Genomic DNA, 57,671 nt, shown 5'->3' with positions numbered 1-57,671 from the left:
CAAGGAGGTATTCTTCTTTTTCGCTATGATTCCTTTTTTTCCTAGAAAATTTGTGCCTATTACTCCAAGAACAATCATAAGTGTACCGACAATATGATAGTAGGAAATTTGCTCGTGTAAGAATACAACGCCTGCGATAATGGTAATAAGTGTAGATAAGTTGCTAAAAACACTTATTTTTGCTGCTTCAATATAAGATAATGAATAGTTTAATAACAACGCTGTTAGTAAGGAAGATAATAATCCTAAATATAAAATGGAGATAAGGAATGTTCCATTCGTAAATGGCTTAAAGTATACAGTTATTGTACCTTTGTTCATATGGTCAATGATTGCGATGAAATTAAAACTAATAAAACCGATTGCTGTCATTGTGTATGTTAAATCCATTAGCTTGAATTTCTTTGTCATTTTTCGAGCTAATACATTGTAGCAAGCAGATGATAATGCCGATAATAAAATGAGAATAACACCGATGAAGCTCGTTTCATGAGCCCCTATACCATTCATAACAAATATATAAATGACACCTATGACAGAAATACATACTGATGTTTTTTGCCATGTATTCGTATATTCTTTTAAAAAATAGGAAGCTAGTATCATCGTAAATATAGGGATCGCTGCTTGTATAATTCCAGCTTCAGATGAACTTGTATATACTAAGCCAAATGCTTGGAAAGCAAAGAACAATGCTGGATAAAATATTGCGAGTGGTAAAAGGGCAAGTATGTTTTTAAATGATATATTTAACTTTACAAAACCGAAAATAACCGGAATGCTTGCTGCTATGAAGGCAACTGTAAAACGGTGAGCCAGAGTATCAAGAGGACTCGTAATCGTTAGTGCTAGTTTCACAAACATAAATGAAAATCCAATAATTAAAGAATAGAGTAACGCTGATAAATATGCTTTTGTTGTATTTGTCATAATTCCACCTCATAGTAGTTGATTTCTTACTGGCCAGTATACGTACATAGTAATCTTTATGATCTAGTGCTACAATGTGAACAAATGCAAACTGTACCGGTACAAAAAATAGGAGGTGTAATGATGTATAAATATTTACATGTTTTGAACGACTTAGAAAGTATGATTCAAAATGGTGAGATAAAAGAAGGAAAGAAATTACCGTCTATACGGTCGCTTGTTACACAATATGAATGTAATAAGGCGACTGTAATACGAGCGCTGCATGAATTGGAAAAGCGTCATATTATTTATTCTGTACCTCAAAGTGGATACTACGTTGTTAAGAAATCTGGAAGTTACGTAGAAAGTAACGAGATTATTGATTTCGCTTCTTCGGCCCCAGATCCAGATGTTTTTCCATACTTAGATTTTCAGCATTGCATTAATAAAGCGATTGATACATATAAGAATGATTTGTTTATATACGGAACACCGAAAGGGTTACCATCTTTAATTTCGGTTGTGCAAAAACAATTAGCAAACTATCAAGTTTTCACAAAGGAAGATAATATATTTATAACGTCAGGTGTGCAGCAGGCGCTTGCAATACTAACTTCTATACCATTTCCGAATGAAAACGAAACGATATTAATTGAACAGCCAACATATCATTTATATATTGAATATCTAGAAATAAATAAAATTCCTGTAATCGGCATCAAACGTACGAATGAAGGCATCGACTTGAATGAATTAGAACGTATATTTCGAACAGGAAAAATAAAATTCTTTTATACGATACCGAGATATCATCATCCACTTGGAACGTCTTATTCTAAAGATGAGAAAGAAAAAATCGTGCTATTGGCCAAGAAGTATAATGTATTTATAGTGGAAGATGATTATTTAGCAGATTTAGAAACAGATTCAAAAGCAGATCCGTTATATAGCTTACATAATTGTAATCATGTCATATATTTGAAAAGTTACTCGAAGATTATTTTTCCAGGTTTACGAGTCGGTGTGGCGGTTATTCCACCAACTATTGCAAATGATTTCCATAAATATAAAAAGATTTTAGACATCGATAGTCCAATGATATCTCAAGCTGCTTTAGAAATTTATATAAAGAGTGGCATGTTCGAACGCCATAAAAATAAAATTAAATCCTCCTATAATAATAGATCAAAAAAACTAGCAGAAACATTAGAAAAAGTGCATAATGAAAACCCACTTTTATTTAAATATAAGAAGTATAATACAATAGGAATCCATACTTGTTTAGAAATAGATAAAACCAGTATTTCGGAAATGTTTTTACAAAAATTGAGTGATATTCAAATAAATATTGATACTATTGATAAAAATTATGTAAGGGATTTTCCTAAAGAAAGACTGTTAAAGTTAAATGTATCGAATGTAAAAGAAAATCAGATAGAAGAAGGTATACGCAAAGTAATTGAGGAAATCAAACAATCAGAACGTCTAAATTTTCAATTTAAAAAAGAATAATATGAATAAGGAGGTTTGTTGTGAGACACAAATTAATAACCTTGTTTATATGTATTACTATAGTAATTGGAGCGATGGTAGTTACTAAATATTATATAGAAGATGATCAATGCATAGCAGTTGGTATGTATTCAAGAGGTATAATCGTAGATCAAAATAACGAACCTATATCAAATGTGAAAATTTATGAGGATTCAATTGAAAGTAAGGAACGTAGTATTTCAAATGAACAAGGTGAATTTGAAATTGCAAATGGTGTTTGTGGTGACATTACGTTACAATTAGTTACTCCAAATAGCGAAATCTATACGAGGAAGTATGAAAGAAAGCATATACCCCAAGTTATAAAGTTGAATTATAAAAATGAAGGTGAATAAAATGAAACCATTACAAGGAAAAGTAGCAGTTGTAGCAGGTGCAACACGAGGCGCCGGAAGAGGTATTGCGATGATGCTTGGTGAAGCCGGTGCAACTGTATATGTAACAGGAAGAAGTACAAAAGGGAATTTATCCTGTATGGGGAGAACTGAAACGATTGAAGAAACGGCAGAGCTTGTTACAAAGCAAGGCGGAAAAGGAATCGCAGTTCGTGTTGACCATACAGTAGAAGAAGATATTAAAGCTTTATTTACAAAGATTCAAGAAGAACAAAATGGACAGCTTGATATTTTAGTAAACGATGTTTGGGGCGGCGATCCTTTAACGGAATGGGAGAAATCTTTCTGGGAACACAACCTACATAACGGACTACTTATGCAACAAAGAGCTGTTCATTCTCATATAATGACAAGCCATTACGGTGTACCATTAATGGTGAAAAATAAAATGGGACTTGTTATTGAAATTACAGATGGCGTCGATTATCAATATCGAGGTAATTTGTACTATAGTTTAGCAAAAGTCTCAACAATTCATTTAGCAGAAGCTATGGCGAAAGATTTAGAACAACACAATATTACAGCTGTCGCAGTTAGTCCAGGATTCCTTCGTTCAGAAGCGATGTTAGATATATTTGGTGTAACAGAGGAGAATTGGCGAGAAGGAGCTAAACAAGACCCTCATTTTATCGCATCAGAAACTCCTTTCTTTGTTGGCAGAGCAATTGCATCTTTAGCAAGTGATCCAACTGTTCATGAAAAAACTGGACGAGCGTTAAGTTCATGGGAATTAGGAAGAGAGTATGGATTTACAGATATGGATGGAAGAAGACCAGACTGGGGAAAATATTTTGAAGAAAATGTTTTAAATCAAAATTAATATTTTTTAAGAGCACTCATTTGTAGGAGTGCTCTTTTTTATTTAAGAATAAGTATTATAGTTTTTTCACAAAAAACAATGGTAAATAATTCCTGTTAGATGGTATCCTTTATGTATAGTGTATATATTTTATAGGGGGGGGAAATGTATGGCAGTTCTTGTAGTAGAAAATTTATATCAAATGTCTTTATTTCTAATGCTCTTATGCTCATTTTTCTTTTATAGATATTTAAAGAATATAAAACGTGAGAGAAAGCTGACTGTTTTTGAATTTACGATGTATATTATTACTCTATTTACGATTTATACTTGGGCATTCACTTTTGTTATTAAATTTTTGTCTAAATCATAATTTGCATTGAAACTCTCTATTATAAAATAGTTACTTTTACCTTCTAGGAATATAAACATAGTCTGTGTCTAAATCAACTACAATATCACTTAAAATATCTTTTGAATAAATTTTTGAAATACGTTGATAATTATTTCTAACACAAAATAAGGAAACAATTTCGTTATAAGATAGATCATTGTGTTTTATGTTTTTATACTTTTTCTTTAAATCAGCAATAGAACAGCTACTTCCAATAACATACTCATTAATTTCATATCCATCAAATTCAATTATCATGTGATCACTGTTGAGTGCTAGCCAACGTTATAGCTTTAATTTTGGATGAATCTATTATACATTGTTTGAATTTTGGTGAGAATATATTTTTGTAAAGTGGGAGGGTAGTAATGGAACAATATAAGTTAGTTTTAGAAGGACATAAACAATTAAATTGGCAAACTTGTGAAATTAAGTCTATACAGGATGATGAAATTATCGTTAAAACAATCGCAGGTGCAATAAGTATTGGAGCAGAGTTACCACAGTATAAAGAATCGGATGTTACAGATACTAATCCTTTTTATCCAAGAAAAACTGGATATGAAAGTTATGGTGAAGTTATTCAAGTTGGAAATAAAGTAACACATTTAAAAGTAGGTGATAAAGTAGTTTCTTTTTATGGGCATCAAACGATAGGAATAGTTAAGGGACATAAAGTAATTCGAGTACCTAGTTATATAAAACCTAAAGTTGCCTTATTATCCATTCTTTCATGTGATGCTGCTAAAGGAGTATTAAAACTAAACCCACGACAGGATAGAAAGGTACTTATTACTGGAATGGGAGTTATGGGTTTACTCACATGTTATTTCTTAAAATACTATGCAGGTGTGGATCATGTGGATGTTGTTGAACCTAATAGAAATAGAAGAGAATTGGCAAATAAATTTGGTGCAAAAAACATATATGATTCAGAAGAGCAAATAATAGAAACATATAATTACGGTTTTGAATGTTCAGCTACAAATAGCGGATTCCGTACATTGCAAAAAGCACTTAACAGTAATGGTGTAATATGTATACTTTCTGATGGTAATAAAGTAGAACTAACATTAACCGCCGACTTTTATCGGAAAGAATTGCAAATCATTGGGTCAAGTGACGGATATGATTATCAAAAGCATGCAGATTGGTTTTTTAGAAAAATAGAACAAACACCATTTATAGAAGAAATTTTTGAACATGACATAGATTATACTGCACTCGTACAATGTTTTGAGGAATTGAGTCAAGGGATGATTAATCCTTTAAAAGTATACGTTTCATATGAATAATGAAAAAACTAACCAAATATTTGTCACATACTTTATATATGTTTTGTCTCAATTATGATATTTAAAATAAGAAGGAACACATATGCAAATTTTTGTAGCAGGTGCAACTGGTGTAATAGGATGTTCTTTATTGCTAATGTTAATAAGAGAAGGTCATATTGTGTTTGCAATGATTAGTAATGAGTCGCAAGTAGAAGCAATAAAAAAAGTTGGTGCTATACCAGAAATAGCCGGGAGAGAAGCTTCAAATAATAAAGCACATAAAGAGTGTGGATGGATACCTTTTCATCCTTCATGGTCTGATGAGTGTGTGAAATATCATAAAAATCCTTTAATGGGAATACTAGTAACATTCACAATTAAAGGATTGGACTGTAATGAATATACTTTTTGAAAGCTTTATTTTAATCCTCACTGGAATTATTTTTTTGAAATTGACAGGTAGTAAATCTGTTAGCCAAATGACGAGAGCTGAAATTATTATTGTTGTTTCTATAGGTCGTATTATTGTAGAACCTATATTAAGTAGGAAAGTAGTCCCATCTATTTTTACTGCGTTTATTTTTGCGAGTGTTTTACTTATCATTCATTTTTTTGAATTGAAATCACGAAAAATAGAAAAGTTTCTAAATGGAACTAGCATCATTGTTATAGAAAACGGGGAGATTTTAAAAAAGAATTTATTACGTGCAAAAATGTCAGAACAACAATTATTTATGCATCTGAGAGAAAAAGGCATACATGAAATCAAGAATTTACAACAAGCAACTGTAGAAACGAATGGACGGATTGGGTATCAACTAACTACCAAGGCACAACCAGTTACTTTGGAAATGCTAGAAAAGCTTCTAGAGCAATGTAATCTGAAAAAATAGTTTTAGACTGAAAAGCGCTTCTTGTACATAAAGGCACTTTTCGCAAACGTGTAAAAGTCCCTTCAGTAATCCTGAAGGGACTTTCGTGTTATCTAATTTATCGAGGGTGATGACGATCAATATTACGATTAACAACAACGTTAAAGTTCATAAAAATAAACAGAATGAATAATTGACAAAAAATGAGAATAGTAGTAATCTAACGTAAAACATACGCTACCGTATTTTATTGGAGAGATAATATGCAATTAACGAGAGAAGACTGGATAAAAGTAGGATTACAACAATTAGCTAATGAAGGTATACATAAAGTTCGCATTGAAGCACTTGCTCGATTGCTAAAAATAAGCAAAGGAAGCTTCTATCACTATTTTCGTGACCATCAAGAGCTTTTAGATTCTATGCTCGACTTTTGGGAAGTACATGCAACAAAGCTGATTGTTCAAAGTATGGAGCAACAGGATGCCTCTTTAGAACAGCTATTACAGATTAGTTTTAATCGAGATAAAAAAATTGAGAATGGTATTTATGCTTGGGCTAAATATGATCCTGTTGTGGCAGCACGTTTAGTAGATATAGAAGAACAAAGAATTTCTTGTGTTGCAAAATTGTATCAAAAAATGGGCGTAGACGAAACTGAATCAGTTGATCGAGCGAGACTTGCCTATTTAACGTATGTAGGGTGGATGACAAGGTTTGAAGCAAATCTTAATTTTGATATTGATAAAATGGTTGAGCTTTTAACTTCTTTCAGCGGGTGTCCAAACATCCACTGAAAAAAGTAAAGCCTCCGGACGCAATTATGCTGAGGCATAATGGATTATTCGATAATAAATGTCCCTAATATGGTTATAAAACCTGAAGGGACAATACTTTCACTATAACATACGGTAGTGTATGTTATCTTTGAAGTTACGAAATTGGGGGCGAATAAATGAAATTACTATTAATAGTAGTAGCTGTGGGGCTTCTGTGGTTTATCAGTTTTTTGCATATTTATTGGGCTTTTGGAGGTCGATGGGGTTCTGCTGCTGTTATCCCAGTAAAAGAGGGAGAACATAAGCCTGCTTTTACTCCGAGAATATGGGGAACATTATTCGTAGCCATTCTTATTCTATTAGCTAGTGTCATTATTGTTGTTCAAGTAGGTTATTTGCAGGGGTTCGAAGCAAATAGTTTATCTAAAATCGGAAGTATTGTCTGTGCTTTAGTTTTCATTATTAGGGCAATTGGTGATTTTAAGTTTGTTGGATTTTTCAAAAAAATTAAACATTCGCAGTTTGCTAGACATGACACTTGGTTCTATAGTCCATTATGTTTATTCTTTGGTTTTGTCTATATCATGTTGTTGTTTTAATAAGTATAATGAATTCCCTATAAAATAAATTTTATGCAGGAAGAAAACACCTCTTATTGAACAAGTAGTAACAAAAAGTTTGAGCATAGCAATAGAGCAATACGGGTTCTGGTGACAGCGAAGTCCGCTATGATTAGTCATTTGTGTTTAAAAAGAGGATAGATAGGGCGAATTTATTCAAGCTCTTCTATCCTTTTAATTTTTATAAATATAATGTATGACATTAGATAAGAATTCACTATTAATAATAGGTTCAGCTTATATCTTGACTTTTAATAAAATTTTAAAGTGTTGGTTTTTTATTGTGTGAATAAGAGGTTAGTTGTTGTTTTGGAGTTTAAATCATTGATTTAAACTTAGCAATTGTATCATGTAATCTTTCTAATCCAATCAACATATCTTTATCATTTAACATTGAATAACTAATTCGTAAATGATTATATTGAGTTTCATGGCTTAACAGACAAGCTGTTCCAGGTAAAAAAGAAACATCTACTTCATTCGCTTTTTGTAATAATGTAAAAGGATCGATTGACTGCGGGAGTGTAACCCATAAGTTAAATCCACCATTAGGTATTTCAAATTCTAATTCTTTTAATGGAGATAATATATCAATTGTTAAATCGCGTCTAATTTGTAAAGCAGTACGTAATTTTTCTAAATGATTTTTCATTCGTTCGGCTCGTAAAAAAGGAAGTAGTGCTTTTTGTGTCAATAAGGGACTACCAATATCCATCGAAGCCTTCACGGCGTATAACCATTCAAAGATAGGACCTTCAGCTATAAGTGCCGCGATGCGAAGACCTGGTGCTAACGTTTTACTAAATCCTTTTAAATATATAACATGACCATTTGTATCAAAGCTTTTTATTGGAGGGGGAATTTTAAAATCCTCAAAATAAATTTCTCCGAAAGAATCATCCTCAATAATGAAGAAGTTATATAGCTCTGCTAGTTCTACAAGTTCCATTCTTCTTTCTTTACTCATTACTGTGCCCGTTGGATTCTGAAAAGTAGGATTCACATATAACAAAACAGGATTCTTTCTTTGACAAATATCATCGATTAAATCTGAGCGAATGCCATTGTTATCAAGACTAACAGGGATAATTTGAACTCCTTTATTAACAAATACATCAAGCGCCGCTCCATAACACGGACTTTCTACTAACACTATGTCTCCAGGCTTTAATAATGTTTGGGCGATTAAATCGATTCCTTGCTGGGCACCACTTGTAATTAATAATTGAGATGGATCTGTAACTAATTGTTGGTGTTCTTTTAAGTAGTTTGTTATTTCCACTCTAAGTTCTTTATCGCCTTGAACAGGTCCGTAAGTTGCTAGTATCATTTGATCTTTATTAAGTAATTTGTGCATTTCATCTGAAAGAAACGGATTTGGTAATAAACGTGGATAAAGGACCGCCTGTGAAAAATCGAAATATTTACGGTGTTGGTTCATCACATATTGAGAACGCATAACATTAATGGATTTCGTTTGTTGCCATTGATATGGAATTGGTTTGAAATCTTTATTCATACGTTTATGTATATAGGCACCTTTTCCTTGTTCAATTCGTATATAACCTTTCGTTTCTAACTGTTTATAAGCTTTACGAACAGTTAATAAACTAATTTGCAAATCATCGGCCATAGAACGTAAAGAAGGGAGGTAATCGCCATGTGAAAGCATCCCGCTTTGAATTCTCTCAACAATTTGCATATATATTTGTTGGTAATATGGTATGTTGGATTCTTTACGTAGTACTATCTTCATAGAATCACCTGTTTTTCTTTTTAATTTAATTAAAGCGAAAAACAGTCTGACAATCAACTATATTTTTATTCAACTGTTATATGCGTGGATACACTGTTATACACCATATCCTCTATACTCATTTCAAGAGTAAAAAGGAGGAAGGAAAATGGTCATTTTAAATTATATTTTAGTATGTATTATTTTTGGAACGACATTTTTAACGATAAAAATTGGAATAGAAGCGGGGGCACCACCATTATTTTCAGCTGGAATTCGTTTCTTTTTGGCGGGCCTTATTCTCATTATTATTTTTAAATTAAAGCGAAAGGATATTATGCCTTACTTATTATCGAAACGTATTATATATGCTGGTTTTTGTTTAACATTTATGACATTCGCGACCCTTTACTGGGCTGAACAATATATTTCTTCTGGATTAGCTGCAGTTCTATCTGCAACAGCCCCAATGATGATTTTGCTATTACAATCAAAGAAAAATAAAACAAAATTGCAAAAAGAACAACTTGTTGCTTTAGTTATAGCACTTACAGGAGTTTTGTTTATATCTTTACCTGGCATGCATCAAGAACTTACTTTCATATGGAGTATTGCATGCCTTGTTATATTAGTAGGAGAGTTGTTTTATGGAATAGGTTCTATTCGTTCTAAAGAGATACTTTCAGATTTACCTAACGTATCACCATTTCTTATTAACGGCATTCAAATGTTTTATGGAGGAGTTTTGCTATTAATTGTATCTGTTGTAATGGAACAGCCGAATTTAGCTGTATTAACATCTTGGAATGTACAATGGCCAATTTTATATCTTATATTTGTAGGATCTATCGGTGGACACGGTTTATATTACTGGCTTTTATCAAAAACAAATCCAGTATTTCCATCGACTTGGTTGTATGTATCTCCGTTAATTGCTGTTATTGTAGATTATTTTGTATTAGGAGAACCATTAAATCCTGCAATGGGAATTGGTGCTTGTTTAATCTTGATTGGTGTATTTTTAGCGAATCGTTCTACACTTGGAGTTTATTTTAAGCAAGGGAGGTTGTTAAAAAAAGAGATGTAGTTAAAGTTTAATGATGTGGAAAACAGCGAAAAACGCATTCAAACTTTAGAAGGAAAAATAGTTAATTTAGAGAAAGTGATTAACACATTAGAATATAGATTAGAGATAGTAAAATCAAAAACACAGTTGGAGAAATAACCAACTGTGTTTTAATATAGGGTGTATTTAATTTTACACTTAACTAAATCGATCGCATATTGTTTGGTGGATAAGTGTTATTTTTTTATTACGGTATTACCCATCGCAATAGAAATTCGATTCCAACTATTTATTTGATTAATGATTAACACAAGATCAACATATTGTTTTTCGTCAAAGTATTCACGTACACGGTTGTATAGAGTTTCAGGAACTCTTTTAGTAGGAATGAGAGTAATATGCTCCGATAGTTCCAAAGCAACTTTTTCTTCAGGAGTATAAAAATCACAATCATCCCAAGCGCTTAAGCAGTAAATTCTTTGCTCGGTTTCACCCAATTTTAGGGCGTCAGAAGTATGCATATCAATACAATAAGCACAACCATTAATTTGAGATACTCTAATTTTTATAAGCTCTCTAACAGCTCGATTAATTGAAGATTTCTTCGTGTATTTCTCCATATCCATCATAATTTTCATACCATCAGGCGAAATATCATAATAAGACATTCTTTGACTCATAAGACAAAACCTCCGTTATTATAAAAACACACTAGGTCGCTATTGTGACTTCTAGTGTGTTTTTGTAATTAATTCACTTTTTTTATAAAACCTTTATAATGACGCTTAACAAGTTGACTTTCTAACGTCTTCATCGTTTCTAATGCAACACCTACGATGATTAGTAAACTTGTACCACCGATTTGAGCAGATGGTGGTAATGTAGCGATTTTTGTAAATACAAGTGGTAATATTGAAATTGCTCCTAAGAAAATCGCACCGATAAATGTTAAACGGTATAAAATTTTTGTTACATACTGTTCTGTAGATTTACCTGGGCGAATACCCGGGACATATCCGTTTTGCTTTTTCAAATTCTCAGCCATTTGTTCAGGATTTACTTGAATAAACGCGTAGAAATATGTGAAGGCAACGATAAGACCCACATATAGTGTCATTCCAAATGGATGTGAAAAATCAAGATTGGCAATTATCCATTTAGATACGCTTGAATCAGGGAAGAGCTGCGCAATTGTACGCGGCGTCATTAAAAAGGCTGAAGCAAAGATAACAGGAATTACACCTGCACTATTTACTTTAAGAGGTAAATGAGTATTTTTTGCCCCTTGATATTGATTGTTTCCTGAAACAGCTTTTGCATATTGAATCGGTATTTTTCGAACAGCTTGTTGAATGTAAATAACACCAACAACTATCGCTAAAATTACGAGTCCAATTAAAACCATTTTTATTATGTGCATAAATAACTGATCGCCTGCGTTTTGGAATTGTTGCAAATAAATTTGATTAGCGACATTCGGAATCGCCGCAACAAGTCCTGCGAAGATAATCATTGAGATTCCATTACCAACGCCATTAGCGGTAATTTGTTCACCTAACCAAAGTAAAAATGCAGTACCAGCAGTTAAAACTGTCGCAATAAATAAGTATGTAGTCCAGCTTTGATCTGTAATTAATTGTCCACCTGCTATATTATTAAAACCATAAGACATCCCAATGGATTGTATAAATGCGAGAATGATTGTAAAGTATCGAGTAAATTGAGCTGATTTCTTACGGCCCATTTCTCCTTGCTTTGCCCATTCTGTAAATTTAGGTACAACGTCCATTTGTAGTAATTGTACAATGATAGAAGCTGTAATATATGGTGTGATACCTACAGCAAAGATTGAGAAGTGTTGCAGTGCTCCTCCGCCAAATACGTTTAGCATACCTAAAACGTTGGCTTGATCTTGTACTTTTAATACCTCTGCGTTAGTATGAGGAACTGGAATAAACGTGCCAATTCGAAAAACAATTAGCATCGCTAGTGTAAAAAGAATTTTGTTTCTTATCTCAGCTACTCTCATGAAATTTGAAATCGTACGAAACATTATGTCGCCTCCTATATTTTTATCAGTTCAAAACTGATTATTATATCCCGATGAAGTAACCACAAACCTCCTTCCGCATTAAATTCATTTGACAAATGGAATTTTATACATTTTGTAGTTTTCACGGATATAAAAATATAAGGTGTTATACAAGCGATTTATTGACTTTTCGTAATCATTCAATACCCATAATATAACTAATAAATTAACAAATGTACATACATAAGCATTAAAAATGAATGAATAGGATGATTTTTTACATATATTTAATGCTAGATTGATAATTAGGAACGTTTTATGTGGTTATATTGAAGGGATTCCGTGGAAAGTATTATGATGTAGCTGTAGCGCATAATAACCCCAAGGAAATCTTCAAGGATGTTGAGAGAACTCATACGTTTCAGCATGAATTAGAGAACCTACTAAAGAAAGAAAAGATTGGATTGGAATAATAGTGAAGGAAAATCTTTTTTCCATAGAGAATATTTCTAGCGTAGGAATCTAAGTATGTAGGTTCTAATGAAAGGAGAATTCACATGAATACATTTGTAAATGACAAGTTTTATGAAACTAGAAATCAATTATTTGAGGAAATTACTTTGTTAAGTGATGCTCAATTTAATAGGAAACCAGATAAGGATAAATGGAGTATAGCACAAGTTTGTCATCACTTAGTTTTATTAGATGAGAGAGTTATAACAGTTATTTCATCGGGATTAAAAAAGGTGGATAGTATCTTAAATGAGCGTAAAGAAATTCACACTATTTTATTAGATAGATCGATAAAATTTATAGCCCCAGAAATGATTGAACCAAGTATAGAACCATTTGAAGTGCAGCAAATGGTTGATTTGTTAAACGACTCTAGAAAAGAATTGATGCGTTTCCTGAGTACAATAGAAGATGAATCTATATTAGCGAAAAAATCAGTGACGCATCCAGCTCTTGGAGAATTACTTCTTGATCAGTGGATAGAACTGATCTATTTGCATGAACAGCGTCATATAGAACAAATTAAAGAGATAAAATTACTTTGTGGAGTTGAAAAGTAAACATCATTATCTATTTTTTGAGCGATTTGGGATAGCATCAAGGTTTCGAGTGATAAAATAGAAATCCTGATTAAAATTATGATGAATTTAGTTGAAAGCAACCAATAAGCTGAAGAAATTACGAAACTAGTAGATCTTCCCCCTGAAGAGGAAACGAACATTCAAAAAAATCTGAATCCGATTTGCTGTATAAGTGTAACCCCGTCTTAAATGAAGAGCGGGGTTATTATTTTTGGAAGTGATCTCAGCATTTTCATTTAGAAAAAAATAAATTGGCAATGAAATCCGAAAATGTAATCAGCATTACACACTATATCTTTAAGTTATAATGATTTTCGGAAATGAGCTATATGTCCAAATTTTTGAAAGTAATCTTACACCTACCATTGGGTAAGCACCTTTCACGCGTTTGAGGAATAAGTATTTTGTCAGAAAACGATAAAATACAATTCTATTAAGGGATATATGCATTTTATTCTCTTTATTTTTGCAGTTGAAGTTTTCTGAATAACAAGTTATATTTTTAAAGTTCAAGCAACTTTATGACAGTACAAAAAGGGGAGAAATATTGATATTATGCAAAAAACGAAATGGAAGAACTATGTATGCTATTTTATTATTCTTATGCTTCTTGTAACAGCAGTAACAGTCAAACCAGCTATTTCTAAGGCTGAGGAATCTAATGTTAATATTACATTGTTAGGTACTGCAGATATTCATGGTAGATTTATGCCTTGGGATTATGCGCTTGATGGAGCAAATATGAGTGGAAGTTTGACGCAGCTTTATACGGTTATAAAGAAGGTACGTCAAGAAAATCCAAATACCATATTAGTAGATGCCGGGGATACAATTCAAGGAAACTCAGTAGAATTATTCAACGATAAGCCACAATCGCCAATGATGGTAGCGATGAATACAATGGGATATGATGCCTGGGCATTTGGAAATCATGAATTCAACTTTGGATTAGATACATTGAAAAAAGTTAGTCAGCAATACAAGGGAAAGACGTTAGCAGGAAATATTTATAAGGAAAATGGAGAGCGTTTTCTTCCTGCATATACGATTGTTGAAAAAGGTGGAATTAAAGTCGGGATTATTGGTATGAATACACCAATGATTAGTGATTTTGAAAAAGGGACAGATCATTTGGATGGTTTAGTAGTGAAAAATCCAGTAGAAGAGACAAAAAAGGCTATTAAAGAATTAGAAGATAAAGTAGATGTAATGGTAGGGGTTATGCATATGGGACTAGAAAATGAGAATGGAATCCCAGGTACTGGTGTTCAAGATATTGCGAATGCTTGTCCGGAACTAAGCGCTATTTTTGCGGCTCATATGCATAAACTTGTAAAAAAAGAAGTTGTAAATGGCGTGATTATTACAGAACCAGATAAATACGGAACGCATATTTCACGTATTGACCTTACTTTTACAAAGCAAGATGGGAAGCTTGTTTTAAAAGATAAAACAGCTACCGCTATACCTGTAAAAAATGCTGATGGAACTACAGTATTATCTGATTCTACACTTGAAGAAACACTAACACCTTTTCATGAGTATGCGAGAGGAGATGCAAATGTTGTAGTCGCTCAATTAAAGGGTAGAAACCTTGTTCCTGAAAATGAAATAAAGGGTATTCCAAGTGTGCAGATTCAAGAGACACCTTTATCAGATTTCTTTCATGAAGTCATGCTCCATTACAGCAAGGCGGATGTAGTAGCCCATCAAATTGATAATGATTATGCCCGTTTGGATATAGGTCCTATAAAGAAGAAAGATATTGCTTATAATTATCAATATGCTTTGGGAGAAATTACAGTATATAAGATAACTGGAAAAGATTTAAAAGACTATATGGAATGGGCAGCAGGATATTTTAACTCATCTCGTGCCGGAGATGTAACAGTTAGCTTTGATAAAAACCGTCGTGCGTCTAAATACAGTACGAACGATTTCTTTGGAGGCGTAAAATACGAAATTGACTTAACAAAACCATATGGTAGTAGAATTACAAATTTACGCTCTATTCGTACAAATAAACCAATCAAAATGAGCGATGTTATGACGCTAGGAATGAATGCGTATAGAATGGAGGCTCTTCAGGCAAAAGGGGGAGCTTTAGAGGGACGTAAATTTGAACAAACTTGGTCATCTAAACAAGAGAATGCATTCGGAGAAACAGGTGGAACCATTCGTAATCTTGCTATTACATATTTAAAAGAGGTAAAGAACGGTGTATACACGCCAAAAGTTATGCATAATTGGAAAATTACTGGTGTAGATACACATTCTTCAGAGCATAAGGCTGTAGTTGATCTTGTAAATAAAGGGATTTTAGAAATCCCAAAAACAGAAGATGGAAAATATACAAATATAGCATCTATAAATACTAAAGATTCAATTACAAAAGAAGAGATTGTAGCACTCTCACAAAAAGCTAATATTAATCCAAATCAGTTTAATCATGTAAAAAGAAAAGGTGAATTTTACAAAAAACTTAGTAGGATAATTAAATAAATATAAAAAAGATGGCTCTCGTGCAACAAACTATTCAACTTGGACATACCATTATCCTAAAAAAGTTTGTGATCGGTATGGAAATATAGAAAATCATCGGTAAAAACCCCCCTGGATTACTTTAAAAATTCAGGGGGTTTTCATTTGAATAATTATTGTTTCATTTCTCGCTATGTATATTTATAATATGCTTTAAAAGAACATACCTTAAGTTAATAACATGCAATAGATACGTCCTTTTCTATATTTAAATGGGGAGAAAAATTTATCTTTAAAAGATATTTTTGACAAGATAAAAAAGCCTGAAACTCATATAAGACTTCAGCAGTCTCAATACGTTCCAATCCATGCAGCTATAGACATAAATAACAAAATTATATTGAAAAATCTAACTTCTATATGCGTTGCCTCACTAAAGTATTTATCTACTATTCTTAAAATAGTAAAGAGTGGTTTTTTATGTTGTTAATAAGATATAAGTGTACTTTGATTAGAATGAATATAGATAATTAATAACTAACCAATTGGATGAGCACCTAAAAGGGCTCATTTTTTATTTTATCGACCACATTTATGTAATTTTGCATAATATTACATAAATTTTGTATTTTCTCTTTTTTTCGACATAAATAGACAGTATACTTTGTACAAGCTTTCTATTTCAAAAATTATACGAGGTGAAAAAATGAAAAACACAAAGACATTAACTAAAGTAGCATTAACAACAGGATTAGCTTTAACAGCTGTGGCACCATACGGAATAGGCCATGCAGAGGAAACAGATCAACTACAAGTTCAAATTCAAGAGGACTCATTCCGTTCAGGTGAACTTACACAACCGTCACAAAAAACACCAGAGAATGTAGTAAAAGATGCTCTTAAGGAGAAAGCTGAACAAGCTCTTTCTCCAAAGCAAGTCAATGGAGAAACAGGAGTAGATTATAAAGTTCTTCAAAAACGTGGTTCGTATGATGGAACAACACTTGTGCGTATGCAGCAAACATACGAAGGAAAAGAAGTATATGGCCATCAATTAACTGCACACGTAGATAATAAGGGTGTTATTAAAAGTGTTTCAGGCGATAGCGCGCAAAATTTAAAACAAGAAGAATTGAAAAAGCCTATTAATCTATCAAAAGATGAAGCGAAACAATATATTTATACGAAATATGGGAACGATATCAAGTTTATTTCTGAGCCAGAAGTTAAGGAAGTTATTTTTGTTGATGAAAATAATGGACAAGCTTCAAATGCATATCAAGTTACATTTGAAGCGGCAACACCAAACTATGTTTCTGGAACTTATTTAGTAAATGCACAAAATGGTGATATGTTAAAAAATATGGTACAAGAATCTAACTTAAAAGCAAGTGAAAAACTAGTTGGAGCTTTAAAGGAAAGTAAAAAAAGCAGTCTTACATCATTAACTGGAACAGGAAAAGATGATTTAGGTATATCTCGTTCATTTGGTATTTCTAAACAAAGTAATGGCAAATATGCACTTGCCGATTATACAAGAGGGCAAGGAATTGAAACATATGATGTGAATTACAGAGATATTACTAAAGAAGAAAGCTATTATCCTGGTACACTAGCAACCAGCACTTCAACAACATTTAACGATCCAAAAGCAGTAAGTGCTCATTACTTAGCAACAAAGGTATTTGATTTTTATAAAGATAAATATAAGCGTAATAGTTTTGATAATAAGGGACAAAAGGTAGTTTCAGTTGTACATGCTTGGGATTCTGAAGATACGAACGATCCGAAAAATTGGCAAAATGCATTAAGTGCTAATAATGGAAGTATGCTTGTATATGGTGATCCTATTGTCAAGGCATATGACGTAGCTGGACATGAATTTACACATGCTGTTACTTCTAGCGAATCTAATCTTGAATATTACGGTGAATCTGGTGCGATTAATGAGGCGCTATCTGATATTATGGGAACATCTATTGAGAAATACGTAAATAATGGAACCTTTAACTGGACAATGGGCGAACAAACTGGATCTGTTTTCCGTGATATGGAAAACCCAGCTTCTGTTCCATCTTCACTTGGAGTACCGTATCCAGATGATTACAGTGAATTTAACGATTTTAATGGATGGGATCAAGGTGGCGTTCATTTTAATTCAAGTATTATTAATAAAGTTGCGTATCTCATTGCAAAAGGCGGAACTCATAACGGAGTAACTGTTAAAGGAATTGGTGAAGATAAAATGTTTGATATTTTCTATTATGCAAATACAGATGAGTTAAACATGACTTCTAATTTCAAAGAATTGAAATCAGCATGTATTCGAGTGGCAACTAATAAATATGGGGCGAATACAGCTGAAGTTCAAGCAGTGCAAAAGGCATTTGATGCAGCAAAAATTAAGTAAGTTAGAAATATAGTTTTTATTCATATATTAATACATTATAAAAAACAGCTAATATCATATTAAGATATTAGCTGTTTTTTTACGTGGCAATGTATTAGTGAAAATAAAATTACTAAGCAATAATCAGGCATCTATCTTCAATAAGTTACGACAAATATATAAGATTTCAAGGGTATAAAAACAGAAAATTAATAATATATTGACCTCTTAATAGTAAGTGCTATAGAATGAAAGCGATAACAAACGATTGCTTTAAAATGATTTCCCTGATCTTTTAGTATTTACAAATATATGAGGGCAAAAACAAATCTATTTTTTTAAGCATTAATGCAAACGTTTTCGTATTAAAAGATCATTGAAATACATACGTGAAAATAGTCAATATGGGGGTGAAGTAAAAGGGATTTCTACATTAATTTAAGCAGTGTAATTTAGTATGAGCATAATAAATAGCTCGTACTATATAAAGAAAGGGTGTATGTGGTGCAAATGACAAAAAGATTAATTAACAAATCATTTTTATTACTTGCCATAATCGTTATGTTATCATCTGTTTTCTCTTTTCAGAGTGTGAAGGCAGTTTCAAATTCGAAAACAACTGAAGTTATCATTCATTACAAAGAGAAATCTGGAAATACAAAAGACTGGAATCTTTGGGCATGGGGAGAAAATGCAAACGGTAAATCTTATGAATTTACTGGTGAAGATGAATTTGGAAAATACGCTAAGATAAAAATAGATGGTGACTATAATCGTGTAGGATTTATAGTTCGTACCAATGAATGGGAAAAAGATGGAGGTGATCACTGGGTTGAAAATATAAGGGATGGTCGTGCTGAAGTATGGATCCTTTCGGGTGATGAAAAAGTATATAACTCTAAGCCTTCTTCGGATCTCTCAATTCAAAAAGCTACTATTGATAGTTTTAATGAAATTACTGTAACGACTAATGTTCCGTTTAATAGTAAGGAACAGAAAATTGAAATTGAGGGAATTAAAATTAAGGCAATTAATCCTTATGATAAAAATAGTGGAGATAATACTAATAAGGTTAAAATAATTACGGAACAGAAAATTGATTTAAAACAAACATACAAAGTTAAAATAGCAAACTTAGCTGATGCGAATACTGAAATCGGTAAAGTCATTCGTAGCGAGGAATTTGATAATTTATTTTATTATGGTGGTAATGATTTAGGGAATATATATACTCCGCAACATACAAAGTTCCGTTTATGGGCTCCTACTGCGAGTGAAGCGAAGTTAGTTACATATAAAAAATGGAGCGATAAAATAGGTACTGAAGTAAACATGCAACAAGGTGAAAAGGGAACTTGGAAAGCAGAACTTAAAGGGAACAAAAAAGGTCTCTTTTATACGTATAAGGTGAAAATTGGGGATAAGTGGACTGAAGCGGTTGATCCGTATGTGCGTGCTGCTTCTGTAAATGGAGATAAAGGTGCAGTTGTTGATTTAGAAGAAACAAATCCTAAAAAATGGAAAGTGAACAAAAAGCCAAAATTTAAAAATCCGGAAGATGCTATTATTTATGAATTGCATGTACGCGATCTTTCCATTCAACCTGAAAGTGGTATTAAGCAAAAAGGAAAATATTTAGGTGTAACAGAAAAAGGAACAAAAGGGCCTGAAGGTGTAAAAACAGGACTTGATCATATGAAAGATCTTGGTGTTACTCACGTTCAGTTTTTGCCGATATTTGATTATGCTTCAGTAAATGAAGAGAATTTAAATGAACCACAATATAATTGGGGATATGACCCGAAAAATTTCAATGTCCCAGAGGGCTCCTATTCTACAAATCCTTTTGAGCCAACTGTTCGAATAACTGAATTAAAGCAAATGATTCAAACATTGCATGATAATAATCTTCGTGTTGTGATGGACGTAGTATATAACCATATGTATAATGCCGCTGAATCAAATTTTCATAAGTTAGTTCCAGGTTACTATTATCGTTACAATGAAGACGGAACATTAGCAAATGGAACTGGAGTAGGGAATGATACCGCTTCAGAACGAAAGATGATGAGAAAATTCATGGTAGATTCCGTCACATACTGGGCAAAAGAATACAATTTAGATGGGTTCCGTTTTGATTTAATGGGTATTCATGATTATGAAACGATGAATGAGATACGTAAAGCTGTTAATCAAATTGATCCTTCTATTATTCTGCATGGAGAAGGATGGGATTTAAATACACCTCTTGCGGCTGAATTGAAAGCAAATCAAAAAAATGCGGAGAAAATGAAAGGGATTGCTCATTTTAACGATAATATACGTGATGGATTGAAAGGTAGTGTATTTGAGGAGAAAGAAAATGGTTTTGTAAATGGAAAACAAAACATGGAAGACCGTATTAAAAAAGGCATTACAGCCGGTATTGACTATGATACAAATTCGTCTACTTATCAAGATCCGGAGCAGGTGCTAACTTATGTGGAAGCACATGACAATCATACTTTATGGGATAAACTTGAGTTGACTAATTCAGGTGACAGTGAAGAAATGCGAAAACAAATGCATAAATTATCTTCTTCTATTTTATTAACATCACAAGGTATTCCATTCTTACATGCAGGACAAGAGTTTATGCGCACAAAATATGGTGATCATAATAGTTACAAATCTCCTGATTCAATTAACCAGATGGACTGGTTACGCCGTGCAGCATTTAATAATGAAGTAGAGTACATGAAGGGCTTAATAGATTTACGCAAAAAATACCCAGCTTTTCGAATGACATCTGCAGAGCAAATTAAAAAGCATATTGCTTTTATCGATGTTCCAAAAAATGTTGTAGCTTATACAATAGATGGAAAGGGAAGTGGGAATAAAAGCGAATACTTTATGGTGGCTCACAATGCAAATAGGGAAGCCGTTGATATAACACTTCCATCGAAAGGTCCATGGAAAGTGCTAGTAAACGGGAATCAGGCGGGAAGTAAAACACTTTACGTTGTCCATGACAATAAAATTAAAATTCCTGCATTAAGTTCACTAGTTTTAAAAACAGAGAAACCGATTAAATAAATGCAAAAAGCGAAGTGACGGTTGTTTTCACTTCGCTTTAAAAGTTAACTTAGTATAATTTCACATACTGTAATTATATTACAATTTAATGAAAAAAATAAACAAAAAAAGAAGAACTCACCAAGGTTCTTCTCTTTTTTACGTGTAATTAGGGTTTCCATAACTGTAGATATGGATGGTGTAAATTAATGGATGAATAATTCACTCTTAAAATTATAACAGAACAATTAAAGATTTTTATATGTAATATTGCATATAAAGGGTAAACAACAATAATTTCTTTTCATAAAAATAAGCCCCTGGTGAAAATGATGAGTAACCCTTTTCCGTATGAAATGAACTTGGTATAAAATGAAAGATTACAAGTATAAGAGTCTATACTTAGTAATCCCTCACTTTAAGGTATGTCTTTGGGGATGTGAGGGGAGTTCAATCGATTCTGAATAAAATTGATAGTATCAGTTGCAATTTTTTTGCGTTTAAGAACAATCCCGGCATGTCCACATGTATAAATATATCTTGTAGGTCTTTCCCAGGATTCCCACAAATAGTCCGTATCCTCAGAGTGCACATATAGATCGTGCTTACCTGAAATTAATAAAATATTTTCTTTTTTTACTTTTGGTAACGCTTGACTCGGTTCAGTGATTTTCCAATAAGCTATTAAATCATCATACGTAACACCATGATGTTCCAAGTCTTCTCTAATAAATTTACCTGGATTTGTCTTCCAAATTGAATAAGAGAGTCGATTCGCGTAGAAAATGGATGCTAACACATCAATTTCTGGTTCAACAAGAGATGTTAAGTTAGTAATAACTCCACCTAAACTGATTCCTATTAAAATCAAGGGACCATTTTTATTTGCTTTAATCCATTTGATCAAAGTTCGTAAATCAGCTACCGCTTGTCTAGTTGCTTCTACAGTTCGTTCAACATTGGCACTTACCATGTACTCTCCACTGTATAGGGATTGGTTCGGTTTTCTGTCAAAATGATATGGTAAAGTGAAATAATAAATATTCCACTTCAAGTTGGTCATATGGTCGTGGAATATTTTTTTTACACGTTCGTTAGAATCCATTCTCCAACCGTGAACAAAGATGACATGAGGTGCATCTTCATTTTCATGTAAAAATAATTCCCCAGTGACAGAATCGTTGCGTGAATCACCAGATTGAACCGAGCTTTTATATTTGAATTGTCCAACCATGTATTCCTTTTCTTGTTTTAAATGCTTAATGTTAAAATGAATATGAGATGGTTTTACTTTATAAAAAAATTCTATGTCCTTTATATATAGTGAAGTGTTAGAAAGAGAAGTATACTGAAACTTTACACTTCTTTTTTTGTGCAAATCATACAAGGCGTATCGATCAATGAGTTTTGAAAAAATCAAATTAACCTCCTCCAAAATACATATCGTCTAAAAGGTGGACAAAATTTATGCTGTAAATTAATTGTGAAATATTCTCTTTTCCTAATAGTAGATGCTTGAATTATAAAACAGGTGGGGAATTTGTATATTATATTATAAAGCTATCAATAAAATAAAACTATAAATATCTTTTACAAAAACCTAAAAAGCAAGTTAATATTCTCACGCATAAAAGAGAACATTAACTTACTTATTTTCGTATCAAAAGGTACACCTTTTGAAGTGACGTAATTTATATGAAAGACAATGTGTCAATTTGTATATTTAATAAAGTGATAGTTACCATGATTTTCGAAGCCTATAGTTAATTAACCTCACAATATACGTCTTTTTGGTATATAAATAGCTATATTCATTAGAGAAAGAGTTTTAATCCTTCATGAGAATCTTTAAAACCTAATTTCTTATAAAAGTGTAAAGCTTCTTGTCGTTCTTTATCTGTTGTTAACTGTACTAAATGACATCCCCGTAATTTAGCACGTTGAATAGCCCATTTAATAAGTTTACTTCCTATACCTTTACCACGTTTTGATGAGGCTGTCCGTACACCCTCAATTGTAGCTCTCCAACCCCCTTGACGTACAATGTAAGGCGTAAATGTAATTTGTTGAATACCGACAATCTCCGTCCCATCACACGCTACAATCAACTCGTTATTTGGATCACAATCAATAGCATGAAATGCTCTTATATAACTATCAGGGAGTGGTGTTTCATAGCGCTCTCTTTTATTTCCTAAAACATCATCAGCAAGCATTTTTACAATTTCATCTAAATCATCTGCCGTTGCAATCCTAAATGTTATAGTTTCTGTCACTATCAAAAAACCTCCTTAATGTATGCACTTGTTACTTTTATTTTACTTGTTTAAATACAAAAGGTTAAATTATAAAATATTATGAGTCTCTATAACTTTTTCTTATAGATAGCATAAAAGCCTAACTTATAAAATTATAAGTTAGGCTTTTTAACACAATATTATTATTAGAGAATCCGACCAACTTCAATAAACCTCCATATTCTTTAATGAATTTTCATATTTAACAAGCACACATATAACCATCCAAATAGGGTGGTTTTTATTTGTTGTATAGAAATTACGTAATAAGCATGGATTTGTATGCTCTCATTCAATGCTATCTAAAGCCATAACCTCCTTGCCAATATTCAAAAACGATTACGTTTTTGAATATGTGTTCCGGTCTTTCTTGACCAGGTCAATGAATAACTACACATAAACTCCTTATATCTCTAGATAAACTACCGATTAGCTCCATATAGACTCTAGATAACCTATATAGAATACAAGTTATCAAGGAGGTAAGAAAAAATGAACTTTATGAAACGAGCAATTCTCAGTATGAAAAAAAGAGTAGGAACATCATTAATTTTGATGGCAGTTTTCCTAATTGTTACAAATTTAGTGTTGGCAGGATTCACAATCCAAAATGCATCAAAAAAAGCTGCTGATGCAGCAAGAAAAAAACTGGGTGCTGATGTTACTTTAGGTCTTGATTTTGATAAATTAGGAAAACAAGCAAGGGAAACTGGAGAAGCGCCTAATCCGCCGCATCTCAATACAAAAGAAACAGATCAATTAGCCAAGTCAAAGCATGTAAAAGACTACAATTATATAACCCATAATTTCGGAATTGCAGATGGATTTAAATTAGTAGGAGTTTCAGAAGGAGAAGGAAAAGGAAAAGGTAGCGTGGCAATGGTGGGAGGATCAGGTTCAGGTACAGAAATAGATATGAATTCTTCTCTTATGATAGAAGGAGTTCGCAAGTCTTTATTACAAGAAAGCTTTAAAAATGGAAAAAATAAAATCGTTGATGGAAAACCAATTACAGAACAGATGCAAGATCAAAATGTAGCTTTAATGGAAAAACGATTAGCGGAACAAAATAATTTGAAAGTAGGAGATAAAGTTAAAGTTCAATCAGGGGATAAAAAGGAAACTCTTGAAATTGAAATTATCGGTATTTACGAAACGAATGAGCAACCAATGGGTCAAAATCCCCCTCCTATGATGAATCCAGCTAATAAACTATATATGCCTTACTCTACTTTAAAAAAATTAGAAACAGATGAAGGTATGAGTAGTAGTATTCAAGCTGTGTACTCATTGAACGATCCACAATACATTGATGCATTTAAAAAAGAAGCAAAAAAATCTGATATTGATTTTAATTATTTTAAGTTAGATGCACAAGATTCATTGTACAAACAAATGATTGGTCCTATCGAAAATATCGCTTCTACGTCTCAAATGATTATCTATATGGTATCTATTGCAGGTGCGATTATCTTAGGATTAATCATTATGTTATCGATTAAAGCACGTCGTAAGGAAATGGGGATTTTATTGTCCATTGGAGAGAAAAAATGGAAACTGATGGCGCAGTTCGTAGTAGAAGTAGTATGTATTGCTATTTTAGCGTTTGGATTATCCATAACAACAGGAGCTAAAGTTTCTCAGTTCGTAGGGGATAACTTACTTTCGAGTGAAGTTGCTACAGCAAGTGAAGAAACAGACACCTCACAAAATAGTACTGTAATGGTGGCTGGACCTGGTGGTAGTCTACAAGACCAAAAAAAGGAGCCAATTGATAAAATTGATGTAAGTGTAACGGGAGAGGATGTAGGAAAAATGGGGGGAATTGGACTAGCTATTGCTATATTAGCAACGCTTCTTCCAGCATTATCTATTCTACGCCTGAATCCAAAACAAATTCTTTTAAAAGATGAATAAGGAGGCTCGATATGGAGACGATTTTACAATTTAAAAACTTAGATTATTATTATGAAAGTAACGGAAAAAAAGTAGCGATACTAGAAAATGTTAACTTTTCTTTTCAAAAAGGACATTTCTACACGATTCTAGGACCATCCGGATCTGGTAAAACCACTACGCTTAGCTTAGGTTGTGGGCTAGATATACCTAAAAATGGTTATGTACTATTTAATGGAAAGGATATTCGAAAAATTGGTTTGGATCGGTACCGTAATCAAAATGTATCGGTAATTTTCCAATCGTATAATTTGATTACCTATATGACTGCTCTTCAAAATGTCTTAACAGCAATGGAAATTACAGGTGTTAAAGTGCAAAATAAAACGGCAAGGGCGTTAGAATTATTAGAGAAAGTAGGACTTACAGAAGTAGAAGCGAAACGAAATGTTCTGCAACTAAGTGGCGGGCAACAGCAGCGTGTTGCAATCGCTCGAGCGTTATCTTGTAATGTTGATTTACTGATTGCGGATGAGCCGACAGGAAACCTCGACGAAGAAACGGCAATGGATATAATAGAACTGTTTCAAGAACTTGCACATAAAGAAAATAAATGTATTATTGTTGTGACGCACTCACAGGAAGTTGCTAAAAAATCAGATCGTGCAGTCTATTTAAGTAAGAAGAAGTTGGTAGTAAACGAAATTTAATATCACCCTAGTTTTTTAATTCACATAATTTTCGAAATCAGTTTCTTCAAATGTTTATATTTGATATACAATATAACCAAGCCATAATCAAAATGGTCTCCCTGTATTGAATGTTAAGATAGTTTGTTATTTCCTTTTTAACAATTTTTGAAAAAGAACTTGTAGTATATTCTACAGGTTCTTTTTGTTATGATCGGTTTACTATATCATTGAAGAATTGCATGTAAAAAATGGGACAGTATCTAGATGTATGATCTAAATACTGTCCCGTTTAATTATTTATTTGTAAAAAGGAACTAGCTTACATCTCATGTGATAGATTTTATAAATAAGAGCGTTTAATTGTCCATGGCTCTAAGCACTAACCATTTGGAATAAAGATGCAATGTATCAGTTATACTATGTAATATTTATTCATTACAAAATATGGTGGTATGTATGACTAAGCAAACAATTACTTTATTTCAAGTTTCTATGATACTCATTGGTAGTATTGGGATAATTAATCATGTCATTATGATTCCTATGTTATTAGATACCTCAGGTAGAGATTCGTGGATCTCTATCATATTAGTAAGCATTATATACTTGATTTGGATTTCATTAATATTCATCATATATAGAAACATAAAAAATGAACACTTGTTTTCGTGGTTAAAAAATAATTTCGGGAAACTCAGTGTATATCCAATCATATTCATAGTTGTGATTTATTTAATAACAATTGGTGTCGTTGCACTAAAAGAAACATTAACCTTTTTCTCTTTTTATTTACCAGAAACACCTCACTTTGTATTAGGAATACTTTTTTCAATGATTTGTCTCTATAATGCTACAAGAGGAATTCAATCTATTGCACTTACAACAGGTGTTTTGTTACCTATTGTATTCCTACTTGGTTTTTTTGTAATGTTTGCAAATGTTCCACATAAAGATTATTCTTTACTTCAGCCAATGATGGAAAATGGAATAAAGCCAGTATTTAAAGGGATGGTTTATCCTGCAGCAGGATTTCTAGAGTTAATTTTTATTCTTTTTTTACAACATCACATTTGTTCAAAAGTCAAATTATATCAACTGATTGCTTTGGGAATGGTTATTATTGGTATCACAATAGGCCCAGTTATGGCAGCTATTATAGAATTTGGACCTTTCGTAGCGGCAAACCAACGATATCCAGCATTTGAAGAATGGAGACTTGTGTCAATAGGAAGGTATATTGAAAATTTAGACTTTCTCTCCGTGTATCAGTGGCTTGTAGGGATATTTATTCGTCTATCACTTGTTGTTTTTCTTATACCAGATTTGTTATCAATTACAAATCAGAAAACGAGAAATGGGATTATGTTTGCAATACTTTCATGTATTTTATTAATAAGTATACTACCCATCAGTGACTCTAATTTCTATTGGTTTGTATCTCAAATTATTTTACCAGTTTCAGCTTTAGGGCTATTTTTGTTTTCTATCTTACTAATAGTGTTTGTATGGATTGCTAAATTTAAGAAAAGCTCTTAAAAGAGTATGAGGATGTATTTTATATAAGGTTGCTGAGTTTGAAGGAGACAACGTAGATGAACAAACGAGTAGAAATAAATGAGAAGATAACACTAGAGTGGTTTGAAGGATGCAGCGATGTAAAAGTAATAAAGCGTGAATTGGATGAGAAAGAAAAAAAGAATTCAGTATTGTTTATTTATTGTCAAAACTTAATTGACAATACAAAATTAAAACAAGCCACATCATCCCATGTTTGCAAAGAGCTTTCAAGTAATTCGATAGAAGAGTTTAACCTCTCAACATTAATTCCCCAGTTATCAGTACAGAAATTAGATATGGTAAATTCGAATGAAACTATCTCTCAGATTATATTTGAAGGTAACCTCCTTATTATTTTTGAAGAATCTAAACATGGATATATAGTTGATATTGCCCAAATACCTACCAGATCAGTTGAACAAACAAATACAGAGATGACCATTCGTGGTGGACGTGATGGATTTGTTGAAGAGTTAAACACAAACATAGGATTAATTAGAAAAAGACTAAAAACGAGTTCTCTTAGTTATGAAGAATTTATTATTGGAGAAAGAACACAAACTAAAGTAGCACTCATGTATTTAAAAGATGTCGCATCCCAAGATATCATTAATCAAGTTCGATTAAAATTAAGACAAATTAAAATAGACGGGGTTGTTTCAAGTGCACAAATTGAAGAGTTAATTACAAACAATCAATTTAGTGTATTTCCTTTAGTTGAATATACAGGGCGCCCTGATTATGCTGTGAATTGTTTGCTATATGGACGTTTTATTTTACTAGTTGAAGGGTCACCAACAGCGACAATTGCACCAGTTACATTTCCTTTTTTTGTGAATACATCGGAAGATCAAGATTTTTTCTATATATTCGGTAGCTTTGTACGACTTGTAAGTCTTTTGGGGATAGCAATTTCTATATTTCTTCCAGGAATTTGGATAGCACTAATTACATATCATCCAGATCAGATTCCCTATACGTTGCTAGCTACATTAAGCTTATCAAGAGAAGGGATTCCTTTTCCAGCTCCTTTAGAAGGGCTAATTATGATGACCTTATTTGAAATTTTGAGGCAAGCAGGATTACGTGTTCCTGCCGTATTTGGTCAAACATTATCTGTTGTAGGGGGATTAATTATTGGACAAGCTGCTATTAGTGCAGGAATTGTTTCAGCATCTATGGTCATTATAATAGCAATCTCGGTTGTTTCGACATTTGCTTTAACTAATCAGTCAGTAACAGGAATAATAAGTATATTGCGGTATGTAGTATTCTTAGTATCTTCTTTATTAGGCATAGTAGGATTTATCTTTTGTGTCCTTGTGATGGTGATACATGTAGTAAATTTACGCTCTTTTGGAGTTCCATTCTTTACACCATATTCACCCCCTGTGTTTAAAAGTATGCTAGCAGCCACATTTAGACTTCCTTTCACGTATATGAAAAAAAGACCTAAAGAATTGCATACGCAAGATAATACAAGGAAAAGAGAGAGTACCGATGAAGAAAAATAAAAGAATAGTTATATTTCTTTTTATGATGTGTACGTTTCTAACAGGGTGTTGGGATCAAAGAGAGTTGCATCACGTTTTGTATATAAATAGTCTAGGTATCGATTTTAAAGATAATAACTATATCATCCGTCCGCAATTTATTAATTTTTCTAACATAGCTAAACAAGAAGGGAGCACTACCCGTAATTATAGCCAGGCCTATATCGGAAAGGGAAGAGGCCCCATTTTAGATGAGGCAGCATTTGATTTTTATAAGGGTGCTCAACAAGAAATCTCATGGGAGCATCTCAAAACAATTGTTGTAACAGAGAGATTTCTAAAACATGGTGACTTAAATCAATTTAATGATTTTTTCTCTCGTTTTTTTCAATTTCGAGATACTATGTGGATATTTGGAACTAAGGAACCTTTAGAGAATATATTAGCGAACAATAATATTTTAAATATTTCTCAATTATATACAATCATTAATTTACCAAAAGAGATAACCAAGCAATATACAATAATAGATCCTTTACCTTTATATAAATTCCAAAGAAATTATTATGAACCTGGGATGACAACGCGCATTCCTTTCTTAGCTACGACTAAAACATATTGGAAAAAAGGACATACATCATTTCCAATGTTAAAATTTAGTGGTTATGGTTTTATAAATGATAAATCCTATATAAATCATTTAAACGACCATGATATTGCTGGGGTTCGATGGACGGATGAAAATACTAAACGAGCTCCATTACTATTAAAATTTAACAAGAAAATCATTGGACATATAGTATTAAAAAATCCAAAGATAGATACAAAGCATTTTTTAAAAAATGGAAAGTTACGCATGCTTATGAACATCCATTTCGATGCTGATATTTTTCAATTAATAAATTCTATGCCTGTAAATGATATTAAAAAAATTGCAGAGGACCAAGTTGAAAAAGAAATAAAAAAAACGTACCGAAAAGGAATCGAAAGAGGGATTGACACGTATCAGTTATCACATTCCTTATATCGGCAGAATTATAAATTGTGGAAACAATATAAAAAAGAGGGGGGGATATCCCTTCAAAATAAAGAATTAGATTTAAATGTCTCGATTAATATAGCTACAAATGGAAAATCTAAAAATATGCGTAATATGATTGAACATTAGAATGGTTGAAGATGAAAGGAAACGTAAAATATTAACTCTAAATAGGAGATTCGAACTTGAAAGACCACTACGATGTGGCGTCGTCTTCTTTAGGAATGGGATGAGAGTTCGATTAGGAGCAGAAGGAGGCTTTTACCTCCTTCGTTGTCTGAAAATACGCTTACACTTCTTAGCGTTTAGATAAGTATTAGTCTTTAAAACTAAATGTGCCGTAAAGTAGGAGCAGCTTAAATTCATTACTATGATTTATTCGTTACTTTTAAAGCATCTAACACTATTTTAGTTGCATCTGCAATAAGTTTATCATCGTATTTCGCATCTTCTTTCGCATGATTAGAAAGTATCGCAAGCATAATTGGCTTTTTATTTGGTGGCCAAATGATTGCAATATCATTCCTTGTTCCATAAGAGCCAGAGCCAGTCTTATCGGCTACTTCCCATTCTCCTGGAACTCTAGCACGAATTAAGTTGTCCCCCGTAGTATTTCTTTTCATCAAATCTATTAAAAAGTTCCGTTTCTCAATGGAAAGTATATCGCCTAGCGCGTAAGCTTGAAGACTAGTAGCTAATGCCTTTGGGGTGCTAGTATCACGAGTGTCTCCTGGCTGCACTTCGTTTAATTCTGGTTCAAAACGTTCAGGATTTGTGACAGTATCTCCTATTTCTCTCAGTGATTTTTTGAATTCACTTGGCCCACCTAATTGTTTAAGAATAAGATTTTGTGCAGTATTATCGCTATATCGAATGGAAGCATCCGCAAGCTCTTTCAGAGTCATACCTGTATCTACATATTTTTCAGTAATTGGATTGTAATTCACAAGATCTTTGCTAGTATACTTAATTTTTTGATCTAAATCTTCTATTGATTTCTTTTGTAACAGTGCTCCAACAGCAAGGGCTTTGTGGGTAGATGCGTATGCAAACCGTTCATCTGAACGATAAGTAACGGTTTGATTCGTACCTGTGTCCAATGCATAAATACCAAGCTTAGCATCATATTCTTTTTCCAGCTTTACAAAAGAATGATTACTTGTATTTTCTTGTTTGGTTTGTTTCGGTGGTGCGGATTGAATATTACTATTGGAACAGCCTATAAGCGTTACACATGAAAGTAATACTACAGGTAACATCTTTTTATAATGCGAAATGTGAAAAAACTTCTTTGAAACTATCATACATTTTCAACCTCTTTCAAGAATTTATGGATTTTGTATAGGTATTTTACATACCGATACAATTAATAAATGTACCAGATAGCACTCATCTTGTGTTTCTTGCATTACAAAATGAGAGAACTACCAAAAGCACATTTTTTATACGTAATAGACAATCTAAGTAACACATTTGTTCCATTTATGATTAAGGTTTTGAATATATCCATTAATTTTATTTATAAGAATCACAAAATCCACCTTTTTTGCACGCCACTTAATTTAATGTGGATTTAGATTGAGTTTACCTCGTAATGGGAATTTCAATTGGATTGCGCATATATAACAACCTCATTTCGGACAGAATAAGTAATAACAACTACTGATTTCATTTTAAGTGAGGTGTTATACGATACATACGACAAAGCAAAAAAGACTTGTGGTGCAAAGTATAACTACATTTAGTCTACTAATAACGACTATCTTTACACCCATGCTTATTTACATTGTTTATGGATTACAGATTTCGAAAGGCTTTGAGGGATACTGGCCATCAATCTTGTTTTATACAACTTATATGACGGGTGTGTTTATCTGGATACCTATTGTGAATAAGGCTGGGATTCACCGCTCCTTATATTGGACTGTTTCTATTCTGATAGTAGCATTACTTAGTGTTACTTTCCTTGGATGGAGTTCAAGATGGCTAGAAATAAGTGCGTTATTTTCTGGTTTTGCAGTTAGTACAATTTCTACCATGACGAGTACTTTATTGTTTCTACATGTGGAAGGCGGGGGAAAGGTTTATAATAAAAATCAACAAGCGATTATTATTGGTATCGTTTTTCTTTTATTAATAATCGTATTGTTAGCGATTAGTTTTTTATCGCCGCCGCTGATAACATGCATATATGGGATTTGTTTAATCAGTATCCTTTTTGCTATAAAAAAAATGCCGAGAACAGAGTTAGCCAAAGGGCTTTTACCTATCTCCATCGTATCGGTTGTAGGAAAGTTTCTTTTTGTCTCAATGCTTATTCTTTTGATTCGAACAAGTCGTAACATAAATAATGAACAATATATTTTTTATTTTTTTCTACTTTCTATAGCGCTTATTTGTTTCATGTTTTTGAGTTTATTGAAAGGAAAGTTCTTTCATAAACTTTCATCTTCTTTACCAATTCGCTTAAAGGCAGAATCATTTTTACTTGGATTAGGAAATGGATATTTATTTTTGATGGGTATTTTTTATAGTTTTATTTTCTATAACATGTTAACCTGTATTTTCATTTTAGTTGGACCATACCTATTAGGGATTTTGATGTCCATATTTTTAGATATCAAAGCTGCTAAGAAAGTTAATCCAATCCATTTGTTTTTAGTAAGTACTTTAATCATGATATTCGGGTTTTATTCTCCACTATTTATAGTCCTTAGCGTTACATTTGGGAGCTATGCCATTAATAGTATTTCTTCTCAAAATAATATGAAAGTATATATGGCGAACGCTACACATAGAGAGCTTTCTTTACTCATTTACACAACATGGAGAAATATTGGGAATATATTTTTACAATTTTTTATATTGATTGTGGTTGTGGGAGTAGGGGTGTTTTATGATGTCGAATGGTCGCAACTTTTCCAAACAATTGTCGGGAAGAGTAAAATGCAAATTGAAGGGTTATCCGTACAACGATTGATGTTTATATTAGCAATTTGCTGTTGGCTTGGCATGGTGGGCTTAGGTATGTGGATTGGTAAAAAAGCTAATCCCAATATTGCTTAAAAAGTAACTCGAAAAATATGAATACTAAAACTACAACAAACAAACTCGTCCTACTAAGAGGGGAGTTTGTTTGTTTTTTGTTTAGATAATGGAATGTCCATGCAAAATTGTACACTATGTTCCAAATTGTTTATAGAATATTTTATATTTAGCGTTTCAAGAATTTGTTTAACAATATATAGCCCTAAACCACTTCCTCCAGTATTTCGATTCCTTGATTTTTCAATTCGATAAAATGGTTTGAAAATTTGTTGTACATCCTCTTCTTTAATATTGACACCTGTATTCATAATTTGCATTTTGATTTGACCTTGTTTAGAATCATCACTTAACTTTATATAGACTTTTTCATTATGTGGTGAATACATAACTGCATTATGGATAATATTTTTACATGCTTTTTCAAAAAGAACACGATCTGTATAAACAGAAAGGTCAGAATCAATTTCTTTTATTATTTGGATGCTTTTTTGAGAAGCAAAAAATTCGAGATCTTTTGTGATTGTACCTATTAACTTTGAAAGATTAACTTCTTCTATCTTTAGTTTAAAGGTGTGTTGTTCTAATTTCGACATGCTTAAAATTTCACGAACTAATTGTTCCATACTTTCAATAATTTGATGATTTTTCTTTAAATATTGATCACGATTTTGATAAGGGCCAATATTGTATATCATCCCTTCTAAGTATCCTTTCATTACAGTAAGAGGGGACTTTAATTCATGTGCTACAATCGCAAAAAACTCTCTGCGTTTTGTTTCTATTTCTCGTTCTTTTTCAATATCATTTTTTAATTGTTCATTTGCTTTTTTTAAATCAAACATAGCTTGTTGTAAGTTAATAGACATGTCATTCAAACTATTAGATAATTCTCCTAACTCATCTGTAGAGCGAACCTCAATTTTTTCGGAGAAATCTAAATTTGCCATCTTTTGTGCACCCTCATTAATATAAATAAGTGGCTTTGTAATAAACCTGGAATAGAAATAAGCACTCCCTATACCAATTACGAGCACAATGATACTAATATAGGGGAGAAAGCGCACTAATACCTGCGAAGCTTCATCAATCGGTTGAAATGTTGCGAACACTACAAGCGTTAAACTACCATCTTGGAATTGAATTGGTTCGGTAACATTATATGAATTGCTAATGGTGCCTGCATTCTCAAATCGTGTTGCCTTAGTAACTACTGTTGTTTGTGTGCCACTTTGAATAAAAGAAAATGAAGGCGAGTAAATAATTACTCCTTCTTTATTTTGAAGCGAAAGCATCGCGTTATTTTTTTTTGCGTATTCATCAAAAATTGGTATCGCATCTTGAAATGTAAGACTTTTGGACTTATCAATTATTTCTTTTATCCCTGTTTGAAGTTGATCTGTTTTGTATTGCTCATAAAACGTAGGGAGAAAGAAGTATAAAGTTAAATAAATCAATACTGCAAAGGATAACAAAATGAGAGAGGTAGTCATAAAGAGTTTATAAGTAATTTGCTTCATCTTCATGATTTTCACAATATTATTCATCAATTTTATAACCAATACCCTTTATTGTTTTAATATAAGGGATAGCTAACTTTTTACGTAGGTTTTTAATATGTGTATCAATTATTCGTGTTTCTCCAAAATAATCGTACCCCCAAACTTTTTCTACGATATTTTCTCTTGTGAGTACTTTTCTCTCATTTTGAAATAGTAGTTGTAGAATTTCAAACTCTTTTGTCGTTAATAAAATTTCAACGTCATTTACATATATCCTATATGCATCAACATCTATACGCACTTCTTTAAATACCAAATGATTATTTACATTTTTATCATAACTCCTTCTAAGTACAGCTTCGACTCGTCTAATCAAAACATGAAACGAAAAGGGTTTTGTTATATAATCATCGATTCCAAGATCGAACCCTTTCATTTGATCTTCTTCCTCTTCTAACGCAGTTAGCATAATAATTGGTACGTTTGACTGACTTCGAATCATCTTGGATACTTCAAATCCATTAAGATTGGGCATCATTACATCTAGAAGAATTAAATCAAAGGATTGCTTATTAAATTGTGTCATACCCTCTAATCCATCTGATGCGACTACCACTGTATACTGTTGTGTCATTAAAAATTGTTTAATTAATTCCTGAATTTCTTGATCGTCTTCTACCACGAGAATATGATAGTTTTTCATAATATCACCTCTGGTAGTCATTATAGCCTTACTATCTGGAGTTTATGTGGAGATAAATTAGGAGATTTCACAAGACGATTATTGTGTTAGCTCCACGTTCAATAAAATGAACGATTAATATTTAAGTAAAACTAATGTATAATAATGTAAACTGCATGTGATTTCTTAAAACTGTATGAAAATATACTTTTGCTTCTTTACCAGAAGGGGAAAAGGAAATGAATTTCAATATAAAAGAAGCTACCGAAATACTAGAGCGCGTGCCACAAACTTTGGAGTTTTTTATCTAGTTCTCTGTTTAATCGTTAATCGCCTAAATAACAATTCTCTGGGGAAACCAAAAGTTTAAAGGTATGAACTAGGGATTATTTATATAATGCGAGAAAGGTTGTGAAATTATTTGAGGGGTTATAAAGCAATGCTATTTGATTTAGATGATACGTTACTTGATAGGGATAAGGCAGTAGATAAACTGTTTTCCATTATTTTAGAGGAGTTTTATGGGGATGTTGAACAACATGCAGTAAAAAACGAAATGTTACAGAAATTCAAGGAATATGATAAAAAAAGCTATGGCCACAGCGATAAAGTGAAGGTATTGGAATCATTATTTGATGAATTCCCACCGAAATATAGATTACCACGCAATTACATTCAAGACTTTTGGAATAATAATTTCCCAAAATGTTTTTCTATAAACCAAAAAACTATTAATATCATAAATACTATAAAGTCACATATTAAAGTTGGAATTATAACAAATGGCTCAACCCAGAGGCAAAAAGCAAAAATAATTAACACGAATTTGAATCGTTATTTTGATACAATCATTATTTCTGAAGAAGCGGGATTTAGTAAACCTGACAAACGCATATTTGAATTAGCATTAAATAAGCTAAATGTACAATCAGAAGATGTATTATTTGTTGGAGATGACTTAGAAAAGGATATTGCTGGTTGTCAAAATGCAAATATAAAGGGCATATGGTTCAATCCTAATATGATTAAGAATAATACCGACACAAAACCATATGCCGAGATTACTTCTTTTGATAATTTATTAAGTTATTGTGGAGAGATGAATTTTCAAAAATAGTAAAAAGATAGATTACCCTTAATTTCATTGACCGTATGAGAAGTTTTAAAACAATAATTATTTACGATGATATTGAGCCAGGGGCAAATCATTTATGTGTGTTAATGAAGATCTACACAGCATGTTTAATATATACTTTATAAATTATAGAGGAGTGAGACTATGGAAATAAAGAAAGTAGTAATTGACGGAATAAATATTGCGGTCGTCAGAAACGATACAGTATTAATATCCGACATTCAATCTGCATTAGATTTCATGGCAACAGTTCAATATGAAGCGGATTCGAAGTGGATTGTTATCAATAAATCATTAATAAGTGAAAGTTTCTTTGACTTAAAAACACGTCTTGCGGGTGATATTCTTCAAAAGTTTATTAATTACAGCGTGAAAATTGCTATCGTCGGGGATTTTTCTATGTACGCTAGTAAAAGCTTAAAAGATTTCATTTATGAATGTAACAAAGGTAAGGATATTTTTTTCTTAGCAACTGAGCAACAAGCAATTGAAAAGTTAAGCTCATTGAAATAAAGATATAAAATGTATTTCGAAAGAGGCATCCATGAAGGTGCCTCTTATTTGTATTTTATATAAATATGTTTTTCAAATTTAAATTTTGTACCGGTACAGTAACTGCAAATGTAGATTGTTACTATATCCCTTCAAATTTACAATCAGCATATATTATTTTAATTTATAACTTATTAAGGGGTGCTGAATATGACAAAGTTACAAGATCAACTTTTCACAAGATTAAACCTTGAAAAACGTACTGAAATAGAATTTGAAGAATTAAGTACAATACTCTTTGCATTTGCCCACACAATCCCGTTTGAGAATTTAGATGTAATAGCAAGTAATGCGAATACAATTTCTATGAAAAACTTACAAGAAAAAATTTTAACTAGATCCCGCGGCGGACTTTGTTATGAATTAAATACTCTTTTTTACTATTTTTTAAAAGATAGTGGTTATGATGTACAACTCGCACTAGGTACCGTATATAAAAATGATATAAACGCTTGGGCACTTGAAGAGGGGCATATAACAATTATTTTAAATTATGAAAACGTAAGGTACTTAATTGATGTAGGTATTGCTTCATTAGTACCTCTTGTGCCAGTACCGTTTACTGGCGAACTTGTTTCTTCTAAAAACGGTTCGTATCGAGTAAGACAAAAAGATACGAGTAAAGGAAACTATGTTCTAGAAAGAATAGATGTTGATGGAGAATGGAAAGTTTGTCATGCTTTTTATAATCGTATGATTGATGAGGCAGTAGTAAATGATGTTCAAAAAAGAGTAATAGAAGATGAGAAATCTATTTTCAATAAAGGACCCATTGCAGTAAAGTTGACGAACTCTGGTCATGTCTCTTTAACGGATACTAGTTTAACTGAAATCATTTATGGAGAAAAAACTAAGCGTGAAATTACAGAAAATCAATATAAAGAGCTTTTATATACTTTATTTGCTATTAAGTTATGACTAAACAAATAGCCGGTTCTTATTCAGAATCGGCTATTTTTATGATTTTTGGTTTAAAAGGTTTTCTTCTAATATGTTTGGAAACTGCGGTATAGTTAATGTTTTTAACGTTTCTGCAGCCTCTTCATACGTATGAAAAACGGGTTCTTTTCCATCGTCTCCTTGCAAAACTAGTCCTTCATCTCGGATTACATACGGCATAAAATCATTCCTTTAAGTAGAATATTGTGTTCTTTTGAAACAGAATGATACGATTTAAAGTTTGATTTTCTTAATAGATATAATACACTAGAACAGTATAAAAAGTATGTACAATGAATTTTTAATGTAAAGGAAGATTATTATGTCAGTTATCGATAAATTGAAACTTAATAAGTATACAAATATGGTCGTTATTAACGAACCAAGTGATTATGACATTTTTACAGGTAAAGAAACTGCATTTTCAAAAGAACACGATGCCATTTTTATTTTTGTAGAAACACTTGATGAAATGGTGAAACAAACGAATTTTATTATTAGTAATGAAGAATTACTAATTGAAAAAGGTTACGTATTTTTCGCATATCCGAAAAAAGGTAATTCTCGTTACAGTACGTTTATTCACCGTGATGAGATGTTTCCGGCATTAAACGTTGGAGATGATGGATATGTGGGGGAAAGCGAAATTAAATTTGCGCGAATGGTAAGTATGGATGATGTCTTTACGGTTGTAGGTTTAAAACGTGAAAAGAAAAAAGCGAAGAAAACACCTGCAGCGAGTCAATGTGTTGCTGATTATGCAGATCGTATTCAAGATGTCGAAGCATTATTGGCTAATCATCCAGCTGAACTTAAGTTTTATCAAAGTTTAACTCCTGGTTATCAAAAAGATTGGGCACGTAATTTATTTTCAGTGAAACAAGAAAAAACACGCGATAAACGTCTTGAGAAAATGATTGAAATACTTTCACAAGGCTATAAAACAATTGAATTATTCCGTAAGAAGAAAAAATAATAATTAGGAACGTCACAATGATGCAACAATTAATTGCAAAGAGTACATTGAAAAGAGGATTCCTTTCAGTATACTAAAATATGTTCTTATATTTAAATAATTAGTAAAAGAGAAAAGGTGTTTGAAATGAAATCGTATATTGTAGTTGGATCTGGAATTTTAGGGGCATCTACTGCCTATCATCTTGCTAAGGCTGGTGCGAAGGTTACTATTGTAGATCGTCAAGATTTAGGTCAAGCAACTGATGCAGCAGCAGGTATTGTCTGTCCGTGGCTGTCGCAACGTCGTAATAAAGCATGGTATAAAATCGTTAAAGGCGGTGCACGTTACTATTCTTCGTTAATTCAGCAATTAGAAGAAGACGGTGAAACGGATACAGGTTACAACCGTGTAGGTGCAATTAGTTTACATACTGATGAGAAAAAACTAGATCAAATGGAAGAGAGAGCGTATAAACGCCGTGAAGATGCACCGGAGATTGGTGAAATCACTCGCTTATCAGCTGAAGAAACGAAAAAATTATTCCCAGCATTATCGGAAGAATATAGTTCTGTTCATATTAGTGGCGCTGCACGAGTAAATGGAAGATTATTACGCAACGCATTAATAAGCGCTGCGAAAAAACATGGTGCAACTTTCATAAAAGGTGATGCAGTATTAGTCCGTGAAGGGAATCATATTACGGGAGTTAAAGTAAACGACGAAACAATTGTAGCGGAAAAGGTAATGGTAACTGCAGGCGCATGGGCGAACGAAATCTTGAACCCATTAGGAATTAATTTCTTAGTTACGTTCCAAAAAGGACAAATTGTTCATTTACAAATGGAAAATACAGCAACAGAAAATATGCCAGTTGTTATGCCGCCGAACGATCAATATATTTTAACATTTGACAATGGCCATGTCGTAATTGGTGCAACGCATGAGAATGATACTGGTTTCGATCACCGTGTAACAGCTGGTGGTTTACATGAAGTATTCCATAAAGCGTTAACAGTAGCGCCTGGTTTAGAAGATGGTACAATGGTTGAAACAAGAGTTGGCTTTAGACCGTTTACACCAGGGTTCTTACCTGTTATTGGACCACTACCTAATTTTGAAGGCATACTCATTGCGAACGGATTAGGTGCTTCAGGATTAACAGCAGGTCCATACTTAGGATCAGAACTTGCTAAACTTGCGTTAGGGCAACCGATTGAATTAGATTTAAATGATTATGATGTTGCTGGGGCAATGGAATAGTAATAAACAAAAAGATTAGGAGTGATTTCCTAATCTTTTTGTCATGTTATTTGGGAGTAACTAAGTATTTGGGGAGGTAGGAGTTCTTTTAAACAGGTACCACCACATCGCTATCAAGCTAAGAAAATAGATAACCCACAAAACGAAAAATTTTTGCCTTTTATAGCAACGAAGTGCATTTTTATCGTTTGAGGTATTAGAGAAAAAAGGTTGATTCGTTCAATATAGAGGAGAATATCATTTCTTTTTATACATATCAGAAATATTAACAATAGCCTCAAAAACTGGAGGCTATTCAATTTCACAATCTATTATGAGCAATTACAATAGGTAAGCTCTTTAAAGTCTGTCCCATCGCTGCATTCGTAAAATGATGAATAACATCAAAACCCTCAACTTGATGGATGTTAGCGAACCGTTCCACAAATGAAATTAAAGCGATAGACGGGATCCCAATTAAAGTTTTTTAAACCTAATTGGACTTACCATTAAGAGAGCGAGGATTAATGTAATCCATGCATTGCTATATGAAAACAATCCCATACCGGCCAATGGTAATCCAGCAGCTGGAATAGGTAATCCCTTAAAATATCCAATGGTTGGTTTTACACTAAATTTAGCTAATCTTAAAGCACCCATCGTTGGGAAAAGGATAAATGCCAAAGAAGTTAAAATAGATGGTGTTGCTATCGAATGAAATAGAAGTGCAGGCGCAACTCCGAAACTAACAATATCAGCTAAGGAATCCAATTGTACACCAAACTCACTGTTCACTTTTAATTTTCTCGCAATTCTTCCATCAAGGAGATCTAAAACAGCTGAAAAGAAAATAAAAATGGAGGCTACTTCCAAATAGTCACTCATATTCATGGTAATTGAAAAAACACCGCACAATAAATTTCCAATCGTAAATAAATTGGGTACAGCTTTTACTATCTGATTGAACAAGGTTGTCCCCCCTAAGTTGATCAAACTTCACATTTATGTAGCATTTTCTATATATTCTTCCGTTATTCTTGAAAATATATGACCACTGTATGCTAAGTAAATTTCGACAAGAGAAAAGCCGATTTCCTGTACGTTATGTTGGTTTATAAACATGTTTGATCAAAGGTAAGTCTATTCTCTCTAAAAGTTGCATTATATCTTCATATAGTCATAAAATTAATCTGTGGTCGAAAATGCGTAAAGAGCTGCTAGAATGAATTACTGAGAATACGAAGAATAAAGGAGAGAAACGGAGTAAAAACTAAAAAAATTAGATAAGGAAAATGGAGAGATGAATTAAATGTTAAAGATCATTAAACATTTAAAACCATTTGTTACTTCCATCATTGCAGTTGTATGTCTTTTAACTGTGCAGGCAGTATGTGATCTATCACTGCCAGACTATATGTCTAACATTGTCAATGTAGGGATTCAACAAAAAGGTGTAGAAAATGCAGTACCTGAGGTTATTCGTAAAAGTGAAATGGATAAACTTATGCTCTTTATGAATGAAAATGAGAAGAAAAAAGTTGCTGACAACTATGTCCTTTTAGATAAGAACAACCTCTCTCAAAGTGAACTAAAAAATGACTTAAAAGATTATCCGCAGCTTGATAAAGAGCCACTTTATAAGTTACATACAGAAGATAAAAAAATAATTAACGGACTTAACGATATCTTTGGGAAACCAATGTTAATTACACAAGGAATTGAAAAAGGTGGCTCATCTGCTTTCTCTTCTGCTGCGACAGGTGACAACAACACACCGGCGAAACTTCCGCCAAATACAGATCCTTTTGCAATCATTGCGAAACTTCCTCAAGATCAAATCAATGCAATGAAAGAAAAGGCAGATGAAAAGTTTAAGAATATGCCAGGCAGCATGGTAACACAATCAGCTGTTTCATACATTGAGAATGAGTATAAGAAAATCGGTATCAATACTGATAAACTTCAATCTAATTTTATTCTTACTTCCGGCGGGAAAATGCTACTTTTATCCTTAGTAAGTATGGCAGCTACCGTTATCGTGAGTTTACTTGCTGCAAAAGTAGCTGCAGGACTCGGCAGAAACCTTAGAAAGAAAGTATTCCGGAAAGTTACCAACTTCTCGAATGCGGAGTTTGATAAGTTTTCCACTGCATCTCTAATCACAAGAAGTACAAATGATATCCAGCAAGTTCAAACACTAATGGTTATGATGCTTCGCATTGTATTCTATGCACCAATTTTAGGTATCGGCGGCATTATTAAAGTACTTACTACAGACCTTTCAATGGGATGGATTATCGCAGTTGCGGTAATTGCGATTTTAAGCCTAGTCATTGGTTTATTTAGCATCGCGATTCCTAAGTTTAAGCGTATCCAAAAGTTAGTAGATAAAATTAACTTGATCACTCGTGAATCTTTAACAGGTATGCTCGTTATTCGTGCTTTTAATACTCAAAAACATGAAGAAAAGAAATTTGAAAAAGGAAATCAAGATTTAACAAAAACAAATTTATTTGTAAGCCGTTTAATGTCATTTATGATGCCAATGATGATGTTTATCATGAATGCCGTTACTGTACTTATTATTTGGGTTGGATCACACCAAGTGGATATGGGACATATGCAAGTTGGTGATTTGATGGCATTTATGCAATATACAATGCAAATCATCATGGCCTTCTTAATGATTTCAATGGTATCTATTATGGTTCCACGTGCTTCAGTTTCCGCACAACGTATCGCAGAAGTTTTAGATACTGACATTACCATTAGTGATGTAAAAGAGCCGAAAACATTTGCTTCAGACAAGAAAGGTTACGTTGAATTTAAAAATGTTGGCTTTAGATACCCAGGTGCAGAAGAAGATGTGCTTTCCAATATCACCTTTACTGCAAAACCTGGTGAAACGACAGCTTTCATCGGAAGTACAGGTAGTGGTAAATCAACATTAATCAACTTAATTCCACGCTTTTACGATGTCACAAGCGGCCAAATATTAATAGATGGCACGGATATTAGAGAAGTATCTCAGAAGGAATTAAGAGAGAAAATTGGTTATGTACCGCAAAAAGGAGTTCTCTTCTCAGGTACAATCGAGAGTAATTTGAAATATGGTAAAAAAGAAGCAACTGAAGAAGAACTCGAAAAAGCGGCGGAAATCGCGCAAGCTATGGAGTTTATTAACGCGAAACCAGAAAGCTTCCGCACAGAAATATCACAAGGTGGTACGAACGTTTCCGGTGGTCAAAAACAAAGACTTTCTATTGCGCGTGCTCTTACGAAAAAATCAGAAATCTTCATATTCGATGATAGTTTCTCAGCTCTTGACTTTAAGACAGACGCAGCATTGCGCAGAGCTTTAAACAATGAGATTACAGGAAGTACTATTTTACTTATTGCCCAAAGAATCAGTACAATCATGAATGCCGATAAGATTATTGTACTTGACGAAGGAAAAATAATTGGGACTGGTACTCATGAAGAGCTTATGGAAAACTGTGAAGTTTATAAGCAAATTGCTTTATCACAACTTTCAAGAGAGGAGTTGTCATCATGAGTGATAGAAAAATAGAAAATAGAAAACAAAGCGGCCCTGGTCCTGGCGGTGGCGGTCCTATGGGCGGCGGCATGAGAAAGATTGAGAAAGCAAAAAACTTCAAAGGAACGATGAATAAACTCCTTCAATACTTGAAGCCCTATAAATTATCAATCTTAGTCGTTATCCTTTTCGCAATCGGTAGTGCAGCCTTTACAATCGTTGGTCCAAAAATTTTAGGAAACGCGACAACAAAACTTTTCGAAGGACTCGTAAGCAAAGTATCAGGAGCACCCGGTGCGGCCATTGACTTTACCTATATCGGAAACATTGTCATTTTACTCCTTGGATTATATATACTGAGCACTGTGTTTGGTATTATCCAGGGGTACATTATTTCTGGAGTAGCTCAAAAAGTATCTTATAACTTCAGAAAAGAAATCGCTGAAAAAATTAACCGTATGCCGCTGAAATACTTTGATAAAACAACGCACGGCGAAGTATTATCGAGAATTACAAATGACGTAGATACGGTGAGCCAAACTTTAAACCAAAGTATGTCGCAAATCATCACATCCGTTATTACAATCATCGGTGTACTTATCATGATGTTATCAATCAGCTGGCAAATGACATTAGTGGCGCTTTTAATATTGCCAGTATCGATGATTCTGATCATGGCAGTCGTAAAACGATCACAAAAATACTTCAAATCCCAGCAAGAATATTTAGGACACGTAAACGGTCAGGTCGAAGAAATTTATAGTGGTCACAATATCGTAAAAGCCTTCAACAAAGAAGAAGAAGAAGTAAAAAAATTCGAAAAGGTAAATGATACCCTTTACCATTCCGCATGGAAATCTCAATTTTTATCTGGAATGATGATGCCGATTATGACATTTATCGGTAATATCGGTTACGTCGCTGTATCTATTTTAGGTGGATGGCTTGCGGTAAAGAGAACCATCGCAGTTGGAGACATTTTAGCCTTTGTGCAATATGTTAGAAGCTTTACGCAACCCATCGCTCAAGTAGCGCAAATCGCGAACGTACTTCAATCCACTGCAGCTGCTGCAGAAAGAGTCTTCGAATTTTTAGAAGAAGAAGAGGAAGTGCCAGAAGCAGAAAATCCAGTGAAGCTGCAAAAAGTTCAAGGAGAAGTTAACTTTCAAGATGTTCAATTTGGATACAATCCAGATAAGATCATCATCAATAATTTCTCAGCTAACATTAAGCCTGGACAAAAAGTAGCAATCGTCGGACCAACCGGAGCTGGTAAAACAACGATTGTAAAACTGTTAATGCGTTTCTATGATATAAACAGCGGTGCAATATGTATCGACGGTCACGATATAAAAGACTTCACGAGAGAAGACCTGCGCAGCATGTTTGGTATGGTACTTCAAGACACTTGGCTATTTAACGGCTCCATCATGGAAAATATACGTTACGGTAGACTCGATGCTACAGACGAAGAAGTAATTGAAGCAGCGAAAGCAGCTCACGTTCACAGCTTTGTAAAAACATTACCAAATAAATATCAAATGGAACTAAACGAAGAAGCAAGCAACGTATCCCAAGGACAAAAGCAACTACTAACAATTGCCCGCGCCCTTCTAGCGGATCCGAAAATATTAATACTCGATGAAGCAACAAGCTCCATTGACACTCGTACAGAAGTACTCATCCAAAAAGCGATGGAAAACCTCATGGAAGGTAGAACAAGCTTCATTATCGCTCATAGATTATCAACAATACGTGATGCAGATTTAATCCTTGTCATGAAAGAAGGAGATATTGTGGAACAAGGTAATCATGAAGAGTTATTGAAAGCTAATGGTTTCTATGCTTCGCTTTACAATAGTCAGTTTGAAGGTGCGGATGCTTCTTGAGTTAGGTGAAAGTCCATTTAAATAACTAAACCCACGAAGAAAATGCATTTTCTTCGTGGGTTTTTATTATTTTTAAAGTTCTGCTACAAAGTTTTTAAAAGTAAGCTAGACATTTGCAAAACAGAGTGAGGAGCATGATAAATGGGATGTTTTAAATTGTTTCTCCTCCTTCTCCTGTTTTATGACTTTCTCCATAGATAAGGAGCATTTCTTCCCGATTAATTGTTGCACAACGGATAACCGGTTTAATTAATGGGCATTATCAAAAAGGATAGTACTATTAAACAGAATAAGCCAAAGAAATGGATAAGGAGTGAGCAAGCGATGGACAACATGATAAATGAGGGTAGCTTTGGTTTACAAAGGGGACCTGCTCAAAAAACGGTTGGCCAGTATTTGTTCGATTGCCTGAAACTCGAGGGCATTACCGAAATTTTTGGTGTCGCAGGGGACTATAATTTTACACTTCTTGATACTTTGGAGTGTTATAACGGCATCCGTTTTATAGAAGGACGAAACGAACTAAATTCGGGCTACGCTGCAGATGGCTATGCAAGAATCAAAGGAATATCGGCTCTTATTACGACATTTGGGGTCGGGGAGCTCAGCGCATGCAATGCGATAGCGGGAGCCAACAGCGAGCATGTACCAATAATACACATTGTGGGTGCGCCTCCTGAGAAGGATCAAAAAGAGCATAAGCTGATGCATCACACCTTAATGGATGGAAATTTTGACGTCTTTCGCAAGGTGTATGAGCAGATTACGGCATATACGGCGGTGCTTACGCCGGAAAATGCCAAGATTGAAATTCAGACTGCAATTCGCATTGCTAAGGAAAAGAAAAAGCCGGTATACCTGGTTGTGGCTAATGATTTAGTGACCAAGCCGATTAAAGTCTGGACAGAGCCAGTACCACCACGTCCAGCATCCAACCCGAATACCCTTCAGGCTGCAGTGAATCATGTCCGTCCGCTTTTGGAACGTGCCCACCGACCGGTTATCCTGGTGGATGTGAAAGCGATGCGCTTCGGCCTTCAGACAGCAACTCGGCAGCTAGCCGATGCAATGAATGCGCCTGTTGTAACGATGATGTACGGGAAGGGGGGATTCGACGAGACCCACCCAAATTATATCGGAATGTATCTAGGCTCTTTCGGGAGGACTGAAGTCCAAAGTACGGTAGAGAATGCAGATTGTATCATCGCGATTGGCATGGTATGGGCGGATACAAACACCGCAAGTTTTACCGCAAAGCTGAACCCGCTGATAACTGTCAACATTCAACCGGATATAGTTAAAATCGCTGAGGCGGAATATCCGAATGTTCTTGCAGCCGACATGCTACTTGCTGTGCAGAAGTTGAGTTATACAGGCAAAGGTTTGACAAAAAAATTGTCATTCCCTTATGAGCAATTCACAACTATTGCGGACGGACCTCTAATGGCGGACGGCTATTATCCGCGTTTTCAGCGCATGCTGAAAGATGGGGATATTGTAATCGCCGAGACCGGAACGTTTTATTATGGAATGGGAGAGGTCAGACTGCCGGGCAATGTAACATATATTGGACAAGGTGGATGGCAGTCCATCGGTTACGCAATCCCTTCGGCGTTTGGTGCTATTATGGCCGCGCCGGAACGCCGAGTATTGGTGTTTACAGGTGACGGTGCCCTGCAGCTAACGGCACAGGAAATCAGTTCTATGCTCTATTACGGTTGCAAGCCCATAATCTTTGTCTTGAACAACGATGGTTATATAATTGAGAAATATTTAAATGTCAAAACAGAGGATCAAAAGTACAACCAAATCCCTCGATGGTCTTACACCAAGCTGGCCGAAGCTTTTGGAGGTAACGCGTTTACCGTTACGGTCCGGACCTATGGAGAGCTTGATCAGGCTATAATCCATGCTGAAAAGGAAAGCGCCAAAAGACTCTGTATAATTGAAATGATCGCAGGTAATCCAATGGACGCACCTGAATATATGCGACGGATGCGCAGTTATATGGAGAAGCAGGAAATGCAGCGCAGCCAGAAATAATATCCAATTCTCTAGTCCCTAATTGGATACTAATTGAACAGTTCTAATCATATTCTTTTAATAAAACGCAATTAAAGGGGTGTAAAGTAAGTTGACAAAAGTTAAGGTTAGTTTACGACCCATTGCAAGTAAGTTCAATTTACCTACTGTTTTGAAAACAACTATACTACCAGGTGACTCAATTGAAAGGTTATTTATTGCAACCCAGGTAGGAGAAATCTTTTACATAGGAGACGGAGTTATAAGGACTTTTTTAGATATTCGCCCGCGAATTATCAAATTAGGCACGTTTGAAGAAGGTGTCTCTAGTAGCGGTTATGATGAACGCGGATTGCTAGGACTAGCGTTTCATCCACAATTTTATCAAAACGGTTTATTTTACCTTCATTATTCAGTAGCTGGCACTCAAGGTCTGGGTGCCCTTTCTGAACCTTTTAAACCTAATCCGTGTGATCCGAAAACTTTAAACTTAAAGTGGGTAAATAGAGATACTCAATATGATCATATTGATACGGTTGAGGAATGGATTTTACAATCACATAGTCAACCTCAAAAACGACGGACATTACTTAACATAAGAAGGCCCTTTTTTAATCATAACGGAGTCAATAGTTTAAACTTTTCACCTGAGAGTGGAAAACTTGTTTTTACAAATGGAGATGGTGGATCGGGTTATGATCCATTTAATTTAAGCCAGGATAATTTAGAAATAGCGGGTAAAATAATTGAAATTGATGTAAGTAAAAATACATTCATAAATAACCCTCCAGTAGTTACACGCTTTAATGAGTTTCCTTTATCTATACAAGAAACACTTACAGTAATTGCGAAAGGAGTTCGGAATATAACAGGTATTTCATTTCAAAGGTTTTATAATCAGTATATCAAATATGCTGGAAATGTCGGGCAGGATATTGTAGAGTCTATTTTTTCGTTTGTTCATTATAAACCCATACCGGTTACCGAACTTGTTCAAACGCATTTAATGAGATCCACTCCCAATCAAGATGGATTTATTAATTTTGGTTGGCGAGGATGGGAAGGAGAATTTCCTACTTCTTTTATAAGGCACTGTTCTGAGAATCCTACTTTGGATGAGAGAACAATGGCTTATTATAATGAAACAATAGAAACATCAGTGAGGCGCATACAGCCCCTAATTAGTTATTTTCATAAAGATTCCAGAGCAGATAAGTTTGGAGGAACCTCACTTACAGGAGTACAACCATATATGGGAACTACAATTCCTAGTTTAACTGGTAGTATCGTGTTTACTGATCTTGCTAAGAAAGAAGAATTTCAATCTCCAGTAAAGGGAGTGTTAGCTTTTACTAGAGCAGCTCTAGACGGGAAACGTAATGATTTTCATGTTATTGAAACCAATTATGATTTTGGTTCTCAAGCAGCTTATTATATGAGCTTGGGAACAAACGGAGATCAAACTAGATTATATTTAGGGGTCTATGGATCTATGAAAGTAACGGATTTTAACAAAGGTACTATTTTTGAAATTGTTCCATGATACGGTATAAACTCTTAGTTTAAAAATATATGGAATTCATACTTTTTCAAACGCACGACTTAGCGCCTCTTAAAAAACCTTCTATGGATAAACATCTATTGTATAGTGATTCCTAACAAGCAGAAAGTAAAACATAACCAATAAGTATTTGAATAAAAATAGAAAGTGGTGAATTAAGTCTCTTTAGGGGGGAATTTGATGAATCGCTTTAGAAGCTATTGGTATCAATGGATGATAGAGAAGGATGCAAATTTTGTTCATAAAAGAAAGGTGACGCCTGCAAGTAGGTTAGTCATTACAGCATTACTCGGTTCATTTGCTGCTATTTTTCAATCTGCGGGGAACTTAATCCCTGGAATTGGGTTATTTATTAGTCCTTTCGCGACGCTACCGATTTTTCTAGCTATTTGTTATTCTATTCGTGAGGGAGTACTTTCTTATATTCTAACTATTTTCCTATTATTCATTATTGAGCCAAGTGAACTAATTGTCTTTCCCTTTACTACAGGATTATTAGGTATAGCGTTAGGAGTATCCTTTTTACAATTCAAGAAGAGGATTTGGATAGTTTCCTTTTCAGCATTATGTCTACTTATAGGAATTATGATCGTTCTCGATATATTCCGCTTTCCAGTACTTGGTCCTACTGTTCATACAATTATGGATATAAAAGTTATTACATTAATATTTATACTGAGTTTTCTATACTGCTGGATCTATGCAGAGCTGTGTAGAATAATAATGAATAGAGTATATAAAGTATGGTCTTAACAATTGTATAAAATCTTTTTGAACGAATACACTTTCTCATATGTTTTCAAAGATTGGAGATGCAAGCCATGTATAACGTTGAAATTAGAAGGCCGAATTCGGATGATATAGATGAACTATACTTGTTTTTCCGTATAGTTATTACGAATACATATAAAAATGAAGGGTTATCCCAATTATTAGATGACATAGAAAATGAAATTAACACGAAAAAGCAATATTTGAAAAATGATTTTGATGGTAATGGAGAAAGTCGTTATTTTTTATTAGCAATAGATACAAGTAACGATAAAATCATTGGAACGATTGAAGTCGGTCCAGCAAGTACATTAATTAATAGTTGTACAGACGGTGTACTTAAGGATTTGTATGAAATAGGAACTGTATTTATACTTCCGGAGTATCAAAGAAAAGGTATAGGGAGTTTACTACTAAATACAATGTATCTTACATTACTTAGCAGAGGAATAACCGAATGCTGTTTAGATAGTGGATACAAAAAAGCACAAAGTATATGGACAAAAAAGTTTGGAAAACCTAGTTATATGCTGAAGGATTATTGGGGCGAATCAAACGATCATATGATTTGGAGAAAAAGTTTACATGATATACCTATAATATTTGAATTATAAAATGAAATATCTCTCTTAACATAGCTTTTCTTACATACTTATGCTATTATTTATCTTTATAATAAAAGAGGACGTGAATGAACTTGATTAAAATTAATATTCCTGAAGCTGATGTTTCAATTACTGAACGTAACCAAGTTATTAAAGGAGACGAGCCATTAATTACTCCAATTAACGGTTTTATCGATTTCCACTTGTTCCCTAGAGATAAAGGCGGCATTTTTATGTTTTACAATATTAATGACGAACTTCTTTTCGTAGGTAAAGCTCGTAAAATTAGACAACGTATTAAAAAGCACTTTGAAGATAACGTTTCACCAATCAAAAATAATCGTGATGAAGTATACCGTATCGATGCATGTATCGTAGAAGATCCAACAGAAAGAGAAATTTACGAAACATACATCATTAATAAGTACAAAGCGAAATATAACGTTGATAAAGTGTTTTATAAATAAGTAAAAAAAACAATCCTAGCACATATACTAGGATTGTTTTTTTGTGTTTCATTCTTCATTTCTTTCTCCTTTTTTAAAATGATTAGCAGCAATTAAACAGAAAAGCCCTATAAATAAAATTATAATTCCAAGCGTTTTATGTTTTCCTTCAAAAAAAGGAATATCTGAAATAACATTTGTCATACATAACCCTATAAACACAAGGATAGGTCCTGCCCACAGTAATACATTGCCGAAATTCGTATGTTGCCACATAGTAACCCTCCTTACTCCTTTTTACATATATATCCATGAAATAAAAGTAAATTCATAGAGAAAAATAGTTTTTTTCATATCGAAAATTGAACCTTCATATATTGGTACAAGCAAATGAGAAAGGGGACCATCATGAATTGGTTAGAAGCTTTTATATTAGGGATAATACAAGGTTTAACAGAGTTTTTGCCGATTAGTAGTACAGGACATCTTTATTTAGGAAGGCATTTGTTTCAATTAGATGAAGCTGGATTATTTTTAGATACGATGCTGCATATCGGGACTTTGCTTGCAGTGTTTATTTATTACAAAAAAGAATTTATATACTTAATTAAAAATCCATTTTCAAAACTAATGTTATTACTTATTGTTGGGACGATACCTGCAGTTGTAATCGGATTGTTATTTAAAGACTTCTTTGAAGATATTTCAAAAACAGGTATTACCATTGGATGGGAGTTTTTAGTGACAGGTTTCTTTCTCTACATGGCCGATAAACAAAAAAATGGTCGTAAAAAAATGGATGACATTACATATAAAGATGCATTTATCATCGGTTCATTTCAAGCGGCTGCTATTTTTCCGGCAATTTCCCGTTCTGGTATGACAATCGTCGCTGCTTTATGGAGAAAACTAGACCGTGAAACAGCAGCATATTTTTCATTTTTATTATCTACGCCAGCAATAGTCGGAGCAATCATCTTGCAATTTGCAGATGTTTATCAAGTGAAAGCAGAATCTATTTCTAGTACATCTTTAATTGTCGGCACGTTATCAGCAGCGTTTTTTGGTTACATAGCTGTTTCATGGATGATTCAATATTTAAAACGTCACTCCTTAAAAGTATTCGCGTATTACGTATGGGGATTAGGTATTTTAATTTTAACGTTGCAATTTACTCATGTGTTTTAATTTAGTAATTCTTCGTTTAGATCCTGTTTCATTCATACAAGGCAGGATCTTTTTTCATTAAGGGGGAAAATATGTTTAATAAGGCTATCGTTATTGGCGGAAGTATAGCAGGAAAACTCGCAGCAAAAGCATTATCAACTTCTTTTAAAGAAGTAATCATTATAGAAGTCGGCGAAAGATGGGATGGAAAAGCTTTGAGAAAAAGAGTTCCACAAAGTAATCATCCTCATGTGTTATTAAAAGGCGGAGAAAATGCAATCGAGGAATTGTTTCCTACTATTACTAATGAATTAATAGAAGCAGGCAGCATCGTAAATAACTTTACTCGTGATATAAAATGGCATCAATTTGGTTTATGGAAACAGCCATTCATAGGAGAAGTGCATATGATTCAACAAAGTAGGCTTTTGCTTGAATGGCATATTCAAAAACGAATACATCAAATTTCAAATATTACAACTCAGTTTGGCACATTGGTCGAAGGGTTATTAGTAGATGGAAAGCTTAACAAAGTATGTGGAGTAAAAGCTAAGTGTTTAGAGACTGGCATGCAAGAAGAAATTCAAGCAGATATTGTTGTTGATGCGAGTGGATTCGGTTCAAAAAGTATAGCGTGGTTACGTGAATACAATATCGAAGTGCAAGAAGAGAAAGTGCGTATCGATTTATTCTACGCAACTAAAATGTTTAAACTCAAAGAAAATGAGAAATTAGACTGCTGTAATATGCTAATGTCTCCAAGTTTCCCGGACAATCCGTATGGTGTACTTATTCAAACGATTGAGGATAATCGTTATTTTGTTACTTTCAGCGGATACGCAAATGAGAAAGCACCACAAACAGATGATGAGTTTTATGATTTCGCTGAAAATCTATCAATCCCTAACGTGACAGATTTTCTAAACAAAGCGGAGGCAATTTCAGATATCAAAACATACAAAATTCCTTATCAAGTACGTCGGCGATTTGATTTAATTAATCATTTACCAGAAGGGTTGTTAGTAGTCGGTGATGCACAATGTCGTTTTGATCCAGTTTTCGGTCAGGGAGTTTCAGTTGCGGCTATGGAAGCTTACCAGTTGCAATTACTACTACAAGATAGAAAAGGTCTCGATAAAACATTTACACAACAATTTTATAAGAAGGCTGCGAACATCATACAAACTCCTTGGGAAATGACAACAACTGAAATATCACGACACCCTCAGCTAAAGAGAGAATTAACTACGAAACAAAAATTTCAGCTATGGTATACGAAACAAATATATCAACTATCTGCAAGTGACTCTGACGTTTATATTCGATTAGTAAGAGTGATGAATTTAATTCGTAGTCCATTTCACCTATTTCATCCGAAAGTGCTGCTCGCTGTATTACTGATGCGAAAGAAATAGCAGGAAAATTATCGGTTAAAAAAGAATGTATAACAGTTAGTAAATCAAGAAGGGGTAAACTGGATGAAAATATACATAGAACAATTAAAGAATCAAGACGCTGAAGATTTATTTAACTTTGAACTAACGAACAAATCATTTTTTGAAGCAATGGTACCAAGTCGTGGCTCTAATTATTACGTGTATGAATACTTTCAAAAGCAACTTGACGAACTATTAAAAGAACAAACTGAGGGGATTTCTTATTTTCATCTCATACGTAATACAGAAAAAGAAATTGTAGGACGTATCAATTTAGTTGATGTAGATAAGGAAAAACGAATTGGGTCGTTAGGCTACCGAGTTGGAGAGAAGTTTACTAAAAAAGGAGTTGCAGCATCATCTGTAAAATTGATTTTGGCTCAAGCAAGAGTCTATGAAATTAATGAAATACATGCTATGACAACAACAAATAACATAGCTTCACAAATTGTATTAGAAAAGAACGGATTTTCTCGTGAAAAGGAAGCGGAGACAACTACTGTAGATTTAAACGGGGAAAACGTAAATTTCGTACATTATATTTGGAGGACTACTAAGGGTTAAAAATAATAGGGAGGGACATGTACATGAAGGATTTACGTTATCCAATAGGTCAATTTACTTATGTAGGAACTATTACAGAAGAAATAATTGATAAATGGATTCAAGAAATAGAGGATCTACCTAATGAACTAGCAAGAGCGATAAAAGATTTAGATCAGAAGCAGTTAGATACACCGTATCGCGTCGGTGGATGGACTGTTCGCCAAGTTGTTCATCATGTTGTTGATAGTCATATGAATAGCTACATACGCTTTAAATTAGCACTGACAGAAAAGAATCCAACTATTAAACCGTACAAAGAAGAAAAATGGGCAGAGCTACCTGACTCGAAATTACCAGTAGATGTTTCACTTGTAATGCTAGATTCATTACATAAAAGATGGATTAACTTATTATATTCTTTAGAACCGGCAGATTTAGAAAAGACATTTAATCATCCTGAATCAGGAGAAACAAAACTTGCTGCTGCAATTGGACTATATGCATGGCATGGTCGTCATCATACAGCTCATATTACTTCTTTAAGAGAGCGTTTAAATTGGTAACATTAGAGAAGGCGACAGAAATTGATGCAGAGATTATATTTCAAATGCAAGTAGAATCATTTAGTTCATTATTAGAAAAGTATAAGGACTATGAAACAAGTCCGGCAAATGAACGTATTGAAAGAACGATTTCAAGAATAAATAATCTGGACGGTGGATTTTATAAAATTTTCGTAAATACGAATCTTGTCGGCGCGATATGTATATCACGTGCAGAAGGGGCATCTAAATTTTGGATAAGTCCGATGTTTATTATCCCAAACTATCAAGGGAACGGAATTGCTCAAAAAGTATTAATTTTAATCGAGGAGATGTTTCCGGAAATAACGACTTGGGAGCTTGCTACAATTTTAGAGGAAGAACGAAATTGTTTTCTATACGAAAAGATGGGATATATAAGAGCGGAATTTAAAAAGAAATTAAATGATAAAGCAACTTTAATTTATTATAAAAAAGAAAGGTAAAGCACATTTTAAATGCTTTACCTTTTTATGTTATTTAAGATTGAAAATACAAAATTAATGTATATTCTTCCAAAAAGTTCGGGTTAGTAATTTTTAAAGTGAATAAATATACAAAAATACGTTATTTTGTCGTATATGTTACTAACGCTTTTTGAATGCTTAAAATACTATCGTCACCTTTAAATTCTTTCTTAATTGGATCATCCATACTAGATACCCAAATTTTAAGCTCTGCATCTAAATCAAAATGCCCAGCTGTTTCAATGCTAAATTGTGTAATGCTTTTATAAGGAATAGAATGATACTCTGTTTTTTTACCTGATATTCCTTGTTTATCTACTAAAATAAGACGACGATTTGTAAATACGATTAAATCACGAATTAATTTATAAGCATGCTCAACTTTTTCATCATCTAGCATAATCTTTTCTAAATCACGTTCAACGCTTTCTGTACTCGCACTTGATGCATTTCCTAAAATACCACTAAATAAACCCATATGAAATTCCTCCTTTATAATATGTGGAATGAGTTTCTTATATTGTACCATGCGAATGACTAATAGATTATGACATTGCTTCAATAGTTTTTTGTTATTATTGCAACCAATTTATATAACCTCATCCTAAAATCTTGTGCTAACATATAATTAAGAAAACAGAAGCAGAGGGATATAGCATGAAAAATATCGGTTTAGTATTAGAAGGCGGCGGAATGAAAGGGTTATATACTGCAGGAGTACTCGAATATTTTATGGAAAGGGACTTATTCTTTCCGTATGTAGTCGGTGTATCCGCTGGAGCGTGTATGGGAGCAACATATTTGTCGCGTCAAAAAGGAAGAAATAAGAAAGTAAATACAGAGCTAGTAGCAAATCACAGGTATATATCTTATCGAAACTTAATTCAAAAACGTGAATTATTTGGAATGGATTTTTTATTTGATGAAGTACCAAACAAAATTGTACCGTTTGATTTTCAAACTTTCCTAAATTCAAATGAACAGTTTGTAATCGGAACGACTGATTGCGAATCAGGACAGGCAGTTTATTATAATAAAACAGAACATGGAAATGATATTTTAAAAATTATTCGTGCATCAAGCTCTGTGCCGTTTATAGCACCTGCTGTAGAATATGATAATCGAAAATTGTTAGATGGAGGGATTATAGATCCTATTCCAGTTTTTAAAGCGCAAAATGATGGTTATTTAAAAAACGTTGTTATAATGACAAAGCCAGAAGGATACGAGAAGCAGCGTAATAAATTTTCTGGACTAGCTAAAATTTTATATAGAAGATATCCAAAAATCGCAGAGCATTTAGTAGAACATTATCGTTTTTATAATGAAACTGTATCTTATATGAATCACAACGAACAAAAAGATAATTTTTATGTAATTCAGCCAAGCGCACAGCTTCCTATAAGCGGAATAGAAAGAAATAAAGAAAAGCTCGTTAATTTATATAATCTTGGCTATAAAGATGCTCATAATCATTATGAAAATTTATTGAATTGGATGGAGAAATAAAGGAGTGGAACGTTGGTATTAGGAAAAGAAGTTATTTTTAATGAATTGCAGAAAATGCATAGTCCTCTATATAAACCATTTCCGAATTGTGACATTCTAAAAGTACGGAAAGATTATAAAAATATATTTACAGAAGATGATTGCATAAGTTCTGATTTAAATTATTATTGGATGCATACAGCAGCAACTTTAAATTCTGTACTAAATAAAAAAGAAAAGAATATTTCGTTTCAGCAAATACAGTGGCTAAGAAAATCGTTTTTTGAATGGTTTCCACAATATCGTTTTCTAGAAACAGAAATTGTGAAGTATCCTATTTTGCATAGAGATTTTATGAATTATGAGAAGTCCCGGAAACTATTACTTTACTATCTTACTGAATAAAGACGAAGACGCACAGGTTAAATATAGCTTGTGCGTTTTTTTAGTTCATAAAATATACAATATTATCAACTTGTTTATATAGGAATTCTAATGAGAAGAAAGAAGTACATATAGAATGATATAAGGGAGAGAGAATAAGTTTAGTAGCCGTTTTCCTTTAAGTTATTGTCCAACTTGAATATAGTTATTTATGTTAAAATATTTCGAGTAAAATCAAGTTCTTAACGATTTTATCAAACATTAAACAAAATAAATTAGAAACGCAGAAGG

Annotated in this window: 53 protein-coding genes and 1 pseudogene (1 of these 54 only partly in view); 40 read left to right on the top strand and 14 right to left on the bottom strand. The window is 33.3% G+C overall.

The genetic code is table 11. The annotated features are described in order from the left end of the window. Positions 1–930: the 5' portion of a DMT family transporter gene (locus DET63_RS08650; protein ID WP_002136490.1), read on the bottom strand. Its footprint begins 9 nt before the window's first position; only the first 930 of its 939 coding nucleotides appear in the window; its start codon is at positions 928–930; the stop codon falls past the left edge of the window. 123 nt (positions 931–1,053) lie between these two features. Here DET63_RS08650 and DET63_RS08645 point away from each other — a divergent pair, with 123 nt between their 5' ends. The 4 genes from DET63_RS08645 (at position 1,054) to DET63_RS08630 (ending at position 4,033) form a co-directional block, all read left to right on the top strand. Then, positions 1,054–2,424, top strand: coding sequence for an aminotransferase-like domain-containing protein (locus DET63_RS08645; protein ID WP_002085387.1), 1,371 nt, complete (start codon positions 1,054–1,056; stop codon positions 2,422–2,424). Positions 2,425–2,444: 20 nt separating this feature from the next. Then, positions 2,445–2,801 (top strand): carboxypeptidase regulatory-like domain-containing protein, encoded by a 357-nt coding sequence (locus DET63_RS08640; protein WP_002085386.1) that lies wholly within the window; start codon positions 2,445–2,447, stop codon positions 2,799–2,801. Between the two features lies 1 nt (position 2,802). Beyond that, positions 2,803–3,681, top strand: a complete 879-nt coding sequence (locus tag DET63_RS08635) for an SDR family oxidoreductase (RefSeq protein WP_113936436.1) — start codon at positions 2,803–2,805, stop codon at positions 3,679–3,681. A 148-nt stretch (positions 3,682–3,829) separates the two neighbouring features. Beyond that, positions 3,830–4,033, top strand: a complete 204-nt coding sequence (locus tag DET63_RS08630; protein ID WP_113936435.1) for a hypothetical protein — start codon at positions 3,830–3,832, stop codon at positions 4,031–4,033. 36 nt (positions 4,034–4,069) lie between these two features. On the opposite strand, the gene DET63_RS08625 is transcribed toward DET63_RS08630, so the two are convergent. Continuing rightward, positions 4,070–4,312 carry a hypothetical protein gene (locus tag DET63_RS08625; RefSeq protein WP_113936434.1) on the bottom strand — a complete coding sequence of 81 codons (243 nt, stop codon included), beginning with the start codon at positions 4,310–4,312 and terminating at the stop codon, positions 4,070–4,072. A 110-nt stretch (positions 4,313–4,422) separates the two neighbouring features. Between DET63_RS08625 and DET63_RS08620 the strand changes: the two genes are divergently transcribed. The 5 genes from DET63_RS08620 (at position 4,423) to DET63_RS08600 (ending at position 7,581) form a co-directional block, all read left to right on the top strand. Continuing rightward, positions 4,423–5,349: a zinc-dependent alcohol dehydrogenase gene (locus DET63_RS08620; RefSeq protein ID WP_113936433.1), complete on the top strand. Its 927-nt coding sequence runs from the start codon at positions 4,423–4,425 to the stop codon at positions 5,347–5,349. A gap of 82 nt (positions 5,350–5,431) precedes the next feature. Then, positions 5,432–5,743: a hypothetical protein gene (locus DET63_RS08615; protein WP_113936432.1), complete on the top strand. Its 312-nt coding sequence runs from the start codon at positions 5,432–5,434 to the stop codon at positions 5,741–5,743. After that, a complete protein-coding gene (locus DET63_RS08610; RefSeq protein ID WP_113936431.1) occupies positions 5,727–6,224 on the top strand; it encodes a DUF421 domain-containing protein in 498 nt (165 codons plus the stop codon). The genes DET63_RS08615 and DET63_RS08610 overlap by 17 nt, the downstream gene beginning before the upstream one ends. A 242-nt stretch (positions 6,225–6,466) precedes the next feature. Next, positions 6,467–7,000 carry a TetR/AcrR family transcriptional regulator gene (locus DET63_RS08605; protein WP_113936430.1) on the top strand — a complete coding sequence of 178 codons (534 nt, stop codon included), beginning with the start codon at positions 6,467–6,469 and terminating at the stop codon, positions 6,998–7,000. A gap of 158 nt (positions 7,001–7,158) precedes the next feature. Further along, entirely contained in the window at positions 7,159–7,581 is a 423-nt protein-coding gene (locus tag DET63_RS08600; RefSeq protein WP_113936429.1) for a DUF3995 domain-containing protein, read from the top strand. Between the two features lie 337 nt (positions 7,582–7,918). Here the strand turns inward: DET63_RS08600 and pdxR are convergent, their stop codons facing one another. Next, complete coding sequence (pdxR, locus tag DET63_RS08595) at positions 7,919–9,358, bottom strand: MocR-like pyridoxine biosynthesis transcription factor PdxR (protein WP_113936428.1); 1,440 nt, start codon at positions 9,356–9,358, stop codon at positions 7,919–7,921. A gap of 148 nt (positions 9,359–9,506) precedes the next feature. On the opposite strand from pdxR, the gene DET63_RS08590 reads away from it, so the two are divergent. Then, on the top strand, positions 9,507–10,424 hold the full coding sequence (locus DET63_RS08590; protein ID WP_113936427.1) for a DMT family transporter: 918 nt from the start codon (positions 9,507–9,509) through the stop codon (positions 10,422–10,424). Positions 10,425–10,639: 215 nt separating this feature from the next. Here the strand turns inward: DET63_RS08590 and DET63_RS08585 are convergent, their stop codons facing one another. Together DET63_RS08585 and secY are read right to left on the bottom strand one after the other, a co-directional pair. Next, on the bottom strand, positions 10,640–11,083 hold the full coding sequence (locus DET63_RS08585) for a carboxymuconolactone decarboxylase family protein (protein ID WP_113936426.1): 444 nt from the start codon (positions 11,081–11,083) through the stop codon (positions 10,640–10,642). Positions 11,084–11,151: 68 nt separating this feature from the next. Continuing rightward, positions 11,152–12,456 (bottom strand): preprotein translocase subunit SecY, encoded by a 1,305-nt coding sequence (secY, locus tag DET63_RS08580; protein WP_113936425.1) that lies wholly within the window; start codon positions 12,454–12,456, stop codon positions 11,152–11,154. A gap of 299 nt (positions 12,457–12,755) precedes the next feature. On the opposite strand from secY, the gene DET63_RS30165 reads away from it, so the two are divergent. The 5 genes from DET63_RS30165 to pulA all read left to right on the top strand — a co-directional run bounded on the left by DET63_RS30165 (position 12,756) and on the right by pulA (position 21,474). Continuing rightward, the gene (locus DET63_RS30165; RefSeq protein WP_181777901.1) at positions 12,756–12,908 is read left to right on the top strand and encodes a hypothetical protein; all 153 of its coding nucleotides are present in this window, start codon (positions 12,756–12,758) and stop codon (positions 12,906–12,908) included. 84 nt (positions 12,909–12,992) lie between these two features. Then, a complete protein-coding gene (locus tag DET63_RS08575) occupies positions 12,993–13,508 on the top strand; it encodes a DinB family protein (RefSeq protein WP_113936424.1) in 516 nt (171 codons plus the stop codon). Positions 13,509–14,084: 576 nt separating this feature from the next. Then, a complete protein-coding gene (locus DET63_RS08570) occupies positions 14,085–16,031 on the top strand; it encodes a bifunctional metallophosphatase/5'-nucleotidase (protein WP_113936423.1) in 1,947 nt (648 codons plus the stop codon). Between the two features lie 685 nt (positions 16,032–16,716). Next, positions 16,717–18,420, top strand: a complete 1,704-nt coding sequence (locus DET63_RS08565) for a M4 family metallopeptidase (RefSeq protein ID WP_113936422.1) — start codon at positions 16,717–16,719, stop codon at positions 18,418–18,420. 483 nt (positions 18,421–18,903) lie between these two features. Next, positions 18,904–21,474: a type I pullulanase gene (pulA, locus tag DET63_RS08560; protein WP_113936421.1), complete on the top strand. Its 2,571-nt coding sequence runs from the start codon at positions 18,904–18,906 to the stop codon at positions 21,472–21,474. A 397-nt stretch (positions 21,475–21,871) separates the two neighbouring features. Here pulA and DET63_RS08555 read toward each other — a convergent pair whose 3' ends face one another. Further along, positions 21,872–22,873 (bottom strand): alpha/beta hydrolase, encoded by a 1,002-nt coding sequence (locus tag DET63_RS08555; RefSeq protein ID WP_016091412.1) that lies wholly within the window; start codon positions 22,871–22,873, stop codon positions 21,872–21,874. A gap of 394 nt (positions 22,874–23,267) precedes the next feature. Beyond that, the gene (locus tag DET63_RS08550; protein WP_002032325.1) at positions 23,268–23,729 is read right to left on the bottom strand and encodes a GNAT family N-acetyltransferase; all 462 of its coding nucleotides are present in this window, start codon (positions 23,727–23,729) and stop codon (positions 23,268–23,270) included. Between the two features lie 513 nt (positions 23,730–24,242). Between DET63_RS08550 and DET63_RS08545 the strand changes: the two genes are divergently transcribed. From DET63_RS08545 to gerXC, 5 genes are all read left to right on the top strand, one after another. Continuing rightward, positions 24,243–25,667 (top strand): ABC transporter permease, encoded by a 1,425-nt coding sequence (locus DET63_RS08545; RefSeq protein WP_113936420.1) that lies wholly within the window; start codon positions 24,243–24,245, stop codon positions 25,665–25,667. Between the two features lie 11 nt (positions 25,668–25,678). Further along, positions 25,679–26,356: an ABC transporter ATP-binding protein gene (locus DET63_RS08540; RefSeq protein WP_000447830.1), complete on the top strand. Its 678-nt coding sequence runs from the start codon at positions 25,679–25,681 to the stop codon at positions 26,354–26,356. Positions 26,357–26,794: 438 nt separating this feature from the next. Further along, positions 26,795–27,874, top strand: coding sequence for a spore germination protein GerXB (gene gerXB, locus DET63_RS08535; protein WP_113936419.1), 1,080 nt, complete (start codon positions 26,795–26,797; stop codon positions 27,872–27,874). Positions 27,875–27,930: 56 nt separating this feature from the next. Then, positions 27,931–29,409 carry a spore germination protein GerXA gene (gene gerXA, locus DET63_RS08530; RefSeq protein WP_113936418.1) on the top strand — a complete coding sequence of 493 codons (1,479 nt, stop codon included), beginning with the start codon at positions 27,931–27,933 and terminating at the stop codon, positions 29,407–29,409. Continuing rightward, complete coding sequence (gene gerXC / locus DET63_RS08525) at positions 29,396–30,556, top strand: spore germination protein GerXC (RefSeq protein ID WP_113936417.1); 1,161 nt, start codon at positions 29,396–29,398, stop codon at positions 30,554–30,556. Before gerXA ends, gerXC begins: the two co-directional genes overlap by 14 nt. A 239-nt stretch (positions 30,557–30,795) precedes the next feature. Here the strand turns inward: gerXC and bla are convergent, their stop codons facing one another. Continuing rightward, a complete protein-coding gene (gene bla / locus DET63_RS08520) occupies positions 30,796–31,731 on the bottom strand; it encodes a class A beta-lactamase (protein WP_113936416.1) in 936 nt (311 codons plus the stop codon). A gap of 469 nt (positions 31,732–32,200) precedes the next feature. Between bla and DET63_RS08515 the strand changes: the two genes are divergently transcribed. Further along, positions 32,201–33,493, top strand: a complete 1,293-nt coding sequence (locus DET63_RS08515; protein WP_113936553.1) for a hypothetical protein — start codon at positions 32,201–32,203, stop codon at positions 33,491–33,493. 53 nt (positions 33,494–33,546) lie between these two features. On the opposite strand, the gene DET63_RS08510 is transcribed toward DET63_RS08515, so the two are convergent. Together DET63_RS08510 and DET63_RS08505 are read right to left on the bottom strand one after the other, a co-directional pair. Further along, a complete protein-coding gene (locus DET63_RS08510; protein WP_113936415.1) occupies positions 33,547–35,019 on the bottom strand; it encodes a sensor histidine kinase in 1,473 nt (490 codons plus the stop codon). Next, complete coding sequence (locus DET63_RS08505) at positions 35,012–35,677, bottom strand: response regulator transcription factor (protein WP_002136526.1); 666 nt, start codon at positions 35,675–35,677, stop codon at positions 35,012–35,014. Before DET63_RS08505 ends, DET63_RS08510 begins: the two co-directional genes overlap by 8 nt. Positions 35,678–36,095: 418 nt before the next feature. Between DET63_RS08505 and DET63_RS08500 the strand changes: the two genes are divergently transcribed. From DET63_RS08500 to DET63_RS08490, 3 genes are all read left to right on the top strand, one after another. Continuing rightward, positions 36,096–36,773 (top strand): HAD family hydrolase, encoded by a 678-nt coding sequence (locus DET63_RS08500; protein ID WP_002136527.1) that lies wholly within the window; start codon positions 36,096–36,098, stop codon positions 36,771–36,773. 162 nt (positions 36,774–36,935) lie between these two features. Beyond that, positions 36,936–37,304: a DUF4180 domain-containing protein gene (locus DET63_RS08495; RefSeq protein ID WP_016091419.1), complete on the top strand. Its 369-nt coding sequence runs from the start codon at positions 36,936–36,938 to the stop codon at positions 37,302–37,304. A 189-nt stretch (positions 37,305–37,493) separates the two neighbouring features. Next, entirely contained in the window at positions 37,494–38,261 is a 768-nt protein-coding gene (locus DET63_RS08490) for an arylamine N-acetyltransferase family protein (protein WP_113936414.1), read from the top strand. 19 nt (positions 38,262–38,280) lie between these two features. On the opposite strand, the pseudogene DET63_RS08485 reads toward DET63_RS08490, so the two are convergent. Then, positions 38,281–38,462 (bottom strand): annotated as a pseudogene (locus DET63_RS08485) (hypothetical protein). Between the two features lie 142 nt (positions 38,463–38,604). On the opposite strand from DET63_RS08485, the gene DET63_RS08480 reads away from it, so the two are divergent. Both DET63_RS08480 and DET63_RS08475 read left to right on the top strand, forming a co-directional pair. Next, positions 38,605–39,258 carry a YdeI/OmpD-associated family protein gene (locus DET63_RS08480; protein ID WP_113936413.1) on the top strand — a complete coding sequence of 218 codons (654 nt, stop codon included), beginning with the start codon at positions 38,605–38,607 and terminating at the stop codon, positions 39,256–39,258. A gap of 126 nt (positions 39,259–39,384) precedes the next feature. Continuing rightward, complete coding sequence (locus DET63_RS08475) at positions 39,385–40,500, top strand: NAD(P)/FAD-dependent oxidoreductase (protein WP_113936412.1); 1,116 nt, start codon at positions 39,385–39,387, stop codon at positions 40,498–40,500. Positions 40,501–40,956: 456 nt separating this feature from the next. Here DET63_RS08475 and pssA read toward each other — a convergent pair whose 3' ends face one another. Beyond that, complete coding sequence (pssA, locus tag DET63_RS08470; RefSeq protein WP_002085344.1) at positions 40,957–41,448, bottom strand: CDP-diacylglycerol--serine O-phosphatidyltransferase; 492 nt, start codon at positions 41,446–41,448, stop codon at positions 40,957–40,959. A gap of 340 nt (positions 41,449–41,788) precedes the next feature. Here pssA and DET63_RS08465 point away from each other — a divergent pair, with 340 nt between their 5' ends. From DET63_RS08465 to DET63_RS08435, 7 genes are all read left to right on the top strand, one after another. Further along, a complete protein-coding gene (locus DET63_RS08465) occupies positions 41,789–44,035 on the top strand; it encodes an ABC transporter ATP-binding protein (protein ID WP_113936411.1) in 2,247 nt (748 codons plus the stop codon). After that, positions 44,032–45,906: an ABC transporter ATP-binding protein gene (locus DET63_RS08460; protein WP_113936410.1), complete on the top strand. Its 1,875-nt coding sequence runs from the start codon at positions 44,032–44,034 to the stop codon at positions 45,904–45,906. Before DET63_RS08465 ends, DET63_RS08460 begins: the two co-directional genes overlap by 4 nt. A gap of 324 nt (positions 45,907–46,230) precedes the next feature. Next, the gene (locus tag DET63_RS08455) at positions 46,231–47,949 is read left to right on the top strand and encodes an alpha-keto acid decarboxylase family protein (protein ID WP_113936409.1); all 1,719 of its coding nucleotides are present in this window, start codon (positions 46,231–46,233) and stop codon (positions 47,947–47,949) included. 91 nt (positions 47,950–48,040) lie between these two features. Next, entirely contained in the window at positions 48,041–49,471 is a 1,431-nt protein-coding gene (locus DET63_RS08450) for a PQQ-dependent sugar dehydrogenase (protein WP_113936408.1), read from the top strand. 198 nt (positions 49,472–49,669) lie between these two features. Then, positions 49,670–50,242: a YybS family protein gene (locus DET63_RS08445; protein ID WP_113936407.1), complete on the top strand. Its 573-nt coding sequence runs from the start codon at positions 49,670–49,672 to the stop codon at positions 50,240–50,242. Positions 50,243–50,310: 68 nt separating this feature from the next. After that, positions 50,311–50,874 carry a GNAT family N-acetyltransferase gene (locus tag DET63_RS08440; protein ID WP_113936406.1) on the top strand — a complete coding sequence of 188 codons (564 nt, stop codon included), beginning with the start codon at positions 50,311–50,313 and terminating at the stop codon, positions 50,872–50,874. Positions 50,875–50,951: 77 nt separating this feature from the next. Further along, positions 50,952–51,332 carry a nucleotide excision repair endonuclease gene (locus DET63_RS08435; RefSeq protein ID WP_002013261.1) on the top strand — a complete coding sequence of 127 codons (381 nt, stop codon included), beginning with the start codon at positions 50,952–50,954 and terminating at the stop codon, positions 51,330–51,332. A 48-nt stretch (positions 51,333–51,380) separates the two neighbouring features. On the opposite strand, the gene DET63_RS08430 is transcribed toward DET63_RS08435, so the two are convergent. After that, positions 51,381–51,587: a hypothetical protein gene (locus DET63_RS08430; protein WP_113936405.1), complete on the bottom strand. Its 207-nt coding sequence runs from the start codon at positions 51,585–51,587 to the stop codon at positions 51,381–51,383. Positions 51,588–51,719: 132 nt separating this feature from the next. Here DET63_RS08430 and DET63_RS08425 point away from each other — a divergent pair, with 132 nt between their 5' ends. The 5 genes from DET63_RS08425 (at position 51,720) to DET63_RS08405 (ending at position 55,487) form a co-directional block, all read left to right on the top strand. After that, positions 51,720–52,499 (top strand): undecaprenyl-diphosphate phosphatase, encoded by a 780-nt coding sequence (locus tag DET63_RS08425; protein WP_113936404.1) that lies wholly within the window; start codon positions 51,720–51,722, stop codon positions 52,497–52,499. A gap of 71 nt (positions 52,500–52,570) precedes the next feature. After that, positions 52,571–53,893: an NAD(P)-binding protein gene (locus tag DET63_RS08420; RefSeq protein ID WP_113936403.1), complete on the top strand. Its 1,323-nt coding sequence runs from the start codon at positions 52,571–52,573 to the stop codon at positions 53,891–53,893. Positions 53,894–53,956: 63 nt separating this feature from the next. After that, complete coding sequence (locus DET63_RS08415) at positions 53,957–54,478, top strand: GNAT family N-acetyltransferase (protein ID WP_113936402.1); 522 nt, start codon at positions 53,957–53,959, stop codon at positions 54,476–54,478. 23 nt (positions 54,479–54,501) lie between these two features. Continuing rightward, on the top strand, positions 54,502–55,023 hold the full coding sequence (locus tag DET63_RS08410; protein ID WP_002013255.1) for a YfiT family bacillithiol transferase: 522 nt from the start codon (positions 54,502–54,504) through the stop codon (positions 55,021–55,023). Continuing rightward, complete coding sequence (locus DET63_RS08405; protein ID WP_113936401.1) at positions 54,963–55,487, top strand: GNAT family N-acetyltransferase; 525 nt, start codon at positions 54,963–54,965, stop codon at positions 55,485–55,487. Before DET63_RS08410 ends, DET63_RS08405 begins: the two co-directional genes overlap by 61 nt. Before the next feature lie 121 nt (positions 55,488–55,608). On the opposite strand, the gene DET63_RS08400 is transcribed toward DET63_RS08405, so the two are convergent. Next, positions 55,609–55,986: a PH domain-containing protein gene (locus DET63_RS08400; protein WP_113936400.1), complete on the bottom strand. Its 378-nt coding sequence runs from the start codon at positions 55,984–55,986 to the stop codon at positions 55,609–55,611. A gap of 179 nt (positions 55,987–56,165) precedes the next feature. On the opposite strand from DET63_RS08400, the gene DET63_RS08395 reads away from it, so the two are divergent. Beyond that, a complete protein-coding gene (locus tag DET63_RS08395; protein ID WP_113936399.1) occupies positions 56,166–57,017 on the top strand; it encodes a patatin-like phospholipase family protein in 852 nt (283 codons plus the stop codon). A 12-nt stretch (positions 57,018–57,029) separates the two neighbouring features. Then, positions 57,030–57,401, top strand: a complete 372-nt coding sequence (locus DET63_RS08390; RefSeq protein WP_113936398.1) for a YxiJ-like family protein — start codon at positions 57,030–57,032, stop codon at positions 57,399–57,401. The last annotated feature ends 270 nt before the right edge of the window (positions 57,402–57,671 follow it).

The sequence above is a fragment of the Bacillus sp. DB-2 genome (assembly GCF_003315125.1).
Classification (GTDB): domain Bacteria; phylum Bacillota; class Bacilli; order Bacillales; family Bacillaceae_G; genus Bacillus_A; species Bacillus_A mycoides.
Note: the sequence above shows the minus strand (reverse complement) of the source record. Positions and strands in the feature narration are given on the sequence as shown.

Excerpts from the sequence above, each read along its gene's own strand:
- DET63_RS08615 (WP_113936432.1), top strand. The coding sequence starts at position 5,432 with ATGCAAATTTTTGTAGCAGGTGCAACTGGTGTAATAGGATGTTCTTTA.
- DET63_RS08475 (WP_113936412.1), top strand. The coding sequence starts at position 39,385 with ATGAAATCGTATATTGTAGTTGGATCTGGAATTTTAGGGGCATCTACT.
- DET63_RS08435 (WP_002013261.1), top strand. The coding sequence starts at position 50,952 with ATGAACTTGATTAAAATTAATATTCCTGAAGCTGATGTTTCAATTACT.
- DET63_RS08505 (WP_002136526.1), bottom strand. The coding sequence starts at position 35,677 with ATGAAAAACTATCATATTCTCGTGGTAGAAGACGATCAAGAAATTCAG.
- DET63_RS08480 (WP_113936413.1), top strand. The coding sequence starts at position 38,605 with ATGTCAGTTATCGATAAATTGAAACTTAATAAGTATACAAATATGGTC.
- DET63_RS08630 (WP_113936435.1), top strand. The coding sequence starts at position 3,830 with ATGGCAGTTCTTGTAGTAGAAAATTTATATCAAATGTCTTTATTTCTA.
- DET63_RS08460 (WP_113936410.1), top strand. The coding sequence starts at position 44,032 with ATGAGTGATAGAAAAATAGAAAATAGAAAACAAAGCGGCCCTGGTCCT.
- DET63_RS08600 (WP_113936429.1), top strand. The coding sequence starts at position 7,159 with ATGAAATTACTATTAATAGTAGTAGCTGTGGGGCTTCTGTGGTTTATC.
- DET63_RS08405 (WP_113936401.1), top strand. The coding sequence starts at position 54,963 with ATGGCATGGTCGTCATCATACAGCTCATATTACTTCTTTAAGAGAGCG.
- DET63_RS08645 (WP_002085387.1), top strand. The coding sequence starts at position 1,054 with ATGTATAAATATTTACATGTTTTGAACGACTTAGAAAGTATGATTCAA.
- DET63_RS08545 (WP_113936420.1), top strand. The coding sequence starts at position 24,243 with ATGAACTTTATGAAACGAGCAATTCTCAGTATGAAAAAAAGAGTAGGA.
- DET63_RS08425 (WP_113936404.1), top strand. The coding sequence starts at position 51,720 with ATGAATTGGTTAGAAGCTTTTATATTAGGGATAATACAAGGTTTAACA.
- DET63_RS08515 (WP_113936553.1), top strand. The coding sequence starts at position 32,201 with ATGCTTATTTACATTGTTTATGGATTACAGATTTCGAAAGGCTTTGAG.
- DET63_RS08625 (WP_113936434.1), bottom strand. The coding sequence starts at position 4,312 with ATGATAATTGAATTTGATGGATATGAAATTAATGAGTATGTTATTGGA.
- DET63_RS08610 (WP_113936431.1), top strand. The coding sequence starts at position 5,727 with ATGAATATACTTTTTGAAAGCTTTATTTTAATCCTCACTGGAATTATT.
- DET63_RS08400 (WP_113936400.1), bottom strand. The coding sequence starts at position 55,986 with ATGGGTTTATTTAGTGGTATTTTAGGAAATGCATCAAGTGCGAGTACA.
- bla (WP_113936416.1), bottom strand. The coding sequence starts at position 31,731 with ATGATAGTTTCAAAGAAGTTTTTTCACATTTCGCATTATAAAAAGATG.
- DET63_RS08445 (WP_113936407.1), top strand. The coding sequence starts at position 49,670 with ATGAATCGCTTTAGAAGCTATTGGTATCAATGGATGATAGAGAAGGAT.
- DET63_RS08605 (WP_113936430.1), top strand. The coding sequence starts at position 6,467 with ATGCAATTAACGAGAGAAGACTGGATAAAAGTAGGATTACAACAATTA.
- gerXC (WP_113936417.1), top strand. The coding sequence starts at position 29,396 with ATGAAGAAAAATAAAAGAATAGTTATATTTCTTTTTATGATGTGTACG.
- pdxR (WP_113936428.1), bottom strand. The coding sequence starts at position 9,358 with ATGAAGATAGTACTACGTAAAGAATCCAACATACCATATTACCAACAA.
- gerXA (WP_113936418.1), top strand. The coding sequence starts at position 27,931 with ATGAACAAACGAGTAGAAATAAATGAGAAGATAACACTAGAGTGGTTT.
- DET63_RS08575 (WP_113936424.1), top strand. The coding sequence starts at position 12,993 with ATGAATACATTTGTAAATGACAAGTTTTATGAAACTAGAAATCAATTA.
- DET63_RS08570 (WP_113936423.1), top strand. The coding sequence starts at position 14,085 with ATGCAAAAAACGAAATGGAAGAACTATGTATGCTATTTTATTATTCTT.
- DET63_RS08590 (WP_113936427.1), top strand. The coding sequence starts at position 9,507 with ATGGTCATTTTAAATTATATTTTAGTATGTATTATTTTTGGAACGACA.
- DET63_RS08495 (WP_016091419.1), top strand. The coding sequence starts at position 36,936 with ATGGAAATAAAGAAAGTAGTAATTGACGGAATAAATATTGCGGTCGTC.
- DET63_RS08635 (WP_113936436.1), top strand. The coding sequence starts at position 2,803 with ATGAAACCATTACAAGGAAAAGTAGCAGTTGTAGCAGGTGCAACACGA.
- DET63_RS08490 (WP_113936414.1), top strand. The coding sequence starts at position 37,494 with ATGACAAAGTTACAAGATCAACTTTTCACAAGATTAAACCTTGAAAAA.
- DET63_RS08430 (WP_113936405.1), bottom strand. The coding sequence starts at position 51,587 with ATGTGGCAACATACGAATTTCGGCAATGTATTACTGTGGGCAGGACCT.
- DET63_RS08540 (WP_000447830.1), top strand. The coding sequence starts at position 25,679 with ATGGAGACGATTTTACAATTTAAAAACTTAGATTATTATTATGAAAGT.
- DET63_RS08500 (WP_002136527.1), top strand. The coding sequence starts at position 36,096 with ATGCTATTTGATTTAGATGATACGTTACTTGATAGGGATAAGGCAGTA.
- DET63_RS08465 (WP_113936411.1), top strand. The coding sequence starts at position 41,789 with ATGTTAAAGATCATTAAACATTTAAAACCATTTGTTACTTCCATCATT.
- DET63_RS08565 (WP_113936422.1), top strand. The coding sequence starts at position 16,717 with ATGAAAAACACAAAGACATTAACTAAAGTAGCATTAACAACAGGATTA.
- DET63_RS08395 (WP_113936399.1), top strand. The coding sequence starts at position 56,166 with ATGAAAAATATCGGTTTAGTATTAGAAGGCGGCGGAATGAAAGGGTTA.
- DET63_RS08510 (WP_113936415.1), bottom strand. The coding sequence starts at position 35,019 with ATGAATAATATTGTGAAAATCATGAAGATGAAGCAAATTACTTATAAA.
- DET63_RS08620 (WP_113936433.1), top strand. The coding sequence starts at position 4,423 with ATGGAACAATATAAGTTAGTTTTAGAAGGACATAAACAATTAAATTGG.
- secY (WP_113936425.1), bottom strand. The coding sequence starts at position 12,456 with ATGTTTCGTACGATTTCAAATTTCATGAGAGTAGCTGAGATAAGAAAC.
- DET63_RS08440 (WP_113936406.1), top strand. The coding sequence starts at position 50,311 with ATGTATAACGTTGAAATTAGAAGGCCGAATTCGGATGATATAGATGAA.
- DET63_RS08415 (WP_113936402.1), top strand. The coding sequence starts at position 53,957 with ATGAAAATATACATAGAACAATTAAAGAATCAAGACGCTGAAGATTTA.
- DET63_RS08420 (WP_113936403.1), top strand. The coding sequence starts at position 52,571 with ATGTTTAATAAGGCTATCGTTATTGGCGGAAGTATAGCAGGAAAACTC.
- gerXB (WP_113936419.1), top strand. The coding sequence starts at position 26,795 with ATGACTAAGCAAACAATTACTTTATTTCAAGTTTCTATGATACTCATT.
- DET63_RS08455 (WP_113936409.1), top strand. The coding sequence starts at position 46,231 with ATGGACAACATGATAAATGAGGGTAGCTTTGGTTTACAAAGGGGACCT.
- DET63_RS08585 (WP_113936426.1), bottom strand. The coding sequence starts at position 11,083 with ATGAGTCAAAGAATGTCTTATTATGATATTTCGCCTGATGGTATGAAA.
- DET63_RS08410 (WP_002013255.1), top strand. The coding sequence starts at position 54,502 with ATGAAGGATTTACGTTATCCAATAGGTCAATTTACTTATGTAGGAACT.